This window comes from Desulfogranum japonicum DSM 18378 (genome assembly GCF_000429945.1).
Classification (GTDB): Bacteria; Desulfobacterota; Desulfobulbia; order Desulfobulbales; family Desulfobulbaceae; genus Desulfogranum; species Desulfogranum japonicum.
The window spans coordinates 1-57,671 of record NZ_AUCV01000025.1 but is presented as its reverse complement, the minus strand read 5'-3'; the positions used below and the strand labels follow the sequence as shown (position 1 = coordinate 57,671).

Below are 57,671 nucleotides of genomic sequence, written 5' to 3'. Positions count from 1 at the left end.
CATCGTCGAGCGATTGTTCATCAATCTCATCTGGAGATATTTCTCCATTCATACATTTCTTTGCCAGCTCACGAATACCACGGATCAGTTCAGCGCGCCCCCCATAACTGAGGGCGAGGTTCAGTGTCATTCCCGTACAGTTCTGGGTCTCCTCGATGGTTTGTTCTAGAATGGCACCAACATCGGCAGGCAATCGTTTTTTTTGACCAAGACATTGAAGCCGAATGTTATTGGTCCGCATAGTATTCAGTTCTGCACGCAAATAGGTCTTTAACAGCGACATCAAACCAGAGACTTCACCATCTGGACGCTTCCAATTTTCAGTGGAAAAAGCATACAGAGTTAAATACCGTACCCCTATTTCCCTTGCAGTCTCGACAATATCCCTTACAGAATCGACTCCGGCCTTGTGCCCGAATAATCTGGGGCGATGTCTAGCCTCAGCCCAGCGACCATTGCCATCCATAATAATGGCAATATGCTGCGGAATAGTCATGTCTGAAGACAGCTGAGCATTATGTTGTACTTTCTCACTGCGGGACATCATACTTCCATAACTTCTTTCTCTTTTCCTGCAACAATTTCATCAATTTGCTTGATATAACTGTCTGTGGCTTTTTGGGCATCTTCCTGCATACGAAACATATCGTCTTCACTGATTTCCTTATCTTTTTTCATTTTTTTCAGTGAGTCGTTAGCGTCCCTTCGCACATTTCGAATGGCCACCTTAAATTCTTCGCCGATTTTCTTGACTTGCTTGACGAGATCTTTGCGTCGTTCTTCGGTAAGGGGCGGAATGGTTAGACGAATGACATTCCCGTCATTTGCAGGAGTTAGTCCGAGGTCTGAGGCAAGTATAGCCCTTTCAATGGCTGGCAACATCTGAGGGTCCCAGGGTTTTATGGCGATCATATTTGATTCGGGAATGGTCAGCGTGCCAACTTGCTCAAGGGGCATAGGTGAGCCATAGGCATCAACTCTAATGCTGTCCAATAAAGACAATGAAGCACGTCCGGTTCGAATTTTGACCAATTCCCGCTTTAGGGCATCTACACTGCTTTCCATTTTGTCTTGAATTTGATCAAACATCTCACTCGACATATTCTCTTCTCCTCAAAAGTTATTTTTCCACAAATTGTGCGCAATGCATATACCTGAGTACCACAATCACTCCGCGGAAATGAGAGTACCTACGCTTTCTCCAATTGCCGCCCGTACTATATTCCCTTCTGTTTTCATGTTAAATACCAAGATTGGCAAGGAGTTATCCTTGGCAAGGGATATTCCGGCAGCATCCATTACCCGTAAATCCTCTTTTAAAACCCTGGAGTAGGTCAAGGATGTGTAACGTTTGGCCTGAGCGTTTTTCTCAGGATCAGAATCATACACGCCGTCAACCCTGGTAGCTTTCATAACGACATTTGCCTTAATTTCCAATGCCCTGAGCACGGCAGCAGTATCAGTAGTGAAATATGGATTACCGGTTCCGGCTGCAAAAATTACGACTCTTTTACGTTCCAGATGCTCAACGGCCTTAACACGTTCATACGGTTCACAGACATTGAGCATGGTGATTGCAGACATTACCTTACACGGTATACCAATATTTTCGAGCCCATCCTGAATGGCTAGGGAATTCATAACAGTTCCCAGCATCCCCATGTTGTCAGCGGAACTCCGATCCATTCCACTGGCTGCCCCAGCTACACCACGAAAGATATTACCCGCACCAACAACAAGGGCAAGCTCAATTCCTTGATCAGTAACTTTTTTTATCTCATTGGAGAGAAATCGAATCATATCAGTGCTGATTCCATATGACCCGTCACCCATAAGGGCCTCGCCACTTATTTTTAAGAGGATTCTCTTAAATGTCATTGTCTTTACCTGGTAGTCTGTTAGAAAAAGTGAGATGGTGCCATCTCAAGGTCAGGTTGCTGCAGATTCGCTATGACGAGTCTGTACAATGCGCCCCCTCGGGATGACGTTATTCCCGAGGGAGTGGATGTGTTTACTTCGAGTAAAACAGTTTATTCGCCAATCTGAAAGCGGCTAAATTGTTTAATTGAGATATTTTCACCCATTTTCGCAATGAGCTCATTCAGTTTATCCTGAACGCTCAGGTCTGGGTCTTTGACGTATTTTTGTTCAAGCAGACAAATTTCACCGATATATTTTTCAATTTTACCGGTGACTATTTTTTCAACAATCTGCTCAGGCTTACCTGATTCCAGAGCCTGCTTGGTATAGATTTCTCGCTCTCGTTCAATCAATTCAGCAGGTACATTATCCCGACTTACAGAAACAGGATTCACTGCTGCGATATGCATGGCAATATCTTTGGCAAACGCCTTAAAATCATCGGTTTTGGCAACAAAGTCGGTTTCACAGCCTACTTCAACCATAACGCCTAATTTACCACCGCCATGAATATATGCCTCAACAACACCTTCGCTGGTAGCGCGGTCAGCACGCTTGGCTGCAACGGCTAAACCTTTTTGACGAAGGAGATCTATGGCTTTTTCCATATCTCCGTCGGTTTCAGTAAGAGCCTTTTTACAGTCCATCATACCTGCATTGGTCTTGTCGCGCAGCTCTTTGACCATTTGGCTTGTAATTTTCACTTTGTGTCTCCTTCTCTTTGTATATTGTGCAGGGTGAACCATCTGGTTCACGTTGAGCGACGATAAATAAATTCGCAAGTGCCTGTAAGTTACTTATTTCGAATTTTACTGAAAAACTTTCTGTTATCCAGGTGTGTTCAGCCAAAAGAGTGGCCCCTCATAGGAAAAGATGCCAGAGACAACAATCCCTAGTAATTACCGACAATTACATTCTTCCTGAAATTTTCGTATACAGACTGGTCCAACATAATAGACATACGCGGACAACCTGCTCTCAGAAAGATAGAGCGCACTGTGAACAGTTAACAAAAAATTGGCATTTCAACAAATTGAGAAATAGTCCCCAACAAGTATCATGAAAAATCCGAACAAACCGCAGTGGAGCACAAACTAGACACCAAGAAGGGCCAAGCTTGCTTGGCCCTTCTTATGCGAAACAGAGTAATGTCAAATCGTAGTTTTATGCTTCAGAGGCCTGTTCCGCAGATTCATTAGTATCGGTCGACATTGCAGCTTCCATTTCATCAATGTCAGCTACGGTCTCCTCGCCTCTCTTTTCTTTACCTTCGAGGACAGCCTGTGAAATTAATGATGTAATAAGCTTAATTGCTCGAATAGCATCATCATTACCGGGAATAAGATAATCAACACCGTCAGGGTTACAGTTGGTATCAGTTAACGCAACAACCGGAATACCCAGTTTTTTTGCTTCACTTACTGCAATGTCCTCTTTGTTAGGATCTATAACAAAAATGAGATCTGGTTGGGATCGCATATTCTTGATACCACCGATGTTGCGGTCCAGTTTTATGCGCTCTTTTTCCATTTGCAGAATTTCCTTTTTGGGAAAACGATTTATGGTACCATCTTCCTGCATGGATTCAATTTTTTTCAGCCGTTCTATGGAATTTTTAATGGTCTGAAAATTGGTCAGCATACCTCCCAACCACCTGTGGTTGACAAAATACATCCCACAGCGTTGAGCCTCTTCCTTGATTATGCTCTGTCCCTGTCTTTTGGTGCAGACGAAAAGAATATTACCACCGTCTGCGACACAATCCAAAATCTGCGCATATGCCTTCCTGAATAACTTCATGGTTACATCAAGGTTAATGATGTAAATACCATTTCTTGGCCCATAGATATAGGGTTTCATTTTAGGGTTCCAACGGCGGGTTTGATGACCGAAATGCAAACCAGCCTCAAGCATTTGTCGCATGGTAACTTGAGCCATAATTTCTCCTTGAATTTTGGTTATTCCTCCATCCCTATCCCCAATCTCCGCAAGAGACACCAATGGGGGGGGCAGCGGGATGTGTGTAGTACGTGCTCTACATCGAGCACTCAATAAAACTATTTAGGCTATCATATAATAAGAAAAAACACAACCTTTCAATAAAAATATCTGACTTAGCACCTAGAATCAGGGATTAACGCCTAATCAACTGACTTTTCCCCCCAAGTATTGCAAGCAACCATTGGTAGCCGAAAAGCAATAACGCATCATCATTTCGCCGCAATCGCTGTTTAGTGGCTTTATCAACTCGATACTGTTGTATGATTTGGTGTTCTTTAACATATTGCCTAAAAGCGTCTATATTATAGCACACCATGAAGGCGAGCTGTTGCAAGGGGCCGGCATGGCCTTCTCCTTTCCAGGGATTAGTAGCAAAAAAAGCATCCATTTCAGCCCAAAGATCATTCTGCAGATTATATTCGTGCAATCCTTGATCCCGCTCCCATTGTTTCACAGTATAAGTTCTCTCTTCATCATGTCCCTTACAGTAAGGGTGATGGGTCAAAAAATAATGAACCTTTAATGCCTTTGACTGAGGAGATCGCTCTACTCCCCTTTCAAGGGGATATGTCCTGCATGCCGATGGTCTATCAAGATAGACACTACATCCGGAGTCTTCGAGAAAGGGACATGGTTTACCTTCAGTCTCCCTAAGTTGTAGCATTAAACCAGGAAAGAAAGGATGGCTACCTTCACTGATCCGAGTATATTTTTGCAGAATTTCTTCAGATGAAATATTCAGTCTCTCCTTTAGTCGCAACAAATCATATGGATACAAGAACATATCCACATTGTGACAACAGGTGAGAAAACAACTGACTTGGGGATGACAATGGAAATGAAATGGACCACCTTTAATGGTGGTACGTTTATGAAAATCTTGGTTCTCCATCGTTGATAATTTAGTTTAAAGGGCTGTGGTTAAAGGACACCAACTTATACGCGTTGTATCTTCACAGTTGTATGCCTGCTTTAAATACCATAAAAATGCTGTTGTGCCACGTGCACTATAACTGGTTGACTTTAACATTTACATGGAAAGAATCAGAAATTAATCAAGCGGCTATACAACAAAAAATTCCTAGGAATTAATAATATACAGAATGATATCCACATGGCAACATGTCAAAGAAAAGAGAGACAGGAAAAGCCATAAAAAAAGGCTGGTATGAAAACTCATACCAGCCTCAAACAAAAGCGACACACACGAAAACGTTATGCTTCGGTAGCATCATCCATGGAGATGGAATCGTTGTAATCCACAAGTTCAACGATGGCCATTGGGGCTGCATCTCCCTGCCTGAAACCTGTGCGGATGATTCTTGTGTATCCTCCCTGACGATCAGCATATTGCTGAGACAGTTCATCAAACAATTTTGCCACTACATCACGGGACCGTATATAAGCAAACGCCTGACGTTTAGCGTGCAGATCACCGCGTTTTCCAAGGGTGATCATTTTTTCCGCCATCCGACGTGCTTCCTTGGCTTTAGGCACTGTGGTGACAATTCTCTCATGCTCCAGCAGAGAGGTAACCATATTGCGAAGCATAGCCTTACGATGCGAGGTGGTCTTTCCGAGTTTACGACCAGCTTTTCTATGTCTCATTATCCTATCCTTTTGTCAATCATCAGCCAAAAGTGCTTAATCCAACCAGACTGTGGAATCACTCTTCTGCGCTGTCCTCTCGTTTGTCAGGAGATACCCAACCTTCTATTTTCATGCCAAGAGTGAGATCATGTTCGGAAAGCAGAGCCTTAATTTCATTGAGTGATTTCCGACCAAAATTCTTGGTTTTAAGCATCTCGGCATCGGTACGCTGGACCAGTTGCCCAATATATTGAATCTGTGCATTTTTAAGGCAATTGGCAGAACGTACAGATAACTCCAGATCCTCGACATTTTTATCAAGAAAAGGAGGGTAATTCGCACTTTCGTTATCAGACTCACTTTTGTCAGGAGCTTTGGCCTGTTCTTCATTAAAATTAATGAATATGGTCATCTGCTCTTTCAGGATTTTAGCAGCGTACGCCAGAGTATCCTGAGGTGTGACACTTCCATCGGTTTCGATTTCAAGAGTCAATTTGTCGTAATCAGTCTTTTGTCCGACGCGCGCTTGACTAACAACATACTGTACACGAACAATAGGTGAAAAGATGGCATCAATAGGAATTACTCCTATAGGCTGATCTTCTTTCTTGTTCATTTCAGCAGGCACATATCCCTTACCCCACTGAACTTCTAGCTCAGCACGGAAAGTGGTATCTGTGGTGATTGTGCAGATATGTTGCTCGGGATTCATGACATCAACATGAGGTGCCCCGTTAATATCTCCTGCAGTTACTGCGCCTGGACCAGTTTTTTCTATGACAACCGTATGTCCTTCAGGTCCATTCAATTTCAGTCGAACCTGTTTTAAATTCAGAATGATATCAGCGACATCTTCCTGTACACCATTCATACTGGTGAACTCATGAAGGGCATTATCAATTTTCACGGAAGTGATTGCTGCACCTCGAATGGAAGACAGCAATATCCTTCGCAATGAGTTGCCTATAGTGGTGGCAAAACCACGTTCAAAAGGCTGACAGACGAATTTGCCATACTGTTCAGTATGGGTTTCATCATTAACCTCAAGTCGTTCAGGCGTGATAAGATTGTGCCAATTTTTGTAAAAGGGATTTGTATCCCGTATTTCCTGTGCCATGCAGTACCTGATTGCTTATGGTTACTTGGAGTAAAGCTCAACAATGAGCTGTTCCTGAATAGGCAAGGTAATCTCTTCCCTATTTGGCAATGCTTTCACTGTACCTTGCATGTTATTCTGGTCAAGCTCGAGCCAACTGGGAATGCCGCGACGTACTGCACCCTCTATGTTGTCGGTGATTAATGCATTTTTACTGCTTTTTTCTTTCAGCTTAATGATGTCACCGGGAGCGACCTGAAAAGAGGGTATATTTACTTTTTTACCATTTACGATAAAATGATTATGCCGTACTAGTTGTCGAGCCTGTGTTCTTGAACTCGCGAAACCTAATCGGTACAATGCATTGTCAAGCCGTCTTTCAAGCATGATCAACAGATTTTCACCTGTTACGCCTTTAGCACGATCGGCACGCTCAAAATATCGACGAAATTGACCTTCAAGCATCCCGTACATTTGCTTAACTTTCTGCTTCTCTCGAAGCTGAATAGCGTAGTCAGACATTTTCCGGAACCGATTCTGTCCATGTTGTCCGGGTGCATATGCTCTTCTCTCGAAAGCACATTTATCAGAATAGCAGCGATCTCCCTTGAGATACAATTTCACGTTTTCACGCCTGCACATTCTGCATGATGATCCAGTATATCTAGCCAACTTTTACCTCCGTAAATAATGCCGACCAATGATTCAATGTCAGCGCTGTCTCTAATAGCAGTTATACTCTTCTGCGTTTTGGTGGTTTACAGCCGTTGTGAGGCAGAGGTGTGACATCGACGATTCGGCTCACATCAAGCTCTACAGTCGTCAGTGCTCTGAGAGCGGCTTCTCGACCAGGTCCTGGACCTTTAACGTGCACTTCCACTTTCCTGAGACCGTGTTCTTTTGCTTTGGCAACTGCGTCACTTAGTGCATTTTGTGCTGCAAAAGGAGTTGACTTTCTTGATCCTTTAAACCCTATAACACCTGCAGTAGACCAAGCTATGGCATTACCCTGCCTGTCGGTAACGGTAACGATAGTGTTATTAAATGTAGAATAAATGTAAATAATCCCTTCGGGTACGTTCTTTTTCTCGCGGCGTTTTGCCTTTCCAGCCGCTTTACCAGCTTTAGCCATTGTATCTCCGTATAGTCTTCAAAAAGCTGCTATATATTAACTTATTTTTTACGTACAGCTGCGCCGCGACGTGGTCCTTTTCTGGTTCGGGCGTTGGTTTTGGTACGCTGTCCTCGACATGGTAAACTTCTACGATGACGTCGACCTCGGTAGCACCCCAGATCCATGAGACGTTTGATGTCCATGGAAATTTCCCGGCGTTTATCACCCTCTACAGTGTAATCACTTTCAATGATCTGCCTGACTCGGGTAACATCATCAGCACTAAGATCATCACTATTCATTTGATATGGCAAATCAGCCTTATCAAGGATTTGGCGAGCACTGGTGAGACCTATGCCGTATATGTAGGTCAGCGCTCTGTCCATATGTTTATTGCGTGGCAAATCCACTCCAGCTATACGTGCCAAAATAGTTCTCCCTGATTATAAATCGTACCCTGTTAAAGTTAACCTTGTCGTTGTTTATGCTTTTTAATTTTGCAGTTAACTCGAACAACGCCTTTTCTTTTTAAGATTTTACAATTACTGCACATCTTTTTCACTGATGCCCGTACTTTCATTGTTGCTTCCCGCCTGCTGAATTATTTCTTGCCCTTGCCGCCTTTGGCACGAAAAGTAACTCTCCCCCTTGTCAAATCATATGGGGACAATTCAATGGTTACCCGATCCCCCGGCAAAATCTTAATATAATGCATACGCATTTTACCGGAGATATGCGCGAGGACTTTGTGGCCATTATCTAACTCAACACGAAACATCGCATTGGGCAATGGCTCAATGATCGTTCCTTCTACTTCAATGGCTTCTTCTTTTGCCATAGACCAAACCCAATTCTTTCGATTTTCGGCCCAAAAACTGTCTATTATACATAGTTGAAAAAGTATTTCAACAGTTTTCTAGACCGAGTTAGTCAATACCTACCCTATTTTGCTCACTTCGGTGGCAATGAGCCTAATTTGCTGAGTATAGCTGGTCCTGTACTGGTAACCGCAACTGAATGCTCAAAATGAGCAGACGGTTTACGGTCAGCAGTAACCACAGTCCATTGATCCTTGAGCACCTTAACCTTACCGGTTCCCATATTGACCATCGGCTCTATAGCTAGAACCATCCCCTCTTTCAACCGGGGTGAAGACTGACGCTGGACATAATTGGGTACCTCAGGGGCTTCATGCAGTTCTGAACCAATACCATGCCCGACGAACTGTTTAACCACCGAAAACCCCATTTTCTCAACATATTCCTGAACTGCCCGGGAAACGTCTGAAACACGATTCCCGACAACCATCTGTTCTATCCCATATTGGAGAGCTTGCTCTGTTACTGTGAGCAGTTCCGCTACCTTATGGTTGATGTTACCACATGCGATGGTAACGGCGGAATCACCATAAAACCCTCTAAACAAGGTGCCAAAATCAACGGAGACAATGTCACCTTCTTTAAGTATAGTTTTTTTGGAAGGTATACCGTGCACAACCTGTTCATTCACAGAGACACATAAGCTTCCTGGAAATCCGCGATATCCTTTAAATGCTGGTTCTGCTCCATGATCCCTGCAATATTCCTCAGCAAGTTGGTCAAGAAACAGAGTGCTCTTCCCTGGAGCTACGCTTGACTGAAGTAAATCAAGGACACCGGCTACTATTTGGTTAGCCTGCCACATGATTTCCAGTTCTTCCGCAGTCTTTATAGTGATTGCACGATGTGATCCGGAGTCATTCAAAATATTCCTCAACGCCGTCCTCGAATTCGACCTGCCTTCATGAATCCGTCATAATTGCGCATTACCATATGGGATTCAATTTGCCCTATTGTATCAATTGCAACACCAACAACAATTAACAATGCAGTACCACCGAAGTAAAATGGCACATTAAACTTGGAAATAAGGATAGTTGGCATTACACAAATGACACTGAGATATATGGCACCAACAACTGTTAACCTGGTCAACACCTTGTCTATAAATTCCGCTGTACGCTTACCTGGGCGAATACCAGGAATAAAGCCGCCATTTTTCTTAAGATTTTCAGCAACATCGTCAGGCTTAAAAGTGACGGCTGTATAGAAAAAACAGAAAAAGACGATCATACCTGTATAGAGAATGTAATAATAAACCGTCCCAGGAGATAACGCTGCAGAAACCCTCTGCACCCATTCTATCTGGATGAATGATCCAATTGTCGCAGGAAACATCATAATTGATGAAGCGAAAATAGGCGGGATAACACCTGAAACGTTTATTTTAAGCGGAAGATGACTGGCTTGACCTCCATATACCCTATTCCCGACTACACGTTTAGCATATTGGATAGGAATTTTTCGTTGGGCAGTCTCAGCAAAAATAATGAATCCAACAATGGCGATCATCGCTGCGAGCATAACAGGAACAAAAATCACAGGAAGAGCGCCGGTTTTAACCATTTCTATGGTTTGTCCGATTGCATTCGGCATTCGAGCTACGATACCTGCAAAAATTATGAGCGATATACCGTTACCGATCCCACGTTCGGTCATCTGTTCACCCAACCACATGATAAATGCAGTACCGGATGTCAGTGTGAGGACGGTCATTAATTTAAATTGGAGACCAGCTTCAAGTACAATTGGACTTCCACTGGGGCTATGCATACCTTCCAAGCCACTGGCAATAAAGAATCCCTGAATGAGAGAAAGGGCTACAGTACCATATCTAGTATACTGTGTAATCTTTCGTCTACCAGCTTCTCCTTCTTTAGATAGAGCTTCTAATTGTGGTATGACAACGGTAAGCAACTGGATAATGATCGATGCTGAGATGTAAGGCATTATGCCTAACGCAAAAATAGAAAAGTTCTCCAGTGCTCCACCAGAGAACATATTAAACATCCCAAAAAGTGTGCTTGCGTTCGCAGCGAAAAACTCCTGAAGCGCACCACCATTTATTCCAGGAGTGGGGATTTGAACACCCATCCTGTACACAAAAAGCATAAAGAGAGTGAACATCACTCTCTTTCGCAACTCTGGGATATTAGCAGCGCCGGCTAATCCACTCATCTGATTACTCCTTTACGGTTCCACCAGCAGCGGCAATTAACTCGGCAGCGCCTTTACTTACTTTATCAACATCCACCGTGATTGACTTTGTAATCCTTCCGTTAGCCAAAACTTTCACAGGTTTGTCACCTTTTACCAGCCCGGCTTCAAGTAATGCAGCCTTATCAACGACGGCACCGCTTTCAAAAGTATCAAGCTGGCTCAGGCTAATAATATCAAAAACCGTTTTGAACACGTTGGTAAAACCACGCTTGGGCAATCTTCGATGCAATGGCATCTGGCCACCCTCAAAACCTGGAGCCATGGAATAACCAGACCTGGACCGGGCACCTTTGTGACCCCTACCTGAGGTTTTGCCTAATCCGCTACCGTGACCACGACCGACACGTTTTTTATTCTTTCGTGACCCTGGAGCGGGAGCGAGTGTATTAAGTTTCAGCATGACCTATTCCTCCACTGTAATGAGATGTCTAACCTTGGCGATCATGCCCTGGATCTCTGGGGTATTTTTTCGAACAACTGTTTTGTGCATCTTGGTGAGACCAAGACCAACTAAGGTTGCCCTGATCTTTTCATTACTGCCTATGCCGCTTTTGACCTGTGTCAAAGTAACTGTATCGCTCATGATATTCCTGTATCTCCTGGTAGCTTAGGCGACCATTTCTTCAACTTTCAAACCGCGCAGTTTAGCTATCTGTTGTGCAGAGCGTAATTGACGTAATCCGTCAATGGTGGCTTTAGCCAGGTTATGCGGATTATTAGATCCCAGACACTTTGTCAATATATTCTGTACTCCAGCTGCCTCAAGCACTGCGCGAACAGCTCCACCTGCAATAACTCCGGTACCATCTGCAGCTGGTTTCAACAAAACACTGCCAGATTTGAACTTTCCGGTGATCTGATGTGGGATAGATACATCGGTAAGCGGTACAGGTGCCATATCTCTTCGTGCTTTTTCAATGCCTTTACGAATGGCTTCAGGCACCTGGTTAGCTTTACCTAGACCATAACCTACCTTGCCTTTACCATCACCGACAACTACGATGGCACTGAAACTGAACCGACGACCACCTTTCACAACCTTGGCGACGCGATTAATAAATACAATTTTTTCGATGAGCTCTTCTTGGTTTCCCTCTTTAGCTCGTTTAAAATCAGCCAAGAAACACCCCCGTAGGATAGTTTTTGTTCATGTTATAGTGGTTAGCTCAGAATTGGAGACCTGCTTCACGAGCACCGTCTGACAACGCTTTAACTCGACCATGGTAAATATAACCTCCACGATCAAAAACTACGTTATTTATGCCAGCAGACTGTGCTTTGTGTGCGATAGCCTCACCAATCTTTTTGGCCTGGGCTATCTTGTCGGCACCACTTTCAACTTCAAAATCCTTATCGAGTGATGAAGCGGAAACTAAAGTTGCCTTTTTAATATCATCTATAATCTGCACGTATATATGCTTATTACTTCTGAACACGCGCATTCTTGGTTTCTCAGGTGTCCCTACTATTTTTTTACGAATACGCTTTATTCTTTTTTGCCGTGCAGTAACTTTTGGGTTTGTTTTTGCCATGATGTTACTCTTTGATTTACCTGAAATTATTTAGCACCAGCTTTACCGACCTTACGAACGATATGCTCATCGATATACCTGATCCCCTTACCTTTGTAAGGTTCAGGTTTACGTATATCACGAATGCGTGCCGCTGTTAACCCTACAAGTTCTTTATCAATTCCACGAACTGTAATCTTGTTATCTTTGTCCACATCGGCACTGATGCCGTCAGGAAGATCAAATTCAACGGGATTTGAATAGCCTACGTTCAACGTCAGTTTATTACCAGCAATAGACGCCCTGTAACCAACCCCTTCTACGGCAAGCTTTTTCTCAAACCCTTGATCAACACCAATGACCATGTTATTCAACAGCGATCGGGTCATACCCCAAAAGGCCATTACCTGTTTACTGTTACCTTTAGGTTGTAAAACAATCTGCTCAGATTCAGCCTGACAGTCGATCTCAGGTCGGATGTTACGCTCAAGGGAACCTTTAGGCCCGGTAACCTTAACATGAGTACCTTTTATCTCTACCTTAACACTTCCTGGTACAGGAATAGGTTGCTTTCCAATTCTGGACATTTTCAGCTCCTTGCAATTAAAAGACTCTTACCACACCTGGCAAAGTAATTCGCCACCGATGTTACGAGTCCGGGCTTCACGATCAGTTATAACGCCTGCGGAAGTGGATAAAATACATACACCAAGACCACTCATGATCTTTGGAATCCTATCACTCTTGCTGTACTGACGAAGACCTGGTTTGCTGATTCGCTGTATACCTGTGATCACAGTCTCATTGTTTGGACCATATTTCAGATCGATTTTCAGAGTACCCTGTACTCCTTGCTCGATAATCTGATAATCGGTGATGTAACCCTCTTCCTTGAGTACACGGGCAACGTTTACCTTTGTTTTGGACAGTGGCATCTCCACTGAAGCGAACCGAGCTTTCACACCATTTCTGATTCTGGTCAGCATATCTGCCAGTGGATCACTCATAGACATTGAAATATCCTCATTAAAAAGCTTATCTGGTATTAATTATAGCAACAAATCAGTGTTTAAAAGCAGTTTATTAATGGCCTGAGTCGTTTACCAGCTGGACTTTGTGACACCTGTGATTTCGCCCTGCGAAGCAAGCTTACGAAAACACAGTCTGCAAATACCAAATTTTCTAATAAAAGCTCTGGGACGTCCACAAAGCGGGCAACGGTTGTATGAGCGAACCTTAAATTTTGGTTTACGCTTTGCTTTGGCAATGAGAGATTTTTTTGCCACTGCTTCCTCCTGATACCTATTGTTTACAAATCTTGATTGTTGACTCTGTTATTTCTTTTTAAAAGGCATGCCCAATGCTGCAAGCAAGGCGCGCCCTTCATCGTCATTCTTCGCAGAAGTAACTATTGTGATGTTCAATCCACGAATTTTGTCGATTTTATCGTAATCAATTTCAGGAAAAATAATGTGTTCGGCAATGCCCATAGAGTAGTTGCCACGACCATCAAATCCCTTTGTAGAAACCCCGCGAAAGTCCCTAACACGAGGCAACGCAATGTTGATTAATTTAGACAAAAAATCAAACATTCTTTCATGGCGTAAGGTCACACGGGCACCAATAGGCATTCCTTCACGCAATTTGAAGGTAGCTATTGATTTTTTAGCTCGTGTCACTACCGCCTTCTGTCCGGCGATTAAGGTCAACTCTGCTGCTGCATTTTCAACACTTTTCGGGTTCTGAACGCCCTCGCCAATACCCATATTGAGGATAACTTTCTCAACTTTAGGTATTTCCATCACATTGGTGAACTCAAACTCCTTCTGGAGCTGATCTTTGAGTTCATTGTCATAGTATTCTTTTAATGTAGCCATTGTTCGCTCCGTAAACAGTCAGAACCGTTACTTTTTAGATGTTTCCAATGTAGCCCCGCACCCTTTACAGATTCGCACTTTGTTGCCATCTTCAAGGAACTTTTTACCGATCCGTACTGTCTCTGTGCATTCTGGGCATACGAGCATCACATTACTGACGTGGATGGGAGCCTCGCGTTCAATTATCTGCCCAGGCTGTGTTGCATCCATGGGTTTCTGATGCTTTTTAATCATATTGATCCGTTCAACTACTACTTTATTATTGGAACGGTCAACTTTGAGTATTTTACCGACGCGACCTTTATCTTTTCCCGCGATAATTTCTACTTGGTCGTCTACTCTAAGACTGGTATTTCCCTGCCGCATTGTAATTCCTCATTTCCCTCTATTTTTATCTATCGCCCAGGAGACCAAGTTTACAGTACTTCCGGCGCAAGGGATATTATCTTCATAAAACCGAGACCGCGTAATTCACGGGCTACCGGCCCAAAGATACGTGTCCCGATTGGCTCTCCGCTGTTGCTGAGTAACACAGCCGCATTCTCATCAAATTTGACGCTAGTATCTTCAGGACGGCTGAGTTCTTTTTTGGTCCGTACAATTACCGCATCGAGAACATCACCCTTCTTGACCTTAGCATGGGGAATAGCCTCTTTAACAGTGACGACAATAATATCACCTATGCTGGCGTACCGTTTGCGTGTTCCGCCAAGTACCCTGATACACAGCACCTTCTTAGCACCGGAGTTATCGGCTACGTTTAATATGGTTTCGGTTTGAATCATGGTTCTACCTGCTCTACAATTTTATACAGTCGTTTCTACCGGGAAGATCTATGCACCGATTAAATAGATCGTTCAACAATCGACCGTACAAGCCATCGCTTATTTTTGGAAAGTGGTCTGCACTCTTCGATCAGTACGGTATCCCCAATGTTGCACGAATTTGACTCGTCATGGGCCATGTATTTCACATTGCGTCTGATGTATTTGCCGTAGAGCTTATGGCGAACCTTACGTTCAACCAAGACAACAACGCTCTTGTCCATTTTATTGCTGATTACTGACCCCTGACGGGTTTTTTTTGTCTTTTCTGCCATCGATCTATCCCTGTAAACTTTTTAAGCTACCAACTGTATTATCTTTTCTCTGCAATGACTGTCTGGATTCGGGCTATATCCTTGCGGAGTTGTCCTAATCTTGCCGGGTTTTCAAGCCTTCGGATGCCATGCTGGAATTTCAGCTTAAAAAGATCTTCTCGTATATCTTTCTCTTTGCTGAGTAGATCTTCGAGATTCATTTCACGCATCTCTTTAATTTTCATATCGTCTCTCTCTTGGTCACAACCTTTGTGGGAAATGGCAGCTTGTAACTAGCGAGTTTGAGTGCCTCTACAGCCAGCTGTTCAGGTACTCCTTTCAATTCATAGAGCACTTTTCCAGGACGAATGGTAGCAACCCAGTACTCAGGAGAACCTTTACCCTTACCCATACGTGTTTCTGCAGGCTTTTTGGTAATGGGCTTATCAGGAAAAACACGGATCCAGAGTTTACCACCACGTTTAATCTTTCGGTTGATGGTAATACGCGCAGCTTCAATATGTTGAGCTGTCATGCGCCCACAGCCTACAGCTTTGAGGGCATAGTCACCAAAGGATATGTCTGAACCACGATAGGCGGCTCCCCGCATCCTTCCTTTATGTTGTTTTCTATGTTTAACTTTACGTGGGCTTAACATGTTTCTTTACCTATTTTACAGTATGAATAGTAAGGTCTGATAACAAGATGTAAATTGCCAATTATTCAGCAGCTGCTACTTCCTGCTCTTCTAGAACTTCACCCTTGAAAATCCATACCTTTACGCCGATTATACCGTACGTCGTTTTAGCTTCTGCAGTCCCGTAGTCGATGTCAGCACGGAGTGTATGTAATGGCACACGTCCTTCTTTAAACCATTCTGTACGAGACATCTCAGCACCACCGAGGCGCCCGGAGCATGATATCTTAATGCCCTGTACGCCGAAACGAAGAGCAGAATTGATAGCCTTTTTCATTGCCCTTCTAAAAGCAATTCGACGCTCAAGCTGCATAGCGATATTTTCAGCTACAAGTTGTGCATCAGCTTCAGGACGGCGAACCTCTTGGATATCAATCAGACAGGGTCTCCCGAATTTGTGCTCAAGGTCTTTCTTCAGGCTTTCAATTTCAGCGCCTTTTTTCCCAATAACAATCCCTGGTCTGGCGGTGAACAGTTTAACCTTAATTTTTTCTCCGGTTCTTTCAATCACGATACGGGCAACGCCGGCGTGATATAACCGTTTTTTTAGATACTTGCGAATAAGTTGATCTTGATGAAGATTACTCGCATAGTCCTTATCCGCGTACCAGATAGATTCCCAAGAGCGGGTAATATTTAACCGCAATCCAATGGGATTGACTTTTTGACCCAAGGTGATCCTCCGTTCCTTCTAACGTTTTATCTCAATATTGGTTAGAAAAAGTTCTTAATTCTCATCAACGACAACGGTGATGTGACTTGTCCTTTTTAATATTCTTGTAGCCCGGCCTTGAGCTCTTGGTCGGAATCGTTTGAGCATAGGCCCCCCGTCAACAAGTATTTCCTTGACGTACAGGGTATCAACATCAATGCTGTCATTTTGATCAGCATTGGCCACAGCAGACTCAATGACTTTTCTGAGTATGCGAGCAGCTTTTTTTGGCATAAACCTCAGAGTGGTAACAGCATTGTCGACATTCATACCGCGGACAACGTCAGCAACCAATCTCGCCTTCTGTGGTGAAATCCGAATATATTTTGCGACGGCTTTTGTTTCCATCGTATAACTCCTTAGAGATCGGTACAGTCTTAACTATTTGCGACCTTTTTTATCTGCAGCGTGTCCAAAGTAGGTCCGGGTAGGTGAAAATTCGCCAAGTTTATGTCCTACCATATTTTCTGAGACATAAACCGGTATAAATTTCTTGCCGTTATGTACTGCAAATGTCAACCCTACCATCTCAGGAGTGATGTCAGATCTTCTGGACCAGGTCTTGATAACTTTACGAGAACCAGACTCCTGAGCAGCAGCCACTTTTTTCATGAGATGATCATCTACAAAGGGACCCTTTTTAACTGAACGAGCCATTTCCCTTCCTCCTATAATTACTTACGCTTGGTGACAATGTCTCGATCAGAAGCTTTCTTCTTCCGAGTCTTGAATCCTTTAGTCGGCATACCCCAGGGAGAAACAGGATGACGTCCACCGGAACTTTTACCTTCACCACCGCCCATGGGGTGATCAACCGGGTTCATAGCAACACCGCGAACGGAAGGTCTCTTGCCTTTCCACCGGGTTCTGCCTGCTTTACCTAGTTTTTGACTGTTATATTCGCTGTTTCCTACCTGGCCAATACAAGCTCTGCAATCTTTATGAAACCTTCTTACTTCTCCGGAAGGTAATTTCACCAGAACATGATTGCCATCCTTAGCCATCAGCTGTGCTGCTGCACCAGCTGAACGTACCAGCTGTGCACCTTTACCAATCTTCATTTCAATATTATGAATAATGGTACCCAAAGGGATGTTGATCATCGGTAGACAATTGCCTGGTTTGATATCAACGTCAGCACCTGCAACAATGGTATCACCTACTGCAATTCCATTTGGGGCAAGTATATAGGTCTTTTCTCCATCTGCGTAGGTGAGCAGTGCGATATGGGCGGACCTGTTAGGATCATACTCAATAGAAATAACCTTTGCAGGAACAGAAGTCTTATTGCGCTTCCAGTCTATCAAGCGGTATTTGCGTTTGTGGCCACCGCCTTTATGGCGAGCAGTTATACGGCCATAACTGTTTCGTCCACCTGATTTCTTAAGCGGTCTAAGCAAGCTTTTTTCAGGCCCATCCTCAGAAAGGTAATCCTGATGAACGGAAACATAATGACGTTTTCCAGGGGATGTCGGTTTATGGGTTTTAATTGCCATTGTATATCCTGTTATCTTGTATCTTCAGGGGTAACCTTAGGTACGACTGGACTTAAAGTTCTTCAAGAAAATTAATTTCACCCTCTGAAAGGGTGACATATGCCTTTTTCCAATCGCTGGTTTTACCTATGGATTTAATACCTACACGCTTTTTCTTGCCGCGTACGGAAGCTGTACGAACGTCCGCTACTTTTACATTAAACAGTTGTTCAACAGCGCTTTTAATTTCAATCTTGTTCGCAGCCTTAGCTACTTTAAACGCAACGGTTCCCTGGGTTTCCTGCAACAAATTGCTTTTTTCTGTCAAACAGGGCCCTTGTATGACTTCATAGAGTACCTTCATACCAACAACCTCTCTTCAATCTTAGCAATGCTGTTTTGCACAAGCATAAGTTTAGAGTACTTCAAAATGTCATATACGTTCAGCCCCGCGACCGGGAGGACTTTATATCCTGTGGCATTTCTTGAAGATTTAGATGCTGTTTCATCATTATCCATGGTGATTACCAAGCAATCATCGAACTGAAAATTACCCATCACAGTTACAAAATCCTTGGTTTTAATCTCGTTTAATCCAAGATCTTCAACTACAACCAGATTGCCTTCGCTCAATCTTGCACTTAAGGCCATTTTCAGCGCCAGACGTTTAACCTTCTTTGGCATACTGTAGCTATAATCCCTGGGTTTAGGCCCAAAAACCGTACCACCGCCACGCCAAACTGGTGAATTCCTGGTTCCGGAACGAGCACGTCCTGTTCCTTTCTGTCTCCATGGCTTTGCACCACCACCACGAAGTTCACCACGGGTTTTTGTACTTGCATTTCCTGAACGTCTGTTTGCCCTTTGCATGCAAACAACTTCGTGCAAAATACCAGTATTTACCTCTACTGCAAACAGAGCGTCATTGAGTTCTACCTCACCAACTTTCTCTGCCTGATTATTTACAACATCACATACTGCCATGAGTATCTCCTTAAGAGCAGCCTTGGGTTATGCTTTAGTGTAGATACTTATCAAACCGTTCTTTGCCCCAGGGATTGTACCTTTTATAAGGATGACATTATCTTCTTCCCTGATGTCAACGATAGTAAGATTCTTTTGCGTAACCAGAGCATCACCCATATGACCTGGAAGCTTCTTGCCCTTAACAACACGTGACGGCCAAGCACTACAGCCGATAGAACCTGGTGCTCGATGAAAGCCAGACCCGTGTGAAGCCTTACCACCGGCAAATCCGTGTCTTTTCATTACACCCTGGTAACCCCTACCTTTGGACTTACCAGATATATCAACGGAATCCCCAATTTTGAGCAGTTCACTTGCAGTGATCTCCTGACCCAATTCGTATTCGCCTGGATCAGTTACACGAAATTCCTTGATATGATAAAACCCTTTACCGCCAGAACGTTTAAAATGTCCCGCTTCAGGTTTGTTCATTCTACTGGTTTTCTTTTCCAGAAAACCAACTTGAATGGCATTATAGCCTTCCTTGTCGGTAGTCTTTTTCTGCAGAATGGTACAGGGACCGGCTTCAACAACGGTAACAGGTATAGATCTACCGTGCTCGTCATACACACGTGTCATACCAATCTTTCGGCCCAGAATTCCTTTTGTCTTCGGCATTGTTCTACCCGTATTCAAATAATCACTAGTGGATCTAATAATCTTTTTTCGACCAACCCCAATGAAACACCAAGATTTCTTACGGGAGTTTGATCTCTACGTCCACACCTGCTGAGAGTTCCAGCTTCATCAGCGCGTCAATCGTCTGTTGAGTCGGCTCAAGTATGTCAAGCAACCGACGGTGGGTTCTCATTTCGAACTGCTCTCTGGATTTTTTATCCACATGCGGTGAACGAAGTACTGTATATTTATTGGTACTTGTAGGCAGAGGAATCGGGCCGGCAATAGTCGCGCCTGTTCTTCTTGCAGTTTCAACTATTTCTCGCGTTGAAAGGTCAAGCAGTTTATGATCGTATCCCTTCAACCTAATACGGATCTTATCAGCAGGAATCATAGTACTCCTCTTATTCGATAATTTCGCTGATCACACCAGCACCGACGGTACGTCCACCTTCCTAACCTGCTGGCAAAATGCGCAGTAAAAAGGGGGGCGATCATTCACCAGTGATGTGCACTTATCACCAGGCATAACAGTTCCACGCTATTACAAAGCGTGAAAACGCCCGTTACGTCGGTGGTCCTGAAGTAAAATCGAGGGACGCTATCCATGTATATGGATTATGCGGCCCACCACACTCCTTTGTCAGGATGTATGCCTCGGCCTTATTTTAATATGCGGTTCCAATTCTATAGTGTCGTGTTTCCACCGACAATTACTACCGCTGATACATCTTCAATTACGAAAGCAATGTGTTACTGTAATAATGCATAGCCAGTACACACCGTTTCAAATACGGACCTCTGTCCTCACAGCTACTAATAAAGATAGCCCTGGAATGGAGAGGATAATACCATTACAGATCCAGAGAGAAAAAATGCTGCTCATTTAACCTTGCGAGACTCAAAACAAACTATACACCGCGAATCTTGCGTATGATTTCTTCAGCTCTCTTTGCTGGAACCTCTGTAAATTGTGCAAATTGCATACTAAAAGTAGCTCTACCCTGGGTAGCAGACCTCAAATCCGTCGAATACCCAAACATCTCTGATAGTGCAACCCTAGCTTTAACAACTTGCCTATTATTATCCGCTTCTACCCCTGCTACATGTGCACGCTTTCTGTTGAGATCATTTATAACATCCCCAAGATATTCCTCAGGCGTTATAACCTCCAACTGCATCAACGGTTCCAGTAAGCGAGGTTCTCCATCCATCGCAGCTTTACGGCATGCCATGGTTGCAGCGACTCCGAAGGCCATTTCAGTGGAACGTTCTTCATCATACGATCCACCAACCAGATGGGCTTCAACATCTATAACGGGGTAGCCGATAAGCGGCCCTGAATCTAGACTGTCAAGCACACCCTTTTTAATGGCTTCAATATATTGAGCCGGAATTGTCTTCGTATCAACTGCAGAATGAAAACTTTTTCCACTGCCAGGCTCGGCTGGGCGAAGTTCAATTTCCACATGACCATACTGCTCTTTGCCAGTAGTAAGAGTTTCAAACCTGCCTTCACCAAGACCAACACTGGTAACCGTCTCACGATAGGCTACCTGCGGCTTACCGATATTAGCTGACACTTTAAACTCCCGTATCAACCGATCAACGATAATCTCCAGGTGTAACTCTCCCATTCCTGATATAATTGTCTGCCCGGTATCTTCATTAATAGACACCTTGAAACTGGGATCCTCTTTCATAACCTTATCGAGACTTTCAGCCAATTTAGCTTCATCAGCCTTGGATTTAGGTTCAATAGCAATCCCTATAACAGGCTCGGGAAAGATCATCTCTTCCAGAACGATAAAATCTCCACTGGAACAGAGAGTGTCACCTGTAGTGGTGAATTTCAACCCGACTACAGCACCGATATCTCCGGCACATAGCTCTGTAACTTCCTCACGCTTATTGGCGTGAAGCTTTAATAATTTTGAGATTTTTTCCGATTTTCTCTTTACAGGGTTGAACATTTTCTGCCCAACCTTAAAAGAGCCGGCATAGACCCGAATAAATGCCAGGCTGCCAACAAACGGATCAGACTGCAGTTTAAAAACCAAACCACAGAACTGTTCACTCCTCACAGGTTTCCGGATAAGCGGCGCACCGTCCTTATCCTTTCCCTCAACAGGGGGTACATCTACGGGTGATGGGAGATACCAAGCAATGGCGTCAATTAACGGCTGTACCCCTTTATTTTTAAAAGCTGATCCACACAGCACAGGGACTATTTGCCGATCAAGCGACGCTTTCCTTAAAGCAGCTCGCAACTCACCGGGAGTGATCTCTTGTTCATCTAAATATTTTTCCATGATCCCCTCATCGAAGTCGGCCAACTTCTCGAGGAGTATCATCTTGGCGGCCGATGATTCGCCTTCTAATTCATCAGGAATTGGCTCTTCAGTAATTTCCATACCCAAAGAGTCTTCATCAAAAGTCAGGAACTTGTACTCAATCAAGTCAATGACACCACGAAAGGTGTCTTCGCTCCCGACGGGCAGCATAACAGCTACAGGATCAGCCCCTAAACGCTCTCGCATCTGAGTGAGACATCGATCAAACGAAGCCCCAATACGATCCATCTTATTCACAAAAGCAATTCGTGGAATCTTATACCGATCGGCTTGCCGCCACACCGTTTCCGACTGTGGCTCAACACCACCAACGGCACAAAAAACCGCTACGACCCCATCCAACACTCTCAGGCTACGCTCCACCTCTACGGTAAAGTCCACATGCCCTGGAGTATCTATTATATTAATAACAAAGTCTTTCCACAGACAGGTCGTAGCAGCAGAAGTAATGGTAATACCACGCTCCTGCTCTTGCTCCATCCAATCCATGACAGCATTTCCGTCATGGACTTCTCCGATCTTATGAGATTTTCCAGTATAAAAGAGAATCCGTTCAGTTGTAGTGGTTTTCCCCGCATCTATATGCGCCATAATACCAATATTGCGCACGTTGGATAACGCATCCGCACCAGCCACAATGTTCACCTATTCTCAATGATCTCATTTTTAGATTTAAAATCCAAACAAAAAAATGCTGCTCTATTTACATCATTTACAAAGCAGTGTCAACACTTTTTCGCTTGCAAGTTGCATTTTTTATTCGACACTACCATCGATAGTGAGCAAACGCCTTGTTCGCTTCAGCCATTTTATGGGTATCATCTTTCTTTTTCACAGATGCACCACGACTATTGAACGCGTCAAGCAACTCGGCAGCCAATTTATCAGCCATGGATTGGCCGGATCTGTTTTTCGCAAACCCTATAAGCCAACGGATCGCCAACGCATTCCTACGTTCAGGGCGAACCTCAACAGGCACCTGATACGTCGCGCCACCAACACGACGACTCTTAACCTCAATACGAGGTCGAACGTTTTCCATAGCTTCTTCAAATACAGACAGCGGTTCTTGGTCTGCCATCTTCTGTTCTATGATATCCATAGCACCATAGAAGATATTTCTTGCAGTATTCTTCTTCCCGCTCTCCATCAGACCATTGGTGAACTTGGACACCAACACTGAATTGTATCGAGGATCTGGACTTACCGGACGTTTATCTAATAATTTCTTTCTTGGCATAATATTCCCTACGGCGCAATAAACAGCGAATTACTTAGGCCGTTTCGCTCCATATTTGGATCGACCTTGACGACGATCATTAACTCCCAGCGTATCCAGAGTACCACGAACGATGTGATAACGAACACCAGGAAGATCCTTTACACGACCACCCCGAATCAACACAACGGAGTGCTCTTGGAGATTATGGCCAATACCAGGTATATAAGAAGTCACCTCGATCCCGTTTGTGAGCCTCACCCTCGCAACCTTACGAAGAGCTGAGTTAGGTTTTTTAGGCGTCGTGGTGTATACACGCACACAAACTCCCCGTTTTTGAGGACAGTTTTGCAGTGCAGGGGTATTTGACCGCTTACTAATTTTTTTTCGTCTATTACGGACGAGCTGATTAATTGTGGGCATTCAAACCACTCCTTTACAAAATAGTCGATCATGCATCTGTGTAACAGAAAATGAGCACGAAAGGTTGGATATTTAAACTATATACGTTGAAAGGTCAAGTTAAATTTCAATCAATTTTCCTTGGCGATTCTGTATCTCGCAAGACCGGTACCGGCAGAAATCAAACGACCCATGATGACATTCTCTTTCAAACCGGACAGATCGTCAATCTTACCAGCCATTGCGGCATTGGTTAAGACTTTGGTGGTTTCCTGGAAAGATGCGGCAGATATAAAGGAATCCGTAGACAAAGACGCCTTTGTAACACCTAACAATAACGGTTCTGCACTGGCCGGCTGCAAATCGCCTTGAGCAATAAGCCGTTCATTCTCCTCCTGGAATTTCCACCACTCGACCTGTTGGTCAAGCATAAAGACAGAATCTCCAGGGTCTGTAATGCGAACTCGTTTAAGCATCTGCCTTACTATGGTTTCAATGTGCTTGTCATTGATCTTAACGCCTTGCAGACGATAAACTTCTTGAATCTCGTTCACTAAAAACCTTGCCAATTCCTCAGCACCAAGTACCTTCAGGATGTCGTTAGGCAGGACCGAACCTTCCATTAACCGCTCGCCTGCCTGAACGTGATCACCTTCATGTACAGTGATATGTTTCGCTTTGGGAACAAGATATTCCATGGGTTCGCCTGTCTCAGGGGTAACAATAACCCGCCTCTTCCCTTTGAGATCCTTGCCAAAACTCACCAGGCCGTCTATTTCACTGATAACTGCCTGCTCTTTTGGTTTACGTACCTCAAACAGTTCGGCAACCCTCGGCAAACCACCGGTAATATCCTTGGTTTTAGTTGTCTCTCGTGGAATTTTAGCTATAACAGTACCAGGAGTAATTATATCATGCTCATCAACAGTGATAATAGAACCTACAGGAAGTGGGTAACGAGCCGCCAATTCACTCTCCTGTAATTTCAACGTTCTTCCGCGTTCATCTTTAATGGATATACGGGGATTCATCTGCTTGGTCGAGGTCACGGTTGTTATCACCTTACTGGCTTTTCCTGTGATCTGATCCACGCGTTCCTGCATAGAATCACCTTCGACAACGTCACCATATTTAACCTTACCACCGACTTCGGCCACGATAGGTATTGAAAAGGCATCCCAGTCAGCCAGAACACTGCCAGGTTCCACAGATGCACCATCTTCAATCCTGAGCACTGCACCATATGGTACAGGGAAACGCTCCCTGTCCACACCTTGATCGTCTAGCACAGTAATTTCTGCATTTCTGTTCATAACTACTAGAAATCCATCCCTATTGCGAACTGAATGCAGATTCTTGCTTTGGATGGTTCCACCACGTTGAGATCGTACTTCGGCCTGCTCAACAGACCGGCTTGCAGTACCACCGATATGGAAAGTACGCATGGTCAGCTGGGTACCGGGCTCACCAATTGACTGGGCAGCTATAATCCCCACCGCCTCACCAATATTTACCATATGCCCGCGTCCTAGATCGCGACCATAACACATAGCACAAACACCGCGTTTTGCTTCGCAGGTGAGTACGGAACGAATCATTACTCGATCGATACCTGCTGCTTCAATGGCTTCGACTTTATCCTCGGTGATCTCCTCATCCATTTCGACAAGGACCTCTCCAGAGTGGGGATCAACAACATCCTCCAGAGCAACACGACCTAATATACGCTCACCGATTCGAACGATAACCTCACCACCCTCAATAAGTGGTTCAGCCTTGACACCACGCATTGTTCCACAGTCTTTCTGAACAATCGTGGCATCCTGAGCAACGTCGACCAATCTTCGGGTTAGATATCCGGAGTTGGCAGTCTTCAAAGCTGTATCAGCGAGTCCTTTACGCGCACCATGGGTCGAAATAAAATACTCAAGGACGTTAAGTCCCTCACGAAAATTGGCTTTAATTGGGGTCTCAATAATCTCACCTGATGGTTTGGCCATCAAGCCTCGCATACCTGCCAGCTGTCGAATCTGATCTTTAGAGCCTCGAGCGCCGGAATCAGCCATTATATAAACAGCATTGAAACTTTTGATTTCCTCGATTTGTCCATTTTTATCAGGGGTGAACTCAACAGCCATCTCATCCATCATCTCTTTGGTGATTTTATCCGTGGCTTTGGACCAGATATCGATGATTTTGTTGTATTTCTCACCATCAGTGATCAAACCGTCACTGTATTGCTGATCAACTTCGGCAGCTTCCTTCTCCGCATCCTCAACAAACTCTTCTTTACGCACCGGAATTTTCATATCGTTGATGCATATGGATATCCCGGCCAAGGTTGCATTTTCATAGCCGAGATCCTTCAGACGATCTGCAAGAATTACAGTATCCTTGGTGCCGGCATGACGATAGGTGTAGTCAATGAGAAATGCGAGTTCCTTTTTGGCAAGCTCTTTGTTGACCAGGGAAAAAGGTACGCTGTCAGGCAGAAGTTCACCAACAATGACACGACCGACAGTGGTCGTTACCATTTTGCCTTTAATTCGTGCGTGAATCCTAGCCTGCAAATGCACAGCACCGTGATCATATGCTATACGGACCTCAGCGGGACTACCGAATCGCCCGCCTTCTCCTGCAACGCCAAGGCGTTCTCTGGTCATGTAATACAGCCCAAGGACAATATCCTGACTAGGAATAATAATCGGGCCACCATTGGCAGGACTGAGGATGTTGTTGGTGGACATCATCAACACTCGCGCCTCAACCTGTGCCTCGACGGATAATGGCACGTGCACTGCCATCTGGTCACCGTCAAAGTCAGCATTAAATGCTGCACAGACAAGCGGATGCAATTGAATAGCCTTTCCTTCTATCAAAACAACTTCGAAAGCCTGCATACCGAGGCGATGAAGAGTCGGTGCCCTGTTGAGAATAACAGGATATTCACGTACAATGTCATCAAGAACGTCCCAGACTTCCTTGGCACCTTTTTCAACCATTTTCCGGGCACTTTTAATGGTTGTCACATATCCTTTACGTTCAAGGCGATTGTATATAAAAGGCTTAAATAGTTCCAGTGCCATCTTTTTAGGCAAGCCGCATTGATGCAGACGCAAATGGGGACCGACAACGATAACCGAACGACCGGAGTAGTCGACACGCTTACCAAGAAGATTCTGACGGAACCGCCCCTGCTTCCCTTTGAGCATGTCTGAAAGAGACTTCAATGGTCGCTTGTTTGGTCCTGTAATGGTGCGGCCTCTGCGGCCGTTGTCAAACAGAACGTCGACGGCCTCTTGTAGCATCCGTTTCTCGTTGCGAATAATGATGTCGGGCGCATCAAGTTCGAGCAGGCGTTTAAGTCGGTTATTACGATTGATTACACGCCGGTAAAGATCATTGAGATCTGATGTGGCGAACCTGCCACCTTCAAGGGGAACGAGAGGACGTAAATCTGGTGGAAGGACCGGAATAACCTCCAAAATCATCCACTCAGGCTTGTTGCCGGAATCCCTGAACGCTTCAACGACGGTCAATCTCTTACCGTATTTGGCACGTTTTGTAGCGGAACCCGTGGTCTTCATCTCTTCGCGCAATGTCTCGGACAGCTCTTTGAGGTCAAGATCCATGAGCATTTCACGAATTGCTTCGGCGCCAATACCAACTCGAAATTGCCCGGGATACAGATCCAGGGCACTCCGATACTGTTCTTCATTGAGCAAAGAGCCGACAGGTAAATCTTCTACCTCTGAAGTTACAACAGCATAGGATTCAAAATAGAGAATACGCTCCAGCTGCTTCAGAGTCATGTCAAGAATCGCGCCTATTTTAGAAGGAAGACTCTTGAGAAACCATATATGAGCAACTGGCGCTGCAAGTTCAATGTGACCAAGTCTCTCCCGGCGAACCTTAGACTGGATAACTTCAACACCGCATTTCTCACAGACAACACCTCTGTGTTTCATGCGTTTATATTTACCGCAATTACACTCGTAATCCTTCACAGGCCCAAAAATTTTAGCGCAAAAGAGGCCATCACGTTCAGGCTTGAAGGTACGGTAATTGATGGTTTCCGGCTTTTTAACCTCACCGTGGGACCATTCTCTGATTTTTTCAGGGGACGCCAGAGAAATTTTTACTTTATTAAAACTGACTGGCCCTTTTGGTTTAGCAAAGAAATTGAACAGTTCTTCCACGAAATCACCTATATATTGTCTATTAAATCCGTCTGCAGTTGTTTACCAGAGTTATATACGCCAGGGGCGCTATTCCTGCAGTTCCACATCAAGGCAGAGCCCTTTGAGCTCTTTGACGAGAACGTGAAAGGATTCAGGAAGACCAGTTTCCAAGAAGTTGTTTCCTTTAACAATTTTCTCATACATGGTTGTTCGTCCCTCCACATCGTCGGATTTAACGGTAAGGAATTCTTTCAGCGTGTAGGCTGCACCATATGCTTCCATAGCCCACACTTCCATCTCACCAAGCCGCTGTCCGCCAAACTGGGCCTTACCTCCGAGCGGCTGCTGTGTTACTAGAGAATACGGTCCTGTTGAACGAGCATGGATTTTATTGTCTACCAAATGGTGGAGTTTCAGCATATACATGACCCCAACGGTAACCTGGTTATCAAAGGCCTCACCTGTTAACCCATCATGTAATGTTGATTGCCCGACCTCGTCAACGCCGGCCTCGACAAGCATTTGCCGTATTTCTGATTCAGAAGCACCATCAAACACCGGTGTCGCAACATGCAAGCCGTATTTCGCTTTACGTGCAAAATCCAGGAGTTCGTCATCAGTGAGATTTTCCATGATACGACGTCGCTCATCTTCGCTATAAATACGCTGCATCTGCTCTTTTACAAGTTCGAGTTCTTTGCGACGAGCAAGAAGGGATAATTTCTCACCAAGCCTTTTAGCAGCAAAACCGAGATGACATTCAAGTACCTGACCGACATTCATACGCGAGGGTACACCTAGAGGATTAAGAACGATATCTACAGTTGTGCCATCAGCGAAAAACGGCATATCCTCTTCAGGCAAGAGACGGGAAACAACACCTTTATTACCATGTCGTCCAGCCATTTTATCACCAACCGCAAGCTTACGTTTCGTTGCAACATAAACTTTAACCATCTTTACTACACCAGGAGGCAGGTCATCGCCTTTTTCCATCCGTTCAACAATCCCTTCGTACCTGGCTCGTACAATGTTAGCCTGGCTTGAATAGCGATTAAATATAGCCTCCATTTCTCCAAGATATTTGGCTTTTTCGGAGAAATCCAGACTGGACAGCCTGTTAAATTCTACTTGTTCAATAATCCCAGATGTCAACTGCTTGCCGAGTTTCAGGATAACATTCCCCTGCTTGTCAAGAACATCGCTTTTTGCAGTCCTGCCATCGAGAAGATCACCAAGGGCCTTACGAACACCCTTTTTCAGACTTTTCAGTTCATCTTCCATGTCGCGATTGAGTCTTTCAATCTCAATCTCCTCGATCATGAGAGTACGTTCGTCTTTGTCGACACCTTTCCTGGAAAACACTTTTGCATCAATAACAACCCCTTCAACGCCAGGAGGGACACGAAGAGAGGAATCTTTTACATCACCTGCTTTTTCACCAAAGATAGCACGAAGCAGTTTTTCCTCAGGTGACAACATACTTTCACCTTTCGGAGTTACCTTGCCGACAAGCATATCTCCAGGGCCGACTTCAGCCCCAATGCGGACAATTCCCGAGTCATCAAGATTACGCAACCCCTCTTCTCCGACATTTGGGATGTCCCTTGTGATCTCTTCTTTTCCAAGCTTGGTGTCTCGAGCCATGGTTTCAAAAATCTCAATATGAACGGAAGTAAAGGTATCTTCTTTGAGAAGCCGTTCATTAACAAGTATCGAGTCTTCGAAATTATATCCGCGCCAAGGCATGAAGGCGATGGTAACATTTTTACCAAGCGCTAATTCGCCAAGCTCACAGGAAGGACCATCTGCAAGAACGTAGCCTTTGGTTACTCTCTCCCCAGGCAAGACCAATGGTTTCTGGTTAAAACAAGTGTTCTGATTTGATTTTTTATATTTGGACAGCCTGTATACACCAACACCTGTATCAAATCCATCAACTCCTGGTTCATCATAACGAACTACGATACGGCAGGCATCAACCTCTTCAACCACACCGTCACCACCTGCAAGAAGACATGCCCCTGAGTCTTGTGCAACGTATTTTTCAATACCTGTTCCCACCAAAGGAGACCGGGTACTCAAAAGGGGAACAGCCTGCCGCTGCATGTTAGATCCCATGAGCGCACGGTTGGCGTCATCGTTTTCCAGAAAGGGAATAAGAGAAGCAGCAACGGAAACCAATTGGTTAGGAGCTACATCCATCATATTGATATCATCAGCAGCTACCATTGAAACTTCATTTTCCTGCCGAGCGATGAGATAATCGTCGGCAATGAAATTACCTTCAAGGTTAACTTTGGCAGGCGCAATGGTAAATTCCTCTTCCTGAATAGCAGATAGATACTTGTAATCATCTGAAACTCTGCGTTCCTGAACATACCGATAAGGGGTTTCAATGAAACCGAACGGATTGACAGTAGCGTAGGTAGCCAAAGAAACGATCAACCCGATGTTTGGTCCCTCAGGTGTCTCTACAGGACATATTCTACCATAATGGGTAGGATGAACGTCACGTACTTCAAAACCGGCACGTTCACGAGACAAACCACCCGGTCCCAATGCGGACAACCTTCTTTTATGAGTGACTTCCGACAACGGATTGGTCTGGTCCATGAATTGAGATAATTGGGAAGTACCGAAGAATTCCTTAATGGCTGAAGTCACAGGTTTTGGATTAACCAGGTCATGGGGCATCAGAGTTTCTATTTCTTGGAGAGTCATTCGCTCTTTGATAGCTCTCTCCATACGAACAAGCCCCATACGATACTGATTTTCGCACAATTCACCGACAGTTCGTACACGTCGATTTCCAAGGTGATCAATATCGTCGCCGTCTTTTAACTCATCTTTGATATGAACGAGATGTTTTACACCTTTAAGAATGTCTTCCTTGGTCAGTGTTCGAACTTCAATTGGAGTATCGACATTCAACTTGGTATTAATCTTATAGCGCCCGACTTCTGATAGATCATAGCTTGCAGGATTGAAAAACAGATTATCAAAAAAGTTTTGTGCAATTTCGGCAGTTGGAGGACTGGATGGTCGCAGTCGACGGTATATCTCTATCAACGCCTCTTCTTTATCGCGTACTTTGTCTAGAGAGAGCGTTTTACGAAAAGATTCGGTAACGTGAACGCCGTCGATAAACAGTACTTTAAATGAGGTAATCTGCTCTTCAAGTAAAGACTCGAGGAAAGCTTCGGTTACAGGTTCATTGCAGAAACCTACAATCTCTCCAGTAACCGGACTGATAACATCTTCAGAAAAGTAGCGTCCGAGAATATCCTCAACCTGAATTGGCAATGAAGTGATGCCGCTATCACTGATACGACGGGCAAGGGCTTTGGATATTTTACGTCCCTTTTTCCCTAAAACATCACCTGAATTAGGATCAATGAGATCGTTCTGCAGTCGCTGACCGGTAAAAATTACAGGATCATAATCTACGGAAAAAGAGTGGTCCCCAACCTGAATTGTCTGCTCGTGATAAAATTCACCCAACAATTCCTGGTCACTATAACCGAGGGCTTTAAGAAGCACTGTGACGGGAAGTTTTCTGCGTCGGTCAATGCGAACATAAAGGACGTCTTTCACATCAAATTCAAAATCCAGCCAAGAGCCTCGGACAGGAATTATTCGAGCAGAATACAAACGCTTGCCGGAAGAGTGGGATTTCCCGTTATCATGGGTGAAGAACAGTCCAGGAGAACGCTGTAACTGATTGACCACAACTCGCTCGGTACCATTAACAACGAAGACACCATCTTTTGTCATGAGCGGGAGTGCACCAAGAAAAATTTCCTGTTCTTTAATGTCCCGAACAGATTGCGCCCCGGTTTCCTCATCGACGTCAAAGGTGATCAAACGTACGGTAATTTTAACTGGAACTTCAAAAGTCATGCCTCTTTCAATGCATTCTTCAACCGTATACTTGGGTTCACCGAAATTATAACGGACAAATTCAAGAGAGCATAATCCATTAAAATCAGTTATAGGGAAGATGTCTTGAAAAATCGCCTGAAGCCCATGCTCCTTACGCTCATCAGGTGGTACATCCCTTTGAAGAAAATGCTCGTAAGATTCTCGCTGCATAGCTATGAGATGTGGCGGTTCAACTATGTGACTTGTTTTGGCAAAACTCTTACGTACTCTTTTCATGTATTCCCTCGAAATTTTCCGCGAAATATAAGCACTGGCGATTACGGCTAATCACAAGTGCCTAATTTAAGGTAAAAAAACAGACAAGACTGAAACTCTTTCCTGTAAACACAGCAACGCTACAGGATTCAACATCCTGTAGCGTTACCTCGTAAACTGAAGTGACTGCGTCGAGGCCGTCCTCGACCAGTGCTGTCTGTGAATAGCTTATTTTATCTCTACTGTACCGCCAGCGCCTTCAATCTTGGTTTTGATATCTTCAGCTTCTTCTTTGGTAACACCTTCTTTGATTGGAGATGGTGCTTCCTCAACCAGAGCTTTAGCTTCTTTAAGACCAAGAGAGGTAATAGCGCGGACTTCTTTAATTACTTTGATTTTCTGATCACCGGCATTGGCCAGGATTACATCAAATTCAGTTTTTTCTTCTGCTGCAGCGCCTGCATCACCAGCAGGTGCCCCAGCTGCTGCAACGGCTACGGGAGCGGCTGCAGATACACCAAATTTCTCTTCTAATTCGGTGATGAGCTCAGAAAGCTCAAGAACGGTCATATTGGAAATAAATTCAATTACATCTTCTTTTGTTACAGACATGATAATTCCTCCTGGGGGAATGTACAGTGTTCATCGCCATAAACGCAGGCATTATGAACAACATATTAATTTTCTTTTTGATCTCTGATTGCACCCATCGCGTAGACGAGTTTCTGCGGAATAGCATTAAGAACACGTACAAACCCTGTGGGAACAGCATTCATTGTACCCAACAGTTTAGCAAGGAGTTCTTCTCTGCTTGGCAGTTTAGAAAGAGCCACTACATCATCGGCGGTGAGAAGTGAGCCTTCAAGACCTGCACTTCGAATCTGCAAATTTTCATTGTCCTTGGCAAATTTAGCCAAGGCCTTTGCAGCACCAACAGGCTCATCAAAACTAACCGCTACAGCCGTTGTTCCGGTAAAATATTCAGCCAGAGCCTCATATTCGGTACCTTTCACAGCTAATTTCAGCAGTGTGTTTTTTGCAATCTGGAATTGTGCGTTGTTTTCACGAAGATTGCTGCGCAATTCTTCCAGTTCCGTAACCTTGAGTCCGCAGTAATCTGTAACTACAGCGAACTTAGCCTTGGAAAAGGTTTCGTTGAGCGCACTGACCAGATCGGTCTTTTGATTGCGATCCAACGGTATTTTCCTCCTAATAAGGTTTAAACGGGACTGTCAAAGATGCAGACAGGAGAATTATCAAGACGTAATCGTTTGATCTCAAGGTATCAGCTTTCGGCCTCGGCAGGACATCTTTCGATGTTTAAACATTACGTTCCTGCTGTCTTTGACCTTCCCAGGTTTTACAGTGCACCACTCAGGTGCACTGTGTATATAAAAACGTGCTATGACACGTGTTTATTATTTAATTAACCCTCTTACCTGGAGAGTGTCTACCTTAACACCAGGTCCCATCGTAGTTGAGAGAGCTATTGTCTTAAGATATACACCTTTACTGGTAGAAGGCTTCAATTGGATAAGCTTATCTACAAAAGCAGTGATATTCTGTTGCAGTTTTTCGGCTCCAAAACTTGCTTTTCCAATGGCAGCATGCACAACACCTGCTTTATCAACACGGAAGTCAACTTTGCCCATTTTAACTTCTTTGACCACACGATCGATATCAAAGGTAACGGTGCCAAGTTTGGCGTTTGGCATTAAGTTACGTGGTCCAAGAATACGGCCTATTTTGCCCACTTCACCCATCATATCAGGTGTAGCAATGGTTTTGTCAAATTCTAGCCAGCCATCTTTTATTTTGGAAACAAGCTCATCAGAACCGGCATAATCAGCACCGGCAGCGAGCGCTTCGGCCTCTTTATCACCTTTAGCAAAAACAAGAACCCTAACTTCCTTACCAGTACCGTTAGGTAATATGACACTAGACCGTACCATTTGGTCAGCATGACGAGGATCTACGCCCAGTCGTACAGCGATATCGACGGACTCATCAAATTTCGCATATTTAGCATTAAGTACCAGTCCAATGGCCTCTTCAAGGTCATACAGTTTGGAACGATCAATGTTTACAGCTGCATTCTTATAATGTTTACCACGCTTTGGCATTGTATTCACCCTATATAAATTCTCCCCGCTGCAATGGGTACTGCAGGGGTAAACGAATCGGCCTGTTGCTTATTTTACAACAGTGATACCACAACTACGTGCGGTGCCTTTCACAATATTGATAGCCTGCTCAATTGTATACGCATTCAGATCAGGCATTTTAATTTCAGCTATTTCCCTGATTTTATCCTCAGAAAGTTCCGCTACACGTTCTCGCTTTGGATTACTGGAGCCTTTTGCCAAACCAGCAGCTTTAAGCAAAAGCACAGAAGCTGGTGGTGTTTTGGTAATGAAGCTGAATGAGCGATCCGCGTAAACGGTAATAACAACGGGTATAATAGTATCCCCAACAGACTGCGTCTGAGCGTTGAACGCCTTACAAAAGTCCATAATGTTGACGCCATGCTGACCGAGCGCAGGGCCAACTGGTGGAGAAGGATTAGCCTTACCAGCGGGTATTTGCAGTTTAATATACGACTGTATTTTCTTTGCCATTTTTACACCTACACGAGCTTTCGCACGTTAATTTTTACTTACCTGAATATATTCAAGTTCAACAGGAGTAGATCGTCCAAAAATAGAGACCATAACCTTGACCCTACCTTTATCGGGATAAACTTCTTCAATAACGCCCTGAAAGTTTGCAAAGGGGCCATCTACAACGCGTACGACATCGCCTTCTGCAAAAACCACTTTCGGCTTCGGCTTATTGGCACCCTCTTCCATACGGCCAATTATCTGCATGGCCTCTTTATCAGTAAGAGCAGGTATACGTTTATAAATATCCTTCTCTGCCCCGGCCTGGGAAACATTAACACCAACAAAACCTGTTACCCTGGGTGTTTCCTGAACAGTATGCCAACTGTGTTCATTCATTTCCATATTGACCAGGATATAACCGGGAAAAAACTTTCGCTCGGATGTCTTCCTGGAGCCTTTTACCATCTCGACCACCTGCTCCGTAGGCACCAGTATTTCACCGAACAACTCTTCCTGTCCGGCCATTTTGACGCGCTCTTCAAGCGTTGCCTTGACCTTATTCTCGAAGCCGGTGTGGGTATGAATTATGTACCAGTGCTTAGCCATAAGTACGTAGGAGAATCAAGAATTAATTATGAATGTGACGAGTTTGCCAAGAAGAAGATCAACTGTACCGAGATATGTGGCAATAATGACGACCAGCAACACAACAAAGCCCGTCAATCCAGTTGTCACCTTTTTAGTAGGCCAAGCGATTTTCTGAAACTCAGCCTTAACTTCCTGGATAAAAGCTCGTATGCCGGATGGGGTCAGGTACGAATGCTGTTCTTTCTGGTTACCTTCAGCTTTGACAAGCTGCTTAGCTTTAACGCCACGGGATTTCTTTTTAGCTGCCATGTTCTTCGCTGTATTTAGTTGTCACCAGCCGACTCGGACGACCCACGCTTTGAAAAAGCATGGCAGGCCAGGAGGGACTCGAACCCCCAACCCCCGGATTTGGAGTCCGGTGCTCTACCAATTCGAGCTACTGGCCTGCAATATTATTTTGTCTCTTTGTGCGGAGTATGCGTTTTGCAAAACGGACAGAATTTTCTCAATTCCAACTTATGCGGAATAGTCCGTTTATTTTTGGTAGTGGTATAATTTCGCTGCTTACACTCCTGGCAAGCTAGCGTGATTATGTCTCTCATGATAAACCCTGATAGAGGAACTGCAGCCGGGACAAGCCCGGCTGCAGTAATTCACTTGATTGTTACCCCGCCAGTTCCCTGGCAAAACAGGTAAAATGTCAATCACTATTCGATGATCTCACTAACAACACCTGCTCCTACGGTACGACCACCCTCGCGAATAGCGAAGCGAAGTCCAGCCTCCATAGCGATAGGAGTGATAAGCTCACCAATGATATGGATATTATCGCCGGGCATTACCATCTCTACACCCTCTTCAAGGGTCACCACTCCAGTAACGTCGGTTGTTCTGAAATAGAACTGAGGACGATAACCGTTAAAGAAAGGAGTATGGCGCCCGCCCTCTTCCTTGGTCAAGATGTAAGCCTCAGCTTTAAATTTCTTATGAGGCGTAATACTACCTGGCTTAGCCAAAACCTGGCCACGAACAATCTCTTCACGCTTCACACCGCGAAGAAGTGCGCCAATATTGTCACCAGCCTGCCCCTCATCAAGCAACTTTCGGAACATCTCAACGCCGGTACAGGTTGTCTTGGCGGTATCACGAATACCAACGATTTCAACTTCATCGCCAACCTTCAAAACACCACGCTCAATACGTCCAGTAGCAACGGTACCGCGCCCGGAGATTGAAAATACATCCTCAACAGGCATCAAGAAAGGCTTGTCAATATCGCGCTCTGGCTCAGGCACATAGCTATCCACAGCTTCCATGAGTTCCCATACACATGCAGACTTATCTGCATCGTCAGGATTCTCAAGAGCAAGCAACGCAGATCCTCGAACGATAGGAATATCATCGCCTGGGAAATCATACTTGTCGAGCAGCTCTCTCAACTCCATTTCTACCAGTTCGATCAACTCCTCGTCGTCAACCATGTCGCATTTATTCAAAAACACAACAATCGCAGGCACGCCAACCTGACGAGCAAGCAAGATATGCTCACGAGTCTGAGGCATAGGGCCGTCATCAGCGCCCACTACCAGAATAGCGCCATCCATCTGAGCAGCACCAGTAATCATATTCTTGATATAGTCAGCATGGCCCGGACAGTCAACATGCGCATAGTGGCGCTTCTCTGTTTCGTACTCTACATGAGCTGTCGCAATTGTAATACCACGCTCTTTTTCTTCAGGAGCCTTGTCGATTTCGCTAAAATCCGTAAAAGCTGCCTGCCCCTTTGTAGACAATACACGGGTAATTGCTGCAGTCAGAGTCGTTTTGCCATGGTCAATGTGCCCAATTGTTCCAACATTGACATGCGGCTTAGTCCGCTCAAATTTTTCCTTTGCCATTTCACGTCTCCTCGGACAAAAGTTCAACATGACTCAGTCGACAAAATAGGCAATCGACTGACACATGGAGCCCACGACCGGACTTGAACCGGTGACTTCCTCCTTACCAAGGAGGTACTCTACCACTGAGTTACGTGGGCCCTATATTATTTGTGAAATACTCTTACAAAACGTTCCTAAAACTAAACCATTGGAGCGGGAAACGAGACTCGAACCCGCAACCCTCAGCTTGGAAGGCTGATGCTCTACCAATTGAGCTATTCCCGCTCACGTCAGGCTAACACTACCGGAACGACGATATTCATTGACCAGGTATAAGTGGTGGAGGGGGGAGGATTCGAACCTCCGAAGGCTCCGCCGACAGATTTACAGTCTGTTCCCTTTGGCCGCTCGGGAACCCCTCCACTTATATATTTCAATCCAGCTTTCTACAGAGAGAGCAAAGCTGGCTACAACGCAATCTGGAGCTGGCGATGGGACTTGAACCCGCAACCCCCTGATTACAAATCAGGTGCTCTGCCAGTTGAGCTACGCCAGCGCTAACCCTATCATTATACAGCCTATTTAAAATCTTGTCAATAACTTTTTTCTTTATTTTTTAATTTCCTGAGATGCCTTTATCTTGATCCACTCTCATGCGGAAAGTATCAATTCTCTTCAGTGGCAGACATCTCATTGGCTGCTAAAGTTGGAGGGCTGTTATACACTACTGAGCATGAATTGCAAACAAAAAAGCCGAGGACAAAGTCCTCGGCTTCATTTTTTTCCTAAACAGCGTTATTACTGGTTCAAAGGGTTCTTCACATAGGCTGAATCACGATACCGCTCGAAAGCCATGGCAAATGTGCGATATACAATATGCGCGAACTTGGTAAAAGGCATGTAAAGGAACAACATCATGACAGATACAAGATGCAGATAATAAACCACATATCCAAGTGAAGGGATACCGAGAAGCCGTAACAGCTCAGCCGCAAGACCGGTAACACCAACCCCTGCTATCATCCAGATCAAAAACCAATCATAAAAAGTATTTGTAGCTTTTCCTGCAGCTTCCATTTTAGCACGATTCATCCAGAGAATGCCAATACCTACAAGCAAAGCGATTGCAGAAACATTGGCAAGCAATTTGACTGGATTCCACATGGAAATAGGCCCGTGCATGGAGGGTATAAAAATTCCTATGACGTCCTGGGTGAACAACGAATAGCAAGTAACGATAAACAGACCAACAAAGGAAAGCAGGAGTGGTAAATGTCCTCTGACGCGATCTGCATTAACAGTACATTCTTTAAAACGTCTGTGTTCTAAGATTTCCTTCAATGCAGGGTACAAGAAATCTTTAATAAAAGTTGGGATAGACGGACGATAGGGAGCTTCCGTAGTACCAAGGCTCTCTTCCATCTTTGTCCACATTGCAGATAATCCTTTATACACTGAGTACACTGCAATACCCACAGATGTAAGCATTATCAGATCTATGAACAGAACGTTTTTGGCAAGTAAACGCCAATCCCAGTGACCAAAAAATTGCGTGTAACCAACATGTGCAAATTTTTCACCGCTTGGAATATGCATACCACCAGAGATTATCCACAGCATAAAAATTGTCAATGCTGGTATACCAATCAGCATTGGCAGATTCTTTGCGGAAGTGCAAAGTTTGGCAAGCCCGGAAGGCCAGCCATAGTGTTGGTAGGCATAGGCACGAATTGCACCAAGGACATCACCGGGTTTAGCACCTCGCGGACACATTTCAGTACAGTCACCGCACTGATGGCAAAGGAATACATTCGGGTCGGCAATCAGTTTGTCTTTCATTCCCCACTGTGCCAGTATCATCTCCCGGCGTGGAAATGGATTACCATCTTCGGAAAGCGGGCAGGCAACAGAACAGGTAGCACATTGATAACACTGTTTCAGTGTATCTCCACCGGCCTCCTTCATCGCTTTGATGAAATTTAAATCAGGTTGCACGTTCATAGACATTTTATCCTCCTGTCATGAAATATGAGATCGTTCATATGTCAGATTTATTGCAGCACCACCAAACAAAAAGCTTATCACCGCCTGTTGGTGATAACAGGCGGCAATTTCATTAACAGGGAATTTAGAAGCCCTTGAACGGATTTGGTCCCAGCTCAATGATTTCTTCAACGAACTCATCAATGATAGCTGGAATCTTATCGTAATCGGAAATGGCGATTTCCCTAACCCCGCAACGCTCCGGCTCAAGACCGAGGGAGCCAAGGGTTTCACCGATATTTTCCATACGTTTGGTAGCAATTTCAGAACCTTTCACAAAATGGCACTGATAGTCATCACCATACTTACAACCAAGCAGCAATGCACCGTCCATTCCTGAGGACATGGCGTCTTTAATCCATACCATATTCATGGAACCAAGACAGCGAACAGGGACAAAACGGACCAGGGTATTCATGCTGTTTCTGTGCATACCTGACATATCAAGCGCAGGGTATGCATCGTTTTCACAAACAAAGACAATAACACGAAGTTTATCTTCGTCATCATCTGGAACTTCAATGGATTTAACCATAGAACCGATCATATCAATGCTGTAGTCAGCAAAGTTAATGATACGTTCTGGACATGCACCCATACAGGTCCCGCAACGACGGCATCGAGTAGGATTGGGCAATGGAGTACCCTTTTCATCATCATCAAGAGCACCGAACGGACATTCCTCAGTACAGCGTTTACACTGTGTACAACGAGAGAAGAAGAAGTCTGGATAGGTCTGGTCTCCGGAACGAGGATGAACAGAAACACCACGGTTAGCAGATTCAATACACTGAATTGCTTTCAGAGCCGCACCAGTAGCATCGTCTATGGTTTCTTCCATGTTTTCTGCTTTACGAACACCACCACAGGTGTAGACACCGGTACGTCTTGTCTCGTAGGGAAAGCAGATGAAATGAGAGTCAGCATAGCCGTCAAACAGATCAAGATCAAGGAAAGCGGGTCCCTGGCGGTAGGCCAGGTTGATGGTAGGTTTGGCGACAGTTGTTGGAACCATACCAGCGGCAAGAACGACCATGTCAACATCAATGACAAGATCTTCGCCAAGGAGACTGTCTTCAGCAGTAACAGCGAGTCCAGCACCAGAAGCTTCAACCTTGGTTACCGCTGCCTTGGTCATGAATACACCGTCTTTCGCTTGCATGTTTTTATAAAAATGCTCAGCATTACCAGGTGTACGCATGTGCTGGTATAAAATAAACGCCTGACCGTTTTCAGGATTGTCATCCACAACATAATTTGCCTGTTTCAGGGCAACCATGGAGGTAACGGAGTTACAGTAAGGGAAATCCTTGTCGTCATCCTTGGCACCAGGACTCTGAATAAAGGCTACCTTGGCAGGCACCTTACCCTGTTTGGCGAGTTTTTCAAACTCAGCATTGGTAACGACGTTCTGCAGTTGGCCGTATCCAAGGTGTTCATACTCTGAAACATCGGCTGGTACCCAGCCTGTAGCAAGTACTACTGAGCCAAACATTTCGCCATCAGGATTCAGTTTGGTATATTTTTCCATACCGGCATTGGGATCTTCCAGTTCACCTTTATCGATCTTCTCCTGCATATCTACAGTTACGCGAGAAGGTGCATCCCAGGCGGTTTTGGTTCCTGAATCTTTGAAGGTCACGTTGAACTTGCCTGGGGCGCCGGCAATACGGGCGACTTCAGTACCGGTTTTAACAGTGATTTTTGAATCAGCCTGCACATCTGCAATCATCTGTGCGATATTCGGTTCTTCCAGTTCTGCATAAGGATAATTGGTGGGGAACATTTTCCGCCATCCAAGTGCCTTACCGCCAAGCTGTTCTTCTTTCTCTACGAGGGTAACATCGTATCCTGCTTTGGCAGCTTCTTTTGCAGCTGTCAAACCAGCAATACCACCACCCATAACAAGAATGGATTTATTTATGGTTTCCAGTTTGTATGGTTCGGGCTTGGCTGTTTTCAAGGCCCGGGTAACAGCCATACGAACATAGTCCTGCCCAAGTTCGTTGAGGTATTCTGCAGCTGTTTCGGCTTCTTCTTCTGCAGGTTCACCAGCGACCCATGCAACATGCTCTCGCAGGTTGCCACGAATGGTAATAGTCTCTTCACCGAAGTTGAACTCTTCCTGCATAACACGTGGAGAACAGGCACACACTACGATGGTATTCACGCCGTTATCGGCGATATCTTTTTCAATGAACGCGCGTCCGGATACACCGCAAAGGCATTCATGGTCTTTCATTTCGATACCGGTTTCAGAAGCAACGTCCTTCAGTCCATCAATATCGAGTTTCTCTCCTATACCACATCCAGTACAGAGATAGGCTCCGTATACTTTATCCATTGTCTTACCTCCTACCGTCCAATCTGAATTGCTTTAAGGGCTGCTGCAGTAGAGGACTGGCCACTGGAGTAGACATCAACAGCAGCTTTTGCACAGCCAGCTGAAATCATCCCCTTCTCAGGCTCAGATACCACAAAACCGTTACCATCCAAGGTCAACCCATAGGCTTTTCCTTGCTCGCCGATGGCTGGCTGCATACCGGTTGCCAATACACAGAGATCTACTTTCTGGTTGACCTTTTTCGCTGTCAAAGTGTCTTCAGCCACAACAGTTACGCCACCGTCATTCTCAGCTACGATGTCTGCAACTTTCCCCTTGATAAAAATAATATTCTCATCGTCCATAAACTTGGCACGGAAACTCTCGTATTTACCCGGAGTTCTCAGATCGATGTAGAAGACATAAATTTTTGCTTCGGGGTACTGGGCACGAATGTATGAAATCTGCTTGAAAGTAGCCATACAGCAGATGTACGAACAATGCTCCATATGATTTTCATCACGGGATCCTGCGCACTGTACAAAGGCAAACGATTCAGGCTCTTTGTCGTCACCGGGACGAAGGATTTTCCCTGCTGTTGGCCCATTATCGGCCGCCAGTCTTTCCATCATCATATTGGTGATAATTGCTGAAGAAGAAGAAAACTTCAGGTTTTCAAGCTTTTCAGGATCATATGGATTCCATCCTGTGGACCAGACGATAGCACTCACATTCAAGGTGAATACTTCAGGTTGCATGTCAAGATCAACCGCATCGTACTTACAGGCACCTTTTACAGCACTGAGGCTCTCATCAGAGCAGGCCTGTTTATCCAGCACGTAACGGCGAGGAAAAGCCATCTCATGGGGAAGGTACGCAGCCTTAATTTTACGCATGCCGAAGTTAAAAGGATCGTCAATTTCGCTGCTGCAGGCCTCGGAACATGCGCCACAGGCGGTGCAGTTGGAATTAATGTAGCGAGGTGCTGTTTCCAACTCCACCTGAAAATTACCAGGCCCTCCGGACACTGATTTAACAGTTGTCATACTGTATGTCCTGATCCTGCGATTATCCTTGATGCGTTTAAAGTTAATCTCCAGGCCACAGGTAGGAGGACAAAGTTTTGGAAAATACTGATTTAATTGTGCAACTCTGCCGCCAAAGTAAGGGTTCTTATCGATAAGGAAAACATCCTTACCGACTTCCGCAGCTTCCAGGGCAGCCGTAAGGCCGCTGATGCCGCCGCCTACAACAAGAACTGCACCATTTCCTGCAGTGTCACTCATGCCAAACCTCCATAACTTCTGTATTGAATTGATGAAAGGTGTTTTTCTGCTTCAATTGATCCGAAGAGAAGGATTACCCTATCTTCTGTATCAACTCAAACAAAAATCCAGTCTCATACAAAAAATCTCCAGACCCCGCATGGGAGTCTGGAGATTTTTATATCATACGCTCAAGAGCGGTTGGATATTAGATCCAAGGCTCTGTCTCGATGAGGTTGATGCACTCAACCTTCTCACACTTCCATTCCTTGGTTGCAGGATCGAAAGTAGAGTTAACGAAAGCTTTCCAGTTCTCGTCATCGCAGGTTGGGAAATCAGAGCGGTAGTAGAATCCAGGGTAACGGGATTCTTTACGGAACTCAATGTGACGGATGTGAGTTTCAACACACCAGATGCGGTGGTAGTTCTCCCAAGCGCGAAGGAGTTCATGCAGGTCGCCAGCAGCCATCTTCGCAGCATCTTCACGCAGCATCTCGAGGAGATCCAGACAGATGTTGAGGAGCTTACCGGAAGTCATGTAGTATGTTGCAACACCACCACCATACTCATCGGTGGCTTTCATGAGTCGCATCATCAGACCAGCAGGCTTAACGTAGTTAGGGTTAACGTCAGCAGCTGTAGAAGCACCTACATGCTCATGGTACAGTTTAACTGGAGCGTAAATTTCATCAGCCAGTTCCTGAGAGGTCTGAGCCAGTTCTGGTGTAAAATCTGCATTGTCACGACAGTATTTAACCATCTGCTTAGCTACGATACGACCTTCAGCATGAGATCCGGAAGAGAACTTATGACCGGAAGCACCAACACCGTCACCAGCTGTGAACAGACCGTTAACGGTTGTCATGCGGTTGTAGCCCCATTTGTACTGATGAGAACGAGGACCATCTACAGAAGGTACCCAATCTTCGTCAGGACCAGAGGTCCAGATACCACAACAACCGGAGTGAGATCCGAGCATGTAAGGTTCGGTTGGCATAATCTCAGAACCAATTTTCTCAGGCTCGATGTTCGCACCGGCCCACAGACCAGCCTGACCAACGGACATATCCAGGAAGTCTTCCCAAGCCTCAGACTCAAGATGTTTCCAGAATTTTTTAACTTCTTTCTCGTCTTTGCCGGCTTCACGCTGTGCATCAAGGAACGCGTTCAGAGCAACTTCGGTAGCCATGTAGATAGGACCACGACCTTCCTTCAACTCGTTGAGCATCAGGTGGTTACGCAGACAGGTAGGTGTAACAGCAGACTGTCCGTAAGGCATGTATTTAGACAATTCTTCCTTAGCTGCTTCGCCGTTAGCATAGAACTCGCCCAGACCATTCTGTACTTTAGCTTTAAACAGAAGGAACCATGCACCAACAGGACCGTAACCATCTTTAAAACGAGATGGGGTGAAACGGTTTTCCATCATGGTCAGGGTTGCACCAACCTGAGCACACATGGTGTATGTGGAACCTGCGTTCCATACTGGATACCATGCACGACCTTTACCCTCACCAGTAGAACGTGGGCGGAAAATGTTAACAGCACCACCACATGCTACCAGAGCGGTTTTACATTTGTATACACAAACTTTGTTTTCGCGGGTTGAGAAACCAACTGCACCAGCAATGGTGTTCTCTTTATTTTTGTCGAGCAGCATTTTAACGATGAATACACGCTCGTGGATGTTGTCCTCACCCAGGGATTTCTTAGCAGGCTCTGCAACGATGCACTTATAAGACTCACCGTTAATCATGATCTGCCATTTACCTGTACGAACTGGGGTACCACCTTCACGCAGGGTTGGAGCAGGTTTTGCACCGTCCAGGTTCTCACCAGCGTCATTTTTCTTCCAGACTGGGAGTCCCCACTCTTCGAACAGTTTTACAGACTCGTCTACGTGACGACCGAGGTCGTAGATGAGATCTTCACGAACAACGCCCATCAGGTCATTACGTACCATTTTTACGTAATCTTCAATGGCGTTGTCACCAATGTAGGTATTGATAGCGGAAAGACCCTGAGCTACAGCACCGGATCGTTCCAGAGAAGCTTTATCACAAAGGATAATTTTCATTCCCTCTGGAGCCCATTTGGTGATTTCGAAGGCTGCACCACAGGCTGCCATACCACCACCAACAATAAGTACATCACAATCGTACTCTACTACTTCAGGATCCACCACTGCGGCGATTTCGCCTTTAGGCTTATTAGGTAATGCCATGATTTCTATCTCCTAATATTGTTCTAGATATCAGTTAATCCCATTTCCCAAACAGCAATTACGCGAGTTTGGTAGGTGTTGGCAGATCGCCTTCAAGGATCAGCTTCTCGTCATCAAGGCTAGCACCTTTCTCACCAGGATACTCATTGGCAGCACCTTCAGCAGTTGTCCGGATCGGGAACTTGAAGCGCTTGATATTGCCATTACGGAATTTTACGGTCCACATGATGGAATCAGAAGAGCGCATAGGATGAACTTGTCCTCCCAGCGGTACGAAGTCATCATAACCACGTACAAAGATTGCACCTTGAGGGCAAATCTTAACACAAGAGTAACACTCCCAGCATGCATCTGGCTCCTGATTGTAAGCTCTCATTTCCTCAACATTGAGTACCATGAGATCGTTAGGGCAGATGTACATGCAGGCAGTTTTGTCACCGCCCTTGCAACCATCACATTTTGAAGGATCTACGTAACTTGGCATTAAACTACCTCCTCACTTGGATTTTCCTTTTGGTCTCCCCGAATGAGGCGACCAATTACCTCTAGCTTCTTATTGCGAAGAAAAACAAACGCGTATGCTAACACTCATCCGTTTTCCACCGTACCTGCAACCGTTGAATTTTACTCTCTAACCTACGTAGGTGAAACAGGAGTAAAAAAATGAACAGTCACTCATTATGGTGAAGACATGATTTAATTTGTTGCCCTGTCATTGTCAAGAAAAATCGTCAAATCAAGGCTGAACAGCGAAATTTAACAAAAGCATCAGAAAAATGGATACATGCTTATAGGATTACCGAATTAACGGAAAATTTATTTGATAGTTTCGCCAAACAGGAGAGATTTGGCAAGAGTACTATGGCTACTTCCGAACAACCGGACAATGGACATGGTATTCAAGCAACAACAGTGACATGGAGGACAAGAAATCCTAAGGAAATCCTTGGCAGCGTTCACCTTTTTGCTTATTCCATCACGGCAGCAGGTAACGGAGCCAATGATTCGTATTTTTCCAGTGAATGATTATTTACACGGAAAAATCTAGTCCATTGGCTCTTCATAACCGAGGATTTTAGTTCAAGATGAAGATTCATGCCTCCACAGAAATCCACCTGATATTCCGTCAATCTCCTCTGGCACAACGAAGGTATGGATAGATCGAGCATATCCGGCCAGCGTCACCGGCTAATTCTCATACCCTGATCGTACCAGGACCTCCCTTGGCCTGGAACCATCAGCAGGCCCGACGATCCCCTCACGCTCCATGGTTTCAATCATACGTGCCGCCCTGTTATACCCTACACGCAAGCGTCTTTGTACCATGGAAATGGAGGCTTGACCGGTTTCAGTTACGACGGCCACAGCCTCATCGTATTTTTCGTCATAGTCCTCCTCCCCTCCAGAGACATTTTCCTGTTCTTCCTCAACACTCTCCAAAACCGAATCGTCATAATCTGCAGTCCCCTGCTCTTTAAGAAAATCAATGAGACGCTCCGTTTCCTGCTCTGTTATTAAGGCGCCGTGAATACGCTGTAGTTTTGCAGCACCTGGCGGGAGAAACAACATATCCCCCATACCGAGAAGATGTTCAGCACCGGAGCTGTCGAGAACAGTTCTCGAATCTACTTTTGAAGACACCTTAAAAGAAATTCTGGTGGGGAAATTCGCTTTGATCAAACCTGTTAGGACATCAACCGAAGGCCTTTGGGTAGCAAGCACTATATGCATTCCTGCAGCCCGTGCCATCTGTGCCAGTCTTGCAATTGAGGTTTCCACGTCTTTGGAGGCCACCATCATCAGATCTGCAAGTTCATCGACAATTATGACGATGTAAGGAAGTTTCTCATCCGATACCTTGTTATAGGAAGTAAAAGATTTTACCCGTTTTTCTTCAAGCAATTTATATCGTCGCTCCATCTCCCTGACCGCCCAGAGGAGAGCCCTCGAGGCCATTTTGGCTTCAACAACGACGGGATGAAGGAGATGGGGTATATCGTCATACACTGACAACTCGATACGCTTGGGATCAATCATCAGCAAACGTACATCTTCGGGAGTGGCTTTAAACAGGATAGATGCAATAAAGGCATTGATAGCCACTGATTTACCAGCGCCGGTTGCGCCAGCTATCAACAAATGCGGCATTTTCGCAAGGTTGGCGACAACAGGTCTGCCGATCACGTCAAATCCCAGGGCAAGACTTAACATGGATTTCGACTCCCTGTACTCTTTGGAGAGAAAAATATCGCGTATAAATACAGTTTTTCTCTGGGGATTAGGGATTTCAATACCAATGGCAGCTTTTCCTGGTATGGATCCCACTATCCGAACCCTGTCCACCTTTATCACCATGGCCAGATCATCGGCCAGAGAGACTATTTTATTTATTTTAACTCCAGGAGCAGGGGCGTATTCATATGTTGTAACAACTGGTCCAGGTGAAATGCCCGATACCACTCCCTGTACACCAAAATCGAGTAATTTGTCTGTAAGGATCTTGCTGGTTTCGAGGTAATGATCCCGGCTTACCTTAAAATCATCCTGGCTATTCTGATCAAGCAAGGTAATGGTCGGCAATCGATATCTTCCAATTTTTGGAGGCTTAACAGCAAAATCCTCATCTTCTTCGGGCTCAACGCGAACCGGCTCACGGACAATCGGTTCTTCAAGTTTTGGAGAAGGCGCAACCGGGATCTGTTGTTGTGTGTCTTCCTTTTTCTTTCTATTTTTGACAGGAGGAGCGCTTTTCATCTCCGGAGCCTTCTCAACACGCTGCGGCAAGTTGAAAACAAACATGCTTTTACAAGTTCTTCCCAGTAGAATCAGTCCTTTAAGCAGCGTTGAACAAACCCAGTGCAGGGTTGCCAACAGGGAGAACCTCACCGTAGCCATCAACGAAAAAATCAATACAAGTGCCAGGAGCATTACAGAACCGACATTTCCGAAAGACCGGCTGAGAAGGTGCCAGATAAGAGTTCCCAGATACCCGCCAGCGGAAATGTACTCCACAGGAATACTTGCCGGACGTGTAATCCCTAACAATCCTGCAGAAGCTATCAAAATTCCACTGATACCTGGGATAACCCAGGGCAGACGGCTAAGAGATATCCATGAAAAGAAAAAGTTGACCGCTGTGTAGCATAGCACCAGAGCAGGAATAAACGCTGCAAGCCCAAATATGGAAAAGAGGTAATGAGCAACAAAAAAACCAAAAGCACCACACCAATTTGCCGAGGGTTCCTGCGGACCATTGCCATACTGTAGCAGAGGAAGAAGATAACTGATCAGGCTGAGAAAAAGAAAAACAGCCACAAAAAGAAACAGCAGCCCAACTGTTTCCTGTAAAAATTTCGAGGAATATCCTTGGGTTTGTTGAACCATAAATTAACTCGTAACTAGGAGTCTGTCGGAGAATGGCATTTTATTCTCAGATTAAGGCATTTTCAGGAAATCAGGCGCAGCTATATAGTTGATATTGCCTGTATTGATTATCTAAAAAGAACACAAATATGGGGAAAAAGAGCTTTCTCCGACAGACTCCTAGTGTCTCTCCATAAATGGTCTTTTTACCCAATTTTTGCGTTATGCTCAAAATGTAATCTTCGAAGGCAAGCGTAGACAGCGATATCAACGATATGTCTACGGTAAAATTCAGCGATTTGCAGAGGTTGAGGACTGTCCAGTGCATAAAGGTCCGCATCGCTCCACCAAGGTAGCCTGAGAACAGAAAATATTGCGGCTCAAGGCCTCCTTGAAAAAGACACGGCGCTATACATGATATCGGAGCTTATGCTTACCTTCAAAGTTATCTTTTAGATTTATCAAAGATATAAGGTGCAAATCACATTCTTTGACAGTCTCCTGGTATGGGACGTGAACTCGTGGCCCTGGATTAAATAACATTGCCTTTTGTTTATCACACAGTAGAACCCCAGGTGCTATACAGGTCCCATATGTGGAAAGTTTTAATTTACAGGGTCCATGCAATATCCGGCGCTGGAGCTCATGCCACCGTAAGCGAGTATACGAGTTGAACAAAAGCCAGCTCTCCGACAGACAGCTCAGGCCTCACCCTTGTTTGCTCGAGTCAATGCCGCCTGTACAGCATCAAGTATTCCATTGATAAAAGACACGGAATCGTCTATGGAATAGCGCTTGGCGATTTCCAGAGCCTCGTTAATGGCGACCTGTGAAGGAACATCTTCCCGAAAAGCCATCTCAAAAATAGCAATTCGCAGAAGATTTCGGTCAACCAGGGACATTCTTTCCATACGCCAGTTATGGGAATGACTTGAGATATACTGATCAATGGCCTGCTGATTTTCCATGATCCCCTGAAGAAGATCTTTTCCATAGTTCACAGCTTTTGGACTGACCTCATAAAGCTGACAGAACTCCTCTACAAGAGAATCAATTTCTCCAGGGACGTAGCCACGCCCCTGAAAATCATGACTAAACAGAAACTGCAAGGCAAACTCTCTGGATTTTCGTCGCAATCCCATGTTATACCGTACCTATTGATGAATTGAGATAAAAACACAGAGAATGTCTGTGCGCGACATCAACCGACGTTTTCCATCAAGTTGATCATTTCCAATGCTGCGACAGCAACATCAGATCCTTTATTTCCCGCCTTGCTGCCTGCTCTTTCAATTGCCTGCTCAATACTCTCTGTGGTCAGCACACCAAAAAGGATAGGGATACCCGTATCAAGCATAACCTGTGCAGTGCCTTTTGCCACCTCACCTGCCACATAATCAAAATGAGGGGTCGCCCCACGGATAACCACTCCGAGACAGATAACGGCATCGTATTTTCCTGATCTGGCCATTTTCTGCGCTACAAGCGGAATCTCAAACGCCCCTGGCACGCGAGCAACATCCACGTCACCGGTCTCAACACCTGAGCGAACCAGAGAATCTAAAGCTCCTTCCAGTAATTTTTCACAGATGAATGAGTTAAAACGGGCTACTACAATACCGATTTTGCAACCGGTTCCCTGTAAATTTCCTTCAATATAATTTGCCATCACTATCTATCCTTTTTCTTTGGCTGGTCAGGTTTCAGGCCATGTAAGCATACCCGGTTTGGGTATGCTCCAGGCACTGTTTTTTGAATTGCCATGTACATTTCAACATTCTGCTCCAATAGGTCAAGGGGGGGGTTACGAGCAGATGTTCACAGAAAAACGGTACACATCATACATTAATCTTTCAGCACAGTTCATACACGGCCCAGGCAGAAAATGCCTTTGCTTTCCATGTATCGGAACGCATCTAACAGGAAAAAAGCACTTAGCAGAGAAACTACACGCTATCAAGGCTCATTATGCACCTTACCAATGGGTTGATCGTCTATCATTTGCAACAGGTGTCCCATTTTATCACGTTTGGTGCGGAGATATTTTTCATTTTCCTCATCGCTGAGTATCTCAATGGGAAGCCGGTCAACAACCTCCAGACCATAGCCTTCCAGGCCAATAATCTTTTTAGGATTGTTAGTCAGTAACCGCATTTTTCGTACACCCAGATCCCTCAGTATCTGTGCTCCAATCCCATAGTCCCTCAAATCCGCTTTGAACCCGAGATGAATATTGGCTTCAACTGTATCCAACCCATCATCCTGCAACTCATAGGCTTTTAACTTATTAACCAGACCGATGCCCCTCCCCTCCTGTCGCATATAGAGAATGACACCTTTTCCTTCCTGTTCCACCATACGCATGGCTGCATGCAGCTGCGATCCACAGTCACAACGGGCTGAAGCAAAAACGTCACCGGTCAGACATTCTGAATGCACGCGTACCATGACAGTTTCATCTGGAGAGAATTCACCTTTAACCAACGCCACATGTTCAAATTTATCCACATGATTGGTATAGGCAATAATTCTGAATTGCCCGGCGTGTTCCGTGGGCAATCTTGCCTCTGCAGCACGCTTCACCAATTGCTCTTCACGGAACCTGTAGGCTACAAGATCAGCAATGGTAGCAATTTTCAAATCATGCTCTTTGGCAAAAATTTCAAGATCAGGCATGCGCGCCATTGTTCCGTCTTCATTCATGATTTCACAAATGATCCCAGCAGCTCTCATCCCTGCAATACGTGCCAGATCAACGGACCCTTCTGTCTGCCCTGTGCGTACAAGAACACCACCCTCACGCGCGCGAAGAGGGAAAATGTGGCCTGGGCTGATGATATCCCGCGGTGTTGCATCAGGATCAACTGCAGCTTCTATGGTCCTGGCTCTATCAGCAGCAGAAATACCCGTACTGACTCCTGTTCTGGCCTCTATGGAAATGGTGAATCCTGTACCGTAGGGAGACTGGTTGTTGGGTACCATCATGGGTAATCCCAACTGCTCTGTTATTTCAGGACTGAGTGCAAGGCAGATAAGCCCTCTTCCATGGGTAGCCATGAAGTTGATCGCTTCAGGCGTAACACACTCACCAGCCATGCAAAGATCACCCTCATTTTCCCTATCCTCATCGTCGACAAGGATGACCATCTTGCCGGCTCTAATATCCGCTATAACTTCTTCAATTGAACTGACAGCCATTCTACTTCCTCACTTGTATCTGTTCAGAAATACGTACTTTGATTTAACAGCAGGGGTTTGAGACGTATTCCACCGCTAGATACCTAATATACAGGTTTAGTCATATACACAGGTTCAAAAACACCCTGCATACAACTCGCAATCAAAACACCGTTTCAGAACTGACGCTTACTATGAGAGGCCCGCGTCCCCTCGTGTTATCCTCACGTCAGCGTATATGTCCACACGCCGACGCGTATATATCAGAGAAAACCATGTTCCGCCAAAAACGCAGTACTGATTGAACTTTTTGCCCTCTGATCCTTTCCAAGCAGCAGTTTTTCCACATACTTGCCAATGATATCCACTTCAAGATTCACCCTATCCCCTGGTTTCAACTCACCTAGAGTCGTTACAGACAGCGTATGGGGAATGATGGATACTGAAAAATATTGGTCGTCGCAACTGTTTACCGTAAGGCTGACTCCATTGATGGTAATTGAACCTTTTTCAATAATATATCTGGCCAAGTCTGGATCCAGAGAAAAGGTAAACAAGGTAAAGTCACCTGCTGGTTTTCGTTCCAGCACGGAACCAAGACAATCTACATGACCGCTTACGATATGCCCCCCGAGTCGATCGCTGAGCCGAAGGGCTCTCTCCAGGTTTACCCTGGAGCCCACGACCAATTTCCCCAAGCCTGTACGGGAAAGACTTTCAGGAGAGACATCAGCCTGAAAACGATTGCCTTGAATATTTCGTGCTGTCAGGCAGGTGCCATTGACGGCAATGGATTCTCCTTCTTCAGGATCCGTGAGTTCAAAATCCGCCTCAATGGTCAGCACGACGCCACCTCCGGCAGTACCTTTCTGTAGAATAGTGCCAATACCTTCGATTATCCCGGTGAACATAACGACCCGCCCTCTTTACAGCGCCATCATCTTATAAGCACCATGCACAATTGCGTTTACAGGCAATTTCAAGGCTGTGCTCAAAACGCTAATCTTTGAATCCTGGCCCAATGCCTGCATCACTTTTCCACAGACATTGATATTGATCAAAAACACTCTTGTTACAGCCGCAGTTTAAGCCTGTTCCAGTTCATCTGCTTTTTGGGCAAACTCCTTGGCCATACGTTCATGTTTGTAATTGGCATGGATACTGGAAACAGTTCTATAGGTATCTGCCGCCTTGGAATTTTGCCCTGTCTCCACATACAGCTCACCAATAACGATCAGTGCTTCCACTGCGCCTTTGGGATTGTTGGTCAGACGATAATGCTCGAGCATATCAAAAAGCAACTCAAAAGACTTATCCGGCTCTCCCTGTTTACGATAGGCGGCAGCCAGCTTTTTATTCAATGACAGAACGGAAAAAGAATCATCCTCCTGCTCACAAATCTCTGCTGCACGTTTGAAATGCTCAATGGCCATGGCATATTCTTCTTTAGCCATACAGGTGTCTCCCAGACGATCTACAGCGTTGGCAACACCCTGAATATCACCTGCCTCTTCAAACCCTTTCAGAGCATTATGCAAACTGATGGCTGCCTGCCCATAATCACCGTTGGACAGATAGGTTCTTCCTTCACGATAATCCTTTCTTGCCTGACTTTCGTTTACAGCATCTTCGGAACTCTGATCACAGACCGGTTTGATTGCACCCAACGGTTGAATTTGATCACTGGCCATTACACTTCTCCCTTATGAATATTCTCCAATGCTATCGTAGCAAGGTCAGCCAGTGTATATTCAACCGGCTCTCCCTGTTCAAAGATGCATATTGTTGTAGTATCCTGCTGCAGAGGCAGTATCTGGAAGGCTGCCTCCTTTGCCTGTATTCTTCCCAGCAAACGTACCATTTGCCCGCGAACTTCCGCGTCATCGTGATTTAGCAAACCAAGCAGGGAGTAAAAAGGTGTCTTGCGAACCAAATCAGGCCTGCTCCTTGCTATTTCTCCCAATCCCCAGATAACACCGGCAAGGGTGGCCGGGTCATGTAGAAAATTATACAAATGACGGGTAAAAGCACCATACACATCAGGTCGACATGCTATTATGGCACCTATTGCCTCCACCATGCCCCAAGAGGTTGAAGCAGAATCGGAACAGGCTTCAAAGAGACGATGGAGCAGATCCGCGACCTGACCGGGCTCCCTGGTTGCTACCCTTGCACACACAGATCCCATATTCCAGATTATTTTATTACGGAGATTGAGATCCGGTTCATACAACAGCCGCTGCATAAAACGCAAGGTGCGTTTGTCGTCAAAACAATAATCCACCAGGCTCTGGATATCACCCTGTACTGCAAGTTCATGGACCAATGTCTTACTGGCTCGTTTCTTCTTTCTTTTTGGATCTCGTGCCGGTTCGATTTCGGGAAGTGAAGCACCTCCCGCCTTTTGCTCCGCAAGGGTGGCTTCCTGCTGTTTGTTCTGCTCGAAACGGGTAACAATTTCTGCCATGTCCTTATGCAGACGCACAAAAAACAACACGCCACGCACTGCACGCCCGTCAAGATTCCGTTTGGGAATAATCTGATGGGTGACATCATCGTAATCCTCAAGGCGACCTGTCAGATAGTCTTCTTCAGGTACAAGTTCCCAAGCCAGATCAGATTCGTCATTGCAGGCGTTGACCAGACATTCAACCATTGCAGAACCAACATTATGCCCTGTGGCATCACAAACGTAAATAGCCCCACAAGTACATTTCCCCATGGGAAATTCTGTCATTTTTCTCTCATGGGCCTCAGTGGGAGGCTCTATATCGTCCCCGCAGAAAGGGCACCACGGTATGACATTGGCTTCAGCTCGGCTCCCCATCTGCCTTACCCCAGCTTCTCTTGAAGGGCTGCGACAAATCGGGAATCGACAGAATAACCAAGCGCTTTTGCTTTTTCCATGCTCTCATGGGATTCCTCATAGCTTCCCTGAAAATACAGGGCCACGGCAAGGTTGTTCATGGCCATGGCTGACTCGGGCTCAAGGGTGACAGCCTGCCTTGCAGCCTCAACAGCTTTTGCATCTTCTTCGCTCATGGTATACGCTGAGGTCAGGTTGATCCATGCTGTAAGCAGTTTAGGGTCTATCTCGATTGCTTTGAGATAGCTCTCGATGGATTCAGCCACACGACTCTGTTGCTGGTAGATCAGTCCGATATTTACATGCGCTTCTGCCATTTTAGGAGAAATGGACAATGCCTGCTGATTCAATGCAAGCGCTTTGTCAGTCTCACCAATATCGAAATATATCGCACCCAGGTTGATCATGCTTTCCATGGATTGGTTATCCAACTCAATAGCCTTCTGCAGTTGAGTGATTGCCTCATCAATTCGGCCCGCCTGTCTATACACCAGGCCCAGGTGATGTCTGGCTACCACATTTTCAGGCTTCTCTTCGACTACTTTTTCAAGGTCACTGATTACAGTTGCAAGATCAGCGGTTTTCTCTACTTCAGCCATAATATTCCTACTTTGATGGAGTTATAATCTTAAGGTTTATGAGCTCGTCCCTGATGACTTTTCTGAAACCACGTGGATACCACGTACGTGCAGCTAACGAGTACTTCGCGTTCTGCAGCCAGAAGCGACTCGTCTCCCCAAAAGCCATGGAAAAAAGGGTTAGCCCGAATTTCTAACACGTGTCTGCCATATATGAGGATTTTTACCCAAGGTCAGGCAAGGGCAGAGCCTGGGCATGCGATACATTTTACCGCAACTACCTATGATTGCCTGCTTCGACTTACCTGCAAGTACAGATTAGATGCAGCCCCATTTGCGCGCCCAAGGTGCTTTTTTGAATCCCTAGAACAAATACCTCTACTAACGACACAATATCCATGATCTGCATCGTTCAACCGGCAACCGGAAAAAAATATCAGAAATCCGAAGTTAAAGTAAATCATTTTACTATAGGTACATTTCTTCCATGCGCAACCTGTCCTCCCTTTTTGGTTTGCATTTCTCCAAAACCAACACCAGGGGGGCTATCGACCAACCGGAAGCAGCTCGCCTCTCCACGGAAGCGGGCAAAAAAGGTACGTCATACCTGATATGCTATCAGTTTTTTCTCCCGTGCCTGTGCCAACACTTTATGGGCGACAGCCACATCTTTACTGATTTGATGCACCAAGGCCTCTGCACTTTCAAAAGCCATTTCTGTACGCAGATATCGCAGAAGATTAATTTTCAGAGGCTTACCGTAAACATCAGCATTAAAGTCAAAAATATGGGTCTCTGCAACCAATTCATTCACCCCGAAAGTTGGGTTGTAGCCAATATTGGCAACACCTCCGTACTGCTTGCCGTCATAAAGCACCTGGGTCACATAGACACCGCTTTTAGGGCAGAGATCCTCTTCAGAAAGACAAAGATTAGCTGTAGGAAAACCTAATTTGCGGCCCCTTCTCTGGCCAGGTTGCACAATACCCCGGATCTGATAAAAACGTCCCAGCAACTTATACACGTCACGCATACGCCCGGCTGTTACCAGTTCGCGAATCCGTGTACTCGATACCAGATCGTTATCAACATAATGCGGTTCAATAACCTCCACACTAAACCCCTTCTCTTCTCCAAGTTTCCGCAGAAATGCTATATCACCCTGTCGTCCCTTGCCCAGGGCGTAATCGTAGCCAATAACTAGCCCCTTCAACCCTATTTTTTGTCTTAGTATTGTATCTACAAAAACTTCGGCAGGAGTCGAGGCCACCTCTCTGGTAAAAGGAATAATAACTAGCGCCTCAATACCAGCCCGTTTGATTTGCTCCACCTTCTGTGCAGTGGTGGAAATTAATCGGATTCCGTTGGGACTGAGTACTTTCAGGGGATGCGGATCAAAAGTTACAGCAACGCTTGTTCCCTGTTCCTGATGCGCCTGCTCAACAACCTTCTCAAAGAGCACCTTATGGCCGAGATGAACGCCATCAAAGTTACCTATGGTCACCTGCGCATTGGCAAAGGGAGCAGTAATCTCATCTAAGTTTCTATATATTTTCATAAGCCTTGTCAGCTATACTCTACAGGATCATCCACTGCCAGTTTGAACAATCAACACTTTGTAAGTGATCAAAGAAATCGTTTTTTGTGCATGATGGCTTGGGGGAGTAAAGAACGCTGGCCCCTGCAGAAAGAAACAGACTGCCACGAAATGGATCAGACCAACACGGAAAACTTCCTGTACGCCTTCGATCGCTCATCCTTTTGCAAATCTTGCCAGGAGAGCCCATGGCAGCAACCAACAAAGTCGGCAGTCCCCACCAGATGTTTCCTTAAAGGTTGCAACGAGCGTTATACACAAAGTAGCCTTACATTAAGCGCTATCCATTGCCTTGGCAACTCCCACCGGGTAAACGGCTCTCTTTTAGCCAGACAAGGTATCGTGCAAGATTCCCAAAGGAAACCAGCAGGTCCAGAACCTGACCTTCTATACAGGTTTACGTACAACACCAATTTATGCTTTTGTTCCCTGTTTTTTATAACCAGACAACTCGTCAAACAGCCAAAAGGCGCGCTCATAAAACGTTAGAACAACACGACAGTGTGCGGCAACTCCTGGACTTGCGTTACCAGCACCAAACACTTCTACCGACAAGGCGAAGAGAAGATATGTACCCCAATTCAACAAAACACGCAAACTCTTCATAGTAGATCCTGTGAATAATAGCACGAACCTCGATCCTATAACGGGTAAGTTAAACATACACGTTTGGAGCAAGATATAAATAGTGACAGAACGAAAACCCCCTTTTCAGCTCATTTAATTTCGGGAATTATTCCCACATGATATTGTTCCAACACTCTGATGGTCTCCGCAATGTTTGCTGGGGTTTAAATTAACCGTAATCAGCAAATTTTAAATGGATCTCTCCCGCTGCCATGAAGTAATCTTGCAAAAATACAACAGTTATGCAGCTCTCTTGACCTTCTCCTGTCTTTTAATCAACGCCAGCTGTTTCTCTCGAACCCTTACTCCAAGCTGCTGGATATTTCGTGCCAGTACTGCCAGGGCAACATACCGTTTGAAGCCATTGAGCCCATGATCCGGGCATCGGTCAAGACCGTGAACTTCCAGTGCATTAATTGCTGATTCTA

65 protein-coding genes, 5 tRNA genes and 1 pseudogene (1 of these 71 running past the window's edge) are annotated in these 57,671 nt (G+C 45.1%); 1 reads left to right on the top strand and 70 read right to left on the bottom strand.

The window, feature by feature from the left end:
- The 59 genes from G493_RS0112195 to aprB form a co-directional block, all read right to left on the bottom strand.
- A protein-coding gene (locus G493_RS0112195; protein ID WP_028580620.1) for an isoprenyl transferase crosses the window boundary here: on the bottom strand, positions 1-547 show its 5' portion. Its footprint begins 224 nt before the window's first position; only the first 547 of its 771 coding nucleotides appear in the window; the start codon lies at positions 545-547; its stop codon lies off the left edge, out of view.
- Positions 544-1,101 (bottom strand): ribosome recycling factor, encoded by a 558-nt coding sequence (frr, locus tag G493_RS0112190; RefSeq protein ID WP_028580619.1) that lies wholly within the window; start codon positions 1,099-1,101, stop codon positions 544-546. The genes G493_RS0112195 and frr overlap by 4 nt, the downstream gene beginning before the upstream one ends.
- 66 nt (positions 1,102-1,167) lie before the next feature.
- A complete protein-coding gene (gene pyrH, locus G493_RS0112185) occupies positions 1,168-1,878 on the bottom strand; it encodes a UMP kinase (protein ID WP_028580618.1) in 711 nt (236 codons plus the stop codon).
- A gap of 152 nt (positions 1,879-2,030) precedes the next feature.
- Complete coding sequence (gene tsf, locus G493_RS0112180; protein ID WP_028580617.1) at positions 2,031-2,624, bottom strand: translation elongation factor Ts; 594 nt, start codon at positions 2,622-2,624, stop codon at positions 2,031-2,033.
- Positions 2,625-3,084: 460 nt separating this feature from the next.
- On the bottom strand, positions 3,085-3,858 hold the full coding sequence (rpsB, locus tag G493_RS0112175) for a 30S ribosomal protein S2 (protein ID WP_028580616.1): 774 nt from the start codon (positions 3,856-3,858) through the stop codon (positions 3,085-3,087).
- 196 nt (positions 3,859-4,054) lie between these two features.
- On the bottom strand, positions 4,055-4,813 hold the full coding sequence (locus G493_RS0112170; RefSeq protein WP_028580615.1) for a YkgJ family cysteine cluster protein: 759 nt from the start codon (positions 4,811-4,813) through the stop codon (positions 4,055-4,057).
- Between the two features lie 323 nt (positions 4,814-5,136).
- Positions 5,137-5,529 carry a 50S ribosomal protein L17 gene (rplQ, locus tag G493_RS0112165; protein ID WP_028580614.1) on the bottom strand — a complete coding sequence of 131 codons (393 nt, stop codon included), beginning with the start codon at positions 5,527-5,529 and terminating at the stop codon, positions 5,137-5,139.
- A gap of 58 nt (positions 5,530-5,587) precedes the next feature.
- Positions 5,588-6,628: a DNA-directed RNA polymerase subunit alpha gene (locus G493_RS0112160; RefSeq protein WP_028580613.1), complete on the bottom strand. Its 1,041-nt coding sequence runs from the start codon at positions 6,626-6,628 to the stop codon at positions 5,588-5,590.
- Between the two features lie 21 nt (positions 6,629-6,649).
- Positions 6,650-7,279 carry a 30S ribosomal protein S4 gene (gene rpsD, locus G493_RS0112155; protein ID WP_028580612.1) on the bottom strand — a complete coding sequence of 210 codons (630 nt, stop codon included), beginning with the start codon at positions 7,277-7,279 and terminating at the stop codon, positions 6,650-6,652.
- 61 nt (positions 7,280-7,340) lie between these two features.
- Complete coding sequence (gene rpsK / locus G493_RS0112150) at positions 7,341-7,739, bottom strand: 30S ribosomal protein S11 (RefSeq protein WP_028580611.1); 399 nt, start codon at positions 7,737-7,739, stop codon at positions 7,341-7,343.
- Between the two features lie 41 nt (positions 7,740-7,780).
- A complete protein-coding gene (gene rpsM / locus G493_RS0112145; protein WP_028580610.1) occupies positions 7,781-8,149 on the bottom strand; it encodes a 30S ribosomal protein S13 in 369 nt (122 codons plus the stop codon).
- A gap of 38 nt (positions 8,150-8,187) precedes the next feature.
- Entirely contained in the window at positions 8,188-8,301 is a 114-nt protein-coding gene (gene rpmJ / locus G493_RS33005; protein ID WP_084813557.1) for a 50S ribosomal protein L36, read from the bottom strand.
- A 21-nt stretch (positions 8,302-8,322) separates the two neighbouring features.
- Positions 8,323-8,559: a translation initiation factor IF-1 gene (infA, locus tag G493_RS0112140; RefSeq protein WP_028580609.1), complete on the bottom strand. Its 237-nt coding sequence runs from the start codon at positions 8,557-8,559 to the stop codon at positions 8,323-8,325.
- 113 nt (positions 8,560-8,672) lie between these two features.
- The gene (gene map / locus G493_RS0112135; RefSeq protein ID WP_084813556.1) at positions 8,673-9,464 is read right to left on the bottom strand and encodes a type I methionyl aminopeptidase; all 792 of its coding nucleotides are present in this window, start codon (positions 9,462-9,464) and stop codon (positions 8,673-8,675) included.
- A gap of 8 nt (positions 9,465-9,472) precedes the next feature.
- Entirely contained in the window at positions 9,473-10,777 is a 1,305-nt protein-coding gene (secY, locus tag G493_RS0112130; RefSeq protein WP_028580607.1) for a preprotein translocase subunit SecY, read from the bottom strand.
- A gap of 4 nt (positions 10,778-10,781) precedes the next feature.
- The gene (rplO, locus tag G493_RS0112125; RefSeq protein WP_028580606.1) at positions 10,782-11,216 is read right to left on the bottom strand and encodes a 50S ribosomal protein L15; all 435 of its coding nucleotides are present in this window, start codon (positions 11,214-11,216) and stop codon (positions 10,782-10,784) included.
- 6 nt (positions 11,217-11,222) lie between these two features.
- Positions 11,223-11,402 (bottom strand): 50S ribosomal protein L30, encoded by a 180-nt coding sequence (gene rpmD / locus G493_RS0112120; RefSeq protein WP_028580605.1) that lies wholly within the window; start codon positions 11,400-11,402, stop codon positions 11,223-11,225.
- Between the two features lie 24 nt (positions 11,403-11,426).
- A complete protein-coding gene (rpsE, locus tag G493_RS0112115; protein ID WP_035274316.1) occupies positions 11,427-11,939 on the bottom strand; it encodes a 30S ribosomal protein S5 in 513 nt (170 codons plus the stop codon).
- 46 nt (positions 11,940-11,985) lie between these two features.
- Positions 11,986-12,351, bottom strand: a complete 366-nt coding sequence (gene rplR / locus G493_RS0112110) for a 50S ribosomal protein L18 (RefSeq protein WP_028580603.1) — start codon at positions 12,349-12,351, stop codon at positions 11,986-11,988.
- Between the two features lie 26 nt (positions 12,352-12,377).
- Positions 12,378-12,917 carry a 50S ribosomal protein L6 gene (rplF, locus tag G493_RS0112105; protein ID WP_028580602.1) on the bottom strand — a complete coding sequence of 180 codons (540 nt, stop codon included), beginning with the start codon at positions 12,915-12,917 and terminating at the stop codon, positions 12,378-12,380.
- A 27-nt stretch (positions 12,918-12,944) separates the two neighbouring features.
- The gene (gene rpsH / locus G493_RS0112100) at positions 12,945-13,343 is read right to left on the bottom strand and encodes a 30S ribosomal protein S8 (RefSeq protein ID WP_028580601.1); all 399 of its coding nucleotides are present in this window, start codon (positions 13,341-13,343) and stop codon (positions 12,945-12,947) included.
- 87 nt (positions 13,344-13,430) lie between these two features.
- Complete coding sequence (locus tag G493_RS0112095) at positions 13,431-13,616, bottom strand: type Z 30S ribosomal protein S14 (RefSeq protein ID WP_028580600.1); 186 nt, start codon at positions 13,614-13,616, stop codon at positions 13,431-13,433.
- A gap of 48 nt (positions 13,617-13,664) precedes the next feature.
- Positions 13,665-14,207, bottom strand: a complete 543-nt coding sequence (gene rplE, locus G493_RS0112090; protein ID WP_028580599.1) for a 50S ribosomal protein L5 — start codon at positions 14,205-14,207, stop codon at positions 13,665-13,667.
- 27 nt (positions 14,208-14,234) lie between these two features.
- Positions 14,235-14,573 carry a 50S ribosomal protein L24 gene (rplX, locus tag G493_RS0112085; protein ID WP_028580598.1) on the bottom strand — a complete coding sequence of 113 codons (339 nt, stop codon included), beginning with the start codon at positions 14,571-14,573 and terminating at the stop codon, positions 14,235-14,237.
- Between the two features lie 50 nt (positions 14,574-14,623).
- Positions 14,624-14,992, bottom strand: coding sequence for a 50S ribosomal protein L14 (gene rplN, locus G493_RS0112080; protein WP_028580597.1), 369 nt, complete (start codon positions 14,990-14,992; stop codon positions 14,624-14,626).
- A 59-nt stretch (positions 14,993-15,051) separates the two neighbouring features.
- A complete protein-coding gene (gene rpsQ, locus G493_RS0112075) occupies positions 15,052-15,306 on the bottom strand; it encodes a 30S ribosomal protein S17 (RefSeq protein ID WP_028580596.1) in 255 nt (84 codons plus the stop codon).
- A gap of 38 nt (positions 15,307-15,344) precedes the next feature.
- Positions 15,345-15,530: a 50S ribosomal protein L29 gene (rpmC, locus tag G493_RS0112070; RefSeq protein ID WP_028580595.1), complete on the bottom strand. Its 186-nt coding sequence runs from the start codon at positions 15,528-15,530 to the stop codon at positions 15,345-15,347.
- On the bottom strand, positions 15,527-15,943 hold the full coding sequence (rplP, locus tag G493_RS0112065) for a 50S ribosomal protein L16 (RefSeq protein WP_028580594.1): 417 nt from the start codon (positions 15,941-15,943) through the stop codon (positions 15,527-15,529). The genes rpmC and rplP overlap by 4 nt, the downstream gene beginning before the upstream one ends.
- Before the next feature lie 61 nt (positions 15,944-16,004).
- Entirely contained in the window at positions 16,005-16,655 is a 651-nt protein-coding gene (rpsC, locus tag G493_RS0112060) for a 30S ribosomal protein S3 (protein WP_028580593.1), read from the bottom strand.
- Between the two features lie 54 nt (positions 16,656-16,709).
- On the bottom strand, positions 16,710-17,042 hold the full coding sequence (rplV, locus tag G493_RS0112055; RefSeq protein ID WP_028580592.1) for a 50S ribosomal protein L22: 333 nt from the start codon (positions 17,040-17,042) through the stop codon (positions 16,710-16,712).
- Positions 17,043-17,075: 33 nt separating this feature from the next.
- Positions 17,076-17,351 (bottom strand): 30S ribosomal protein S19, encoded by a 276-nt coding sequence (gene rpsS, locus G493_RS0112050; protein WP_028580591.1) that lies wholly within the window; start codon positions 17,349-17,351, stop codon positions 17,076-17,078.
- Between the two features lie 17 nt (positions 17,352-17,368).
- Complete coding sequence (gene rplB / locus G493_RS0112045; protein WP_028580590.1) at positions 17,369-18,190, bottom strand: 50S ribosomal protein L2; 822 nt, start codon at positions 18,188-18,190, stop codon at positions 17,369-17,371.
- 52 nt (positions 18,191-18,242) lie between these two features.
- Positions 18,243-18,533, bottom strand: a complete 291-nt coding sequence (locus G493_RS0112040) for a 50S ribosomal protein L23 (RefSeq protein WP_028580589.1) — start codon at positions 18,531-18,533, stop codon at positions 18,243-18,245.
- Positions 18,530-19,153 (bottom strand): 50S ribosomal protein L4, encoded by a 624-nt coding sequence (rplD, locus tag G493_RS0112035; protein ID WP_028580588.1) that lies wholly within the window; start codon positions 19,151-19,153, stop codon positions 18,530-18,532. The genes G493_RS0112040 and rplD overlap by 4 nt, the downstream gene beginning before the upstream one ends.
- A gap of 27 nt (positions 19,154-19,180) precedes the next feature.
- Positions 19,181-19,813 (bottom strand): 50S ribosomal protein L3, encoded by a 633-nt coding sequence (rplC, locus tag G493_RS0112030; protein ID WP_028580587.1) that lies wholly within the window; start codon positions 19,811-19,813, stop codon positions 19,181-19,183.
- A 79-nt stretch (positions 19,814-19,892) separates the two neighbouring features.
- On the bottom strand, positions 19,893-20,204 hold the full coding sequence (gene rpsJ, locus G493_RS0112025) for a 30S ribosomal protein S10 (RefSeq protein ID WP_028580586.1): 312 nt from the start codon (positions 20,202-20,204) through the stop codon (positions 19,893-19,895).
- A 520-nt stretch (positions 20,205-20,724) separates the two neighbouring features.
- Positions 20,725-22,803, bottom strand: coding sequence for an elongation factor G (gene fusA / locus G493_RS0112020; RefSeq protein ID WP_028580585.1), 2,079 nt, complete (start codon positions 22,801-22,803; stop codon positions 20,725-20,727).
- Positions 22,804-22,933: 130 nt separating this feature from the next.
- Entirely contained in the window at positions 22,934-23,407 is a 474-nt protein-coding gene (gene rpsG, locus G493_RS0112015; protein WP_028580584.1) for a 30S ribosomal protein S7, read from the bottom strand.
- Between the two features lie 30 nt (positions 23,408-23,437).
- The gene (rpsL, locus tag G493_RS0112010; protein ID WP_028580583.1) at positions 23,438-23,809 is read right to left on the bottom strand and encodes a 30S ribosomal protein S12; all 372 of its coding nucleotides are present in this window, start codon (positions 23,807-23,809) and stop codon (positions 23,438-23,440) included.
- A 110-nt stretch (positions 23,810-23,919) separates the two neighbouring features.
- The gene (gene rpoC / locus G493_RS0112005; RefSeq protein ID WP_028580582.1) at positions 23,920-27,987 is read right to left on the bottom strand and encodes a DNA-directed RNA polymerase subunit beta'; all 4,068 of its coding nucleotides are present in this window, start codon (positions 27,985-27,987) and stop codon (positions 23,920-23,922) included.
- Positions 27,988-28,056: 69 nt separating this feature from the next.
- Positions 28,057-32,130, bottom strand: coding sequence for a DNA-directed RNA polymerase subunit beta (gene rpoB, locus G493_RS0112000; protein ID WP_153306498.1), 4,074 nt, complete (start codon positions 32,128-32,130; stop codon positions 28,057-28,059).
- Positions 32,131-32,337: 207 nt separating this feature from the next.
- On the bottom strand, positions 32,338-32,721 hold the full coding sequence (gene rplL, locus G493_RS0111995) for a 50S ribosomal protein L7/L12 (protein WP_028580580.1): 384 nt from the start codon (positions 32,719-32,721) through the stop codon (positions 32,338-32,340).
- Positions 32,722-32,786: 65 nt separating this feature from the next.
- Positions 32,787-33,305, bottom strand: a complete 519-nt coding sequence (gene rplJ, locus G493_RS0111990) for a 50S ribosomal protein L10 (protein ID WP_028580579.1) — start codon at positions 33,303-33,305, stop codon at positions 32,787-32,789.
- Positions 33,306-33,527: 222 nt separating this feature from the next.
- Positions 33,528-34,232 (bottom strand): 50S ribosomal protein L1, encoded by a 705-nt coding sequence (gene rplA, locus G493_RS0111985; RefSeq protein ID WP_028580578.1) that lies wholly within the window; start codon positions 34,230-34,232, stop codon positions 33,528-33,530.
- 69 nt (positions 34,233-34,301) lie between these two features.
- The gene (gene rplK, locus G493_RS0111980; RefSeq protein WP_028580577.1) at positions 34,302-34,727 is read right to left on the bottom strand and encodes a 50S ribosomal protein L11; all 426 of its coding nucleotides are present in this window, start codon (positions 34,725-34,727) and stop codon (positions 34,302-34,304) included.
- Positions 34,728-34,754: 27 nt separating this feature from the next.
- The gene (gene nusG / locus G493_RS0111975) at positions 34,755-35,318 is read right to left on the bottom strand and encodes a transcription termination/antitermination protein NusG (protein WP_028580576.1); all 564 of its coding nucleotides are present in this window, start codon (positions 35,316-35,318) and stop codon (positions 34,755-34,757) included.
- A gap of 15 nt (positions 35,319-35,333) precedes the next feature.
- Positions 35,334-35,609: a preprotein translocase subunit SecE gene (secE, locus tag G493_RS32160; protein ID WP_028580575.1), complete on the bottom strand. Its 276-nt coding sequence runs from the start codon at positions 35,607-35,609 to the stop codon at positions 35,334-35,336.
- A 60-nt stretch (positions 35,610-35,669) separates the two neighbouring features.
- A tRNA-Trp gene (locus tag G493_RS0111965) sits at positions 35,670-35,746 on the bottom strand.
- A 6-nt stretch (positions 35,747-35,752) separates the two neighbouring features.
- On the bottom strand, positions 35,753-35,902 hold the full coding sequence (gene rpmG, locus G493_RS33000) for a 50S ribosomal protein L33 (RefSeq protein ID WP_084813555.1): 150 nt from the start codon (positions 35,900-35,902) through the stop codon (positions 35,753-35,755).
- Between the two features lie 105 nt (positions 35,903-36,007).
- A complete protein-coding gene (tuf, locus tag G493_RS0111960; protein ID WP_028580574.1) occupies positions 36,008-37,198 on the bottom strand; it encodes an elongation factor Tu in 1,191 nt (396 codons plus the stop codon).
- Positions 37,199-37,263: 65 nt separating this feature from the next.
- Positions 37,264-37,338: transfer RNA gene (locus G493_RS0111955), tRNA-Thr, on the bottom strand.
- A 51-nt stretch (positions 37,339-37,389) separates the two neighbouring features.
- Positions 37,390-37,465, bottom strand: a tRNA-Gly gene (locus G493_RS0111950).
- Positions 37,466-37,517: 52 nt separating this feature from the next.
- A tRNA-Tyr gene (locus G493_RS0111945) sits at positions 37,518-37,602 on the bottom strand.
- A 58-nt stretch (positions 37,603-37,660) separates the two neighbouring features.
- Positions 37,661-37,736: transfer RNA gene (locus G493_RS0111940), tRNA-Thr, on the bottom strand.
- 242 nt (positions 37,737-37,978) lie between these two features.
- Positions 37,979-39,187 (bottom strand): quinone-interacting membrane-bound oxidoreductase complex subunit QmoC, encoded by a 1,209-nt coding sequence (qmoC, locus tag G493_RS0111935; RefSeq protein ID WP_028580573.1) that lies wholly within the window; start codon positions 39,185-39,187, stop codon positions 37,979-37,981.
- Positions 39,188-39,308: 121 nt separating this feature from the next.
- The gene (locus tag G493_RS0111930) at positions 39,309-41,567 is read right to left on the bottom strand and encodes an FAD-dependent oxidoreductase (protein WP_028580572.1); all 2,259 of its coding nucleotides are present in this window, start codon (positions 41,565-41,567) and stop codon (positions 39,309-39,311) included.
- An 11-nt stretch (positions 41,568-41,578) separates the two neighbouring features.
- On the bottom strand, positions 41,579-42,832 hold the full coding sequence (locus tag G493_RS0111925; RefSeq protein ID WP_028580571.1) for an FAD-dependent oxidoreductase: 1,254 nt from the start codon (positions 42,830-42,832) through the stop codon (positions 41,579-41,581).
- Between the two features lie 187 nt (positions 42,833-43,019).
- A complete protein-coding gene (gene aprA, locus G493_RS0111920) occupies positions 43,020-45,035 on the bottom strand; it encodes an adenylyl-sulfate reductase subunit alpha (protein WP_028580570.1) in 2,016 nt (671 codons plus the stop codon).
- A 58-nt stretch (positions 45,036-45,093) separates the two neighbouring features.
- Positions 45,094-45,519: an adenylyl-sulfate reductase subunit beta gene (aprB, locus tag G493_RS0111915; protein ID WP_028580569.1), complete on the bottom strand. Its 426-nt coding sequence runs from the start codon at positions 45,517-45,519 to the stop codon at positions 45,094-45,096.
- Between the two features lie 377 nt (positions 45,520-45,896).
- Between aprB and G493_RS33395 the strand changes: the two genes are divergently transcribed.
- Positions 45,897-46,061, top strand: coding sequence for a hypothetical protein (locus tag G493_RS33395; RefSeq protein ID WP_153306496.1), 165 nt, complete (start codon positions 45,897-45,899; stop codon positions 46,059-46,061).
- Positions 46,062-46,223: 162 nt separating this feature from the next.
- On the opposite strand, the gene G493_RS0111900 is transcribed toward G493_RS33395, so the two are convergent.
- From G493_RS0111900 to G493_RS29020, 11 genes and pseudogenes are all read right to left on the bottom strand, one after another.
- Entirely contained in the window at positions 46,224-48,419 is a 2,196-nt protein-coding gene (locus tag G493_RS0111900; protein ID WP_028580568.1) for a DNA translocase FtsK, read from the bottom strand.
- Between the two features lie 680 nt (positions 48,420-49,099).
- On the bottom strand, positions 49,100-49,540 hold the full coding sequence (gene nusB, locus G493_RS0111895; RefSeq protein WP_028580567.1) for a transcription antitermination factor NusB: 441 nt from the start codon (positions 49,538-49,540) through the stop codon (positions 49,100-49,102).
- Positions 49,541-49,599: 59 nt separating this feature from the next.
- Positions 49,600-50,067 carry a 6,7-dimethyl-8-ribityllumazine synthase gene (ribH, locus tag G493_RS0111890; RefSeq protein WP_028580566.1) on the bottom strand — a complete coding sequence of 156 codons (468 nt, stop codon included), beginning with the start codon at positions 50,065-50,067 and terminating at the stop codon, positions 49,600-49,602.
- 287 nt (positions 50,068-50,354) lie between these two features.
- Entirely contained in the window at positions 50,355-51,596 is a 1,242-nt protein-coding gene (locus G493_RS0111885) for a bifunctional 3,4-dihydroxy-2-butanone-4-phosphate synthase/GTP cyclohydrolase II (protein ID WP_028580565.1), read from the bottom strand.
- 242 nt (positions 51,597-51,838) lie between these two features.
- On the bottom strand, positions 51,839-52,486 hold the full coding sequence (locus tag G493_RS0111880) for a riboflavin synthase (protein ID WP_028580564.1): 648 nt from the start codon (positions 52,484-52,486) through the stop codon (positions 51,839-51,841).
- 174 nt (positions 52,487-52,660) lie between these two features.
- On the bottom strand, positions 52,661-53,266 hold the full coding sequence (locus tag G493_RS0111870; RefSeq protein ID WP_028580563.1) for a tetratricopeptide repeat protein: 606 nt from the start codon (positions 53,264-53,266) through the stop codon (positions 52,661-52,663).
- Positions 53,266-54,312, bottom strand: coding sequence for a DVU0298 family protein (locus tag G493_RS0111865; RefSeq protein WP_232363757.1), 1,047 nt, complete (start codon positions 54,310-54,312; stop codon positions 53,266-53,268). The genes G493_RS0111870 and G493_RS0111865 overlap by 1 nt, the downstream gene beginning before the upstream one ends.
- 95 nt (positions 54,313-54,407) lie before the next feature.
- A complete protein-coding gene (locus G493_RS0111860; RefSeq protein WP_028580561.1) occupies positions 54,408-55,040 on the bottom strand; it encodes a tetratricopeptide repeat protein in 633 nt (210 codons plus the stop codon).
- A 580-nt stretch (positions 55,041-55,620) separates the two neighbouring features.
- Entirely contained in the window at positions 55,621-56,577 is a 957-nt protein-coding gene (locus G493_RS0111855) for a bifunctional riboflavin kinase/FAD synthetase (protein WP_028580560.1), read from the bottom strand.
- Positions 56,578-57,030: 453 nt separating this feature from the next.
- Positions 57,031-57,222: a hypothetical protein gene (locus G493_RS0111850; protein WP_028580559.1), complete on the bottom strand. Its 192-nt coding sequence runs from the start codon at positions 57,220-57,222 to the stop codon at positions 57,031-57,033.
- A 261-nt stretch (positions 57,223-57,483) separates the two neighbouring features.
- Positions 57,484-57,671, bottom strand: a pseudogene (locus G493_RS29020) (ISNCY family transposase); the annotation flags it as partial.

What these genes read in the sequence shown, in the direction of transcription:
- nusB (WP_028580567.1), bottom strand. Translation starts at nt 49,540, where the DNA reads ATGGGATTGCGACGAAAATCCAGAGAGTTTGCCTTGCAGTTTCTGTTT.
- tuf (WP_028580574.1), bottom strand. Translation starts at nt 37,198, where the DNA reads ATGGCAAAGGAAAAATTTGAGCGGACTAAGCCGCATGTCAATGTTGGA.
- rpmJ (WP_084813557.1), bottom strand. Translation starts at nt 8,301, where the DNA reads ATGAAAGTACGGGCATCAGTGAAAAAGATGTGCAGTAATTGTAAAATC.
- rplA (WP_028580578.1), bottom strand. Translation starts at nt 34,232, where the DNA reads ATGCCAAAGCGTGGTAAACATTATAAGAATGCAGCTGTAAACATTGAT.
- G493_RS0111900 (WP_028580568.1), bottom strand. Translation starts at nt 48,419, where the DNA reads ATGGTTCAACAAACCCAAGGATATTCCTCGAAATTTTTACAGGAAACA.
- G493_RS0111850 (WP_028580559.1), bottom strand. Translation starts at nt 57,222, where the DNA reads ATGAAGAGTTTGCGTGTTTTGTTGAATTGGGGTACATATCTTCTCTTC.
- rplR (WP_028580603.1), bottom strand. Translation starts at nt 12,351, where the DNA reads ATGGCAAAAACAAACCCAAAAGTTACTGCACGGCAAAAAAGAATAAAG.
- rplQ (WP_028580614.1), bottom strand. Translation starts at nt 5,529, where the DNA reads ATGAGACATAGAAAAGCTGGTCGTAAACTCGGAAAGACCACCTCGCAT.
- rplF (WP_028580602.1), bottom strand. Translation starts at nt 12,917, where the DNA reads ATGTCCAGAATTGGAAAGCAACCTATTCCTGTACCAGGAAGTGTTAAG.
- rpsS (WP_028580591.1), bottom strand. Translation starts at nt 17,351, where the DNA reads ATGGCTCGTTCAGTTAAAAAGGGTCCCTTTGTAGATGATCATCTCATG.
- aprB (WP_028580569.1), bottom strand. Translation starts at nt 45,519, where the DNA reads ATGCCAAGTTACGTAGATCCTTCAAAATGTGATGGTTGCAAGGGCGGT.
- G493_RS0111870 (WP_028580563.1), bottom strand. Translation starts at nt 53,266, where the DNA reads ATGGCCAGTGATCAAATTCAACCGTTGGGTGCAATCAAACCGGTCTGT.
- G493_RS0112040 (WP_028580589.1), bottom strand. Translation starts at nt 18,533, where the DNA reads ATGAAGGTACTCTATGAAGTCATACAAGGGCCCTGTTTGACAGAAAAA.
- G493_RS0111865 (WP_232363757.1), bottom strand. Translation starts at nt 54,312, where the DNA reads ATGACAGAATTTCCCATGGGGAAATGTACTTGTGGGGCTATTTACGTT.
- rplL (WP_028580580.1), bottom strand. Translation starts at nt 32,721, where the DNA reads ATGTCTGTAACAAAAGAAGATGTAATTGAATTTATTTCCAATATGACC.
- rpmC (WP_028580595.1), bottom strand. Translation starts at nt 15,530, where the DNA reads ATGAAAATTAAAGAGATGCGTGAAATGAATCTCGAAGATCTACTCAGC.
- pyrH (WP_028580618.1), bottom strand. Translation starts at nt 1,878, where the DNA reads ATGACATTTAAGAGAATCCTCTTAAAAATAAGTGGCGAGGCCCTTATG.
- G493_RS0111930 (WP_028580572.1), bottom strand. Translation starts at nt 41,567, where the DNA reads ATGGATAAAGTATACGGAGCCTATCTCTGTACTGGATGTGGTATAGGA.
- G493_RS0111855 (WP_028580560.1), bottom strand. Translation starts at nt 56,577, where the DNA reads ATGAAAATATATAGAAACTTAGATGAGATTACTGCTCCCTTTGCCAAT.
- ribH (WP_028580566.1), bottom strand. Translation starts at nt 50,067, where the DNA reads ATGGCAAATTATATTGAAGGAAATTTACAGGGAACCGGTTGCAAAATC.
- secY (WP_028580607.1), bottom strand. Translation starts at nt 10,777, where the DNA reads ATGAGTGGATTAGCCGGCGCTGCTAATATCCCAGAGTTGCGAAAGAGA.
- frr (WP_028580619.1), bottom strand. Translation starts at nt 1,101, where the DNA reads ATGTCGAGTGAGATGTTTGATCAAATTCAAGACAAAATGGAAAGCAGT.
- G493_RS0112170 (WP_028580615.1), bottom strand. Translation starts at nt 4,813, where the DNA reads ATGGAGAACCAAGATTTTCATAAACGTACCACCATTAAAGGTGGTCCA.
- rpsK (WP_028580611.1), bottom strand. Translation starts at nt 7,739, where the DNA reads ATGGCTAAAGCTGGTAAAGCGGCTGGAAAGGCAAAACGCCGCGAGAAA.
- rpsL (WP_028580583.1), bottom strand. Translation starts at nt 23,809, where the DNA reads ATGCCCACAATTAATCAGCTCGTCCGTAATAGACGAAAAAAAATTAGT.
- aprA (WP_028580570.1), bottom strand. Translation starts at nt 45,035, where the DNA reads ATGGCATTACCTAATAAGCCTAAAGGCGAAATCGCCGCAGTGGTGGAT.
- G493_RS0112160 (WP_028580613.1), bottom strand. Translation starts at nt 6,628, where the DNA reads ATGGCACAGGAAATACGGGATACAAATCCCTTTTACAAAAATTGGCAC.
- rpsH (WP_028580601.1), bottom strand. Translation starts at nt 13,343, where the DNA reads ATGTCTATGAGTGATCCACTGGCAGATATGCTGACCAGAATCAGAAAT.
- G493_RS33395 (WP_153306496.1), top strand. Translation starts at nt 45,897, where the DNA reads ATGGCTACTTCCGAACAACCGGACAATGGACATGGTATTCAAGCAACA.
- rplX (WP_028580598.1), bottom strand. Translation starts at nt 14,573, where the DNA reads ATGCGGCAGGGAAATACCAGTCTTAGAGTAGACGACCAAGTAGAAATT.
- rplP (WP_028580594.1), bottom strand. Translation starts at nt 15,943, where the DNA reads ATGTTAAGCCCACGTAAAGTTAAACATAGAAAACAACATAAAGGAAGG.
- rplN (WP_028580597.1), bottom strand. Translation starts at nt 14,992, where the DNA reads ATGATTCAAACCGAAACCATATTAAACGTAGCCGATAACTCCGGTGCT.
- rplD (WP_028580588.1), bottom strand. Translation starts at nt 19,153, where the DNA reads ATGGCAGTATGTGATGTTGTAAATAATCAGGCAGAGAAAGTTGGTGAG.
- rpsG (WP_028580584.1), bottom strand. Translation starts at nt 23,407, where the DNA reads ATGCCAAGAAAGAAATTATTAGATAAACGTCCGGTAAGTCCAGATCCT.
- G493_RS0111885 (WP_028580565.1), bottom strand. Translation starts at nt 51,596, where the DNA reads ATGGCTGTCAGTTCAATTGAAGAAGTTATAGCGGATATTAGAGCCGGC.
- rplB (WP_028580590.1), bottom strand. Translation starts at nt 18,190, where the DNA reads ATGGCAATTAAAACCCATAAACCGACATCCCCTGGAAAACGTCATTAT.
- qmoC (WP_028580573.1), bottom strand. Translation starts at nt 39,187, where the DNA reads ATGTCTATGAACGTGCAACCTGATTTAAATTTCATCAAAGCGATGAAG.
- infA (WP_028580609.1), bottom strand. Translation starts at nt 8,559, where the DNA reads ATGGCAAAAGAAGAAGCCATTGAAGTAGAAGGAACGATCATTGAGCCA.
- rpmD (WP_028580605.1), bottom strand. Translation starts at nt 11,402, where the DNA reads ATGAGCGATACAGTTACTTTGACACAGGTCAAAAGCGGCATAGGCAGT.
- rplV (WP_028580592.1), bottom strand. Translation starts at nt 17,042, where the DNA reads ATGGAAACAAAAGCCGTCGCAAAATATATTCGGATTTCACCACAGAAG.
- rpmG (WP_084813555.1), bottom strand. Translation starts at nt 35,902, where the DNA reads ATGAGAGACATAATCACGCTAGCTTGCCAGGAGTGTAAGCAGCGAAAT.
- rpsQ (WP_028580596.1), bottom strand. Translation starts at nt 15,306, where the DNA reads ATGGCAGAAAAGACAAAAAAAACCCGTCAGGGGTCAGTAATCAGCAAT.
- nusG (WP_028580576.1), bottom strand. Translation starts at nt 35,318, where the DNA reads ATGGCTAAGCACTGGTACATAATTCATACCCACACCGGCTTCGAGAAT.
- rpoB (WP_153306498.1), bottom strand. Translation starts at nt 32,130, where the DNA reads ATGAAAAGAGTACGTAAGAGTTTTGCCAAAACAAGTCACATAGTTGAA.
- rplE (WP_028580599.1), bottom strand. Translation starts at nt 14,207, where the DNA reads ATGGCTACATTAAAAGAATACTATGACAATGAACTCAAAGATCAGCTC.
- G493_RS0111860 (WP_028580561.1), bottom strand. Translation starts at nt 55,040, where the DNA reads ATGGCTGAAGTAGAGAAAACCGCTGATCTTGCAACTGTAATCAGTGAC.
- rpsB (WP_028580616.1), bottom strand. Translation starts at nt 3,858, where the DNA reads ATGGCTCAAGTTACCATGCGACAAATGCTTGAGGCTGGTTTGCATTTC.
- rplC (WP_028580587.1), bottom strand. Translation starts at nt 19,813, where the DNA reads ATGCCGAAGACAAAAGGAATTCTGGGCCGAAAGATTGGTATGACACGT.
- G493_RS0111880 (WP_028580564.1), bottom strand. Translation starts at nt 52,486, where the DNA reads ATGTTCACCGGGATAATCGAAGGTATTGGCACTATTCTACAGAAAGGT.
- secE (WP_028580575.1), bottom strand. Translation starts at nt 35,609, where the DNA reads ATGGCAGCTAAAAAGAAATCCCGTGGCGTTAAAGCTAAGCAGCTTGTC.
- G493_RS0111925 (WP_028580571.1), bottom strand. Translation starts at nt 42,832, where the DNA reads ATGAGTGACACTGCAGGAAATGGTGCAGTTCTTGTTGTAGGCGGCGGC.
- rplK (WP_028580577.1), bottom strand. Translation starts at nt 34,727, where the DNA reads ATGGCAAAGAAAATACAGTCGTATATTAAACTGCAAATACCCGCTGGT.